Annotated in this window: 56 protein-coding genes and 2 pseudogenes (2 of these 58 cut by a window edge); 32 read left to right on the plus strand and 26 right to left on the minus strand. The window is 68.2% G+C overall.

The window, feature by feature from the left end:
• The 7 genes from wlbG to wlbA all read right to left on the minus strand — a co-directional run.
• Positions 1 to 542, minus strand: partial view of an O-antigen biosynthesis protein WlbG gene (wlbG, locus tag BN118_RS00805; protein ID WP_010929610.1) — the 5' portion only. 52 nt of this gene lie to the left of the window's left edge; the window shows 542 of its 594 coding nt (coding positions 1–542); the start codon lies at positions 540 to 542; the stop codon falls past the left edge of the window.
• A complete protein-coding gene (wlbF, locus tag BN118_RS00810; RefSeq protein ID WP_023853419.1) occupies positions 539 to 1726 on the minus strand; it encodes an O-antigen biosynthesis aminotransferase WlbF in 1188 nt (395 codons plus the stop codon). Before wlbF ends, wlbG begins: the two co-directional genes overlap by 4 nt.
• Positions 1727 to 1788: 62 nt before the next feature.
• A complete protein-coding gene (wlbE, locus tag BN118_RS00815; RefSeq protein ID WP_014905413.1) occupies positions 1789 to 3048 on the minus strand; it encodes an O-antigen biosynthesis protein WlbE in 1260 nt (419 codons plus the stop codon).
• A 23-nt stretch (positions 3049 to 3071) separates the two neighbouring features.
• The gene (gene wlbD, locus BN118_RS00820) at positions 3072 to 4160 is read right to left on the minus strand and encodes an O-antigen biosynthesis protein WlbD (RefSeq protein WP_010929613.1); all 1089 of its coding nucleotides are present in this window, start codon (positions 4158 to 4160) and stop codon (positions 3072 to 3074) included.
• Between the two features lie 7 nt (positions 4161 to 4167).
• Positions 4168 to 5268 (minus strand): O-antigen biosynthesis protein WlbC, encoded by a 1101-nt coding sequence (gene wlbC / locus BN118_RS00825; RefSeq protein ID WP_010929614.1) that lies wholly within the window; start codon positions 5266 to 5268, stop codon positions 4168 to 4170.
• Between the two features lie 3 nt (positions 5269 to 5271).
• Positions 5272 to 5847, minus strand: coding sequence for an O-antigen biosynthesis protein WlbB (wlbB, locus tag BN118_RS00830; RefSeq protein ID WP_003807114.1), 576 nt, complete (start codon positions 5845 to 5847; stop codon positions 5272 to 5274).
• 3 nt (positions 5848 to 5850) lie between these two features.
• The gene (gene wlbA / locus BN118_RS00835; protein ID WP_003807115.1) at positions 5851 to 6903 is read right to left on the minus strand and encodes an O-antigen biosynthesis protein WlbA; all 1053 of its coding nucleotides are present in this window, start codon (positions 6901 to 6903) and stop codon (positions 5851 to 5853) included.
• Between the two features lie 130 nt (positions 6904 to 7033).
• Between wlbA and waaC the strand changes: the two genes are divergently transcribed.
• Both waaC and BN118_RS00845 read left to right on the plus strand, forming a co-directional pair.
• Positions 7034 to 8041: a lipopolysaccharide heptosyltransferase I gene (gene waaC / locus BN118_RS00840; protein ID WP_014905414.1), complete on the plus strand. Its 1008-nt coding sequence runs from the start codon at positions 7034 to 7036 to the stop codon at positions 8039 to 8041.
• Between the two features lies 1 nt (position 8042).
• Positions 8043 to 9329: a 3-deoxy-D-manno-octulosonic acid transferase gene (locus tag BN118_RS00845; protein WP_010929616.1), complete on the plus strand. Its 1287-nt coding sequence runs from the start codon at positions 8043 to 8045 to the stop codon at positions 9327 to 9329.
• Positions 9330 to 9345: 16 nt separating this feature from the next.
• Here BN118_RS00845 and BN118_RS20445 read toward each other — a convergent pair whose 3' ends face one another.
• The 3 genes from BN118_RS20445 to BN118_RS00860 are packed head-to-tail and all read right to left on the minus strand — an operon-like array spanning position 9346 to position 11192.
• A complete protein-coding gene (locus BN118_RS20445) occupies positions 9346 to 9501 on the minus strand; it encodes a hypothetical protein (protein ID WP_003807124.1) in 156 nt (51 codons plus the stop codon).
• Positions 9502 to 9525: 24 nt separating this feature from the next.
• Positions 9526 to 10329: a type III pantothenate kinase gene (locus tag BN118_RS00855; RefSeq protein ID WP_010929617.1), complete on the minus strand. Its 804-nt coding sequence runs from the start codon at positions 10327 to 10329 to the stop codon at positions 9526 to 9528.
• Positions 10326 to 11192: a biotin--[acetyl-CoA-carboxylase] ligase gene (locus BN118_RS00860; protein WP_010929618.1), complete on the minus strand. Its 867-nt coding sequence runs from the start codon at positions 11190 to 11192 to the stop codon at positions 10326 to 10328. The genes BN118_RS00855 and BN118_RS00860 overlap by 4 nt, the downstream gene beginning before the upstream one ends.
• Positions 11193 to 11266: 74 nt before the next feature.
• On the opposite strand from BN118_RS00860, the gene BN118_RS00865 reads away from it, so the two are divergent.
• The 11 genes and pseudogenes from BN118_RS00865 to lipA all read left to right on the plus strand — a co-directional run bounded on the left by BN118_RS00865 (position 11267) and on the right by lipA (position 20923).
• Positions 11267 to 12397 carry an MlaE family ABC transporter permease gene (locus BN118_RS00865; protein WP_010929619.1) on the plus strand — a complete coding sequence of 377 codons (1131 nt, stop codon included), beginning with the start codon at positions 11267 to 11269 and terminating at the stop codon, positions 12395 to 12397.
• The gene (locus BN118_RS00870; protein WP_003807131.1) at positions 12397 to 13236 is read left to right on the plus strand and encodes an ABC transporter ATP-binding protein; all 840 of its coding nucleotides are present in this window, start codon (positions 12397 to 12399) and stop codon (positions 13234 to 13236) included. Before BN118_RS00865 ends, BN118_RS00870 begins: the two co-directional genes overlap by 1 nt.
• Positions 13223 to 14168, plus strand: a pseudogene (locus BN118_RS21155) (MlaD family protein). Before BN118_RS00870 ends, BN118_RS21155 begins: the two are co-directional and overlap by 14 nt.
• Positions 14169 to 14771, plus strand: a complete 603-nt coding sequence (locus BN118_RS00885) for an ABC-type transport auxiliary lipoprotein family protein (RefSeq protein ID WP_010929620.1) — start codon at positions 14169 to 14171, stop codon at positions 14769 to 14771.
• A 29-nt stretch (positions 14772 to 14800) separates the two neighbouring features.
• The gene (locus tag BN118_RS00890) at positions 14801 to 15454 is read left to right on the plus strand and encodes an alpha/beta hydrolase (RefSeq protein ID WP_010929621.1); all 654 of its coding nucleotides are present in this window, start codon (positions 14801 to 14803) and stop codon (positions 15452 to 15454) included.
• A gap of 227 nt (positions 15455 to 15681) precedes the next feature.
• The gene (locus BN118_RS00895; RefSeq protein WP_005012808.1) at positions 15682 to 16632 is read left to right on the plus strand and encodes an IS481-like element IS481 family transposase; all 951 of its coding nucleotides are present in this window, start codon (positions 15682 to 15684) and stop codon (positions 16630 to 16632) included.
• A gap of 3 nt (positions 16633 to 16635) precedes the next feature.
• Entirely contained in the window at positions 16636 to 17892 is a 1257-nt protein-coding gene (locus BN118_RS00900; RefSeq protein ID WP_014905415.1) for a D-alanyl-D-alanine carboxypeptidase family protein, read from the plus strand.
• A 47-nt stretch (positions 17893 to 17939) separates the two neighbouring features.
• Entirely contained in the window at positions 17940 to 18839 is a 900-nt protein-coding gene (locus tag BN118_RS00905) for a D-amino acid aminotransferase (RefSeq protein WP_010929622.1), read from the plus strand.
• 75 nt (positions 18840 to 18914) lie between these two features.
• On the plus strand, positions 18915 to 19190 hold the full coding sequence (locus BN118_RS00910) for a YbeD family protein (protein WP_003818417.1): 276 nt from the start codon (positions 18915 to 18917) through the stop codon (positions 19188 to 19190).
• Positions 19191 to 19197: 7 nt separating this feature from the next.
• The gene (lipB, locus tag BN118_RS00915) at positions 19198 to 19860 is read left to right on the plus strand and encodes a lipoyl(octanoyl) transferase LipB (RefSeq protein WP_003818418.1); all 663 of its coding nucleotides are present in this window, start codon (positions 19198 to 19200) and stop codon (positions 19858 to 19860) included.
• A 61-nt stretch (positions 19861 to 19921) separates the two neighbouring features.
• Positions 19922 to 20923 carry a lipoyl synthase gene (gene lipA, locus BN118_RS00920; RefSeq protein ID WP_003807146.1) on the plus strand — a complete coding sequence of 334 codons (1002 nt, stop codon included), beginning with the start codon at positions 19922 to 19924 and terminating at the stop codon, positions 20921 to 20923.
• A 14-nt stretch (positions 20924 to 20937) separates the two neighbouring features.
• On the opposite strand, the gene rfbC is transcribed toward lipA, so the two are convergent.
• From rfbC to BN118_RS00940, 4 genes are read right to left on the minus strand one after another with little or no spacing between them, the layout of a single operon-like run.
• On the minus strand, positions 20938 to 21486 hold the full coding sequence (rfbC, locus tag BN118_RS00925; protein ID WP_003807148.1) for a dTDP-4-dehydrorhamnose 3,5-epimerase: 549 nt from the start codon (positions 21484 to 21486) through the stop codon (positions 20938 to 20940).
• Between the two features lie 57 nt (positions 21487 to 21543).
• A complete protein-coding gene (rfbD, locus tag BN118_RS00930; protein ID WP_010929624.1) occupies positions 21544 to 22440 on the minus strand; it encodes a dTDP-4-dehydrorhamnose reductase in 897 nt (298 codons plus the stop codon).
• Positions 22437 to 23498: a dTDP-glucose 4,6-dehydratase gene (gene rfbB / locus BN118_RS00935; RefSeq protein ID WP_010929625.1), complete on the minus strand. Its 1062-nt coding sequence runs from the start codon at positions 23496 to 23498 to the stop codon at positions 22437 to 22439. The genes rfbD and rfbB overlap by 4 nt, the downstream gene beginning before the upstream one ends.
• 35 nt (positions 23499 to 23533) lie before the next feature.
• Entirely contained in the window at positions 23534 to 24484 is a 951-nt protein-coding gene (locus tag BN118_RS00940) for an IS481-like element IS481 family transposase (RefSeq protein WP_005012808.1), read from the minus strand.
• Between the two features lie 101 nt (positions 24485 to 24585).
• On the opposite strand from BN118_RS00940, the gene BN118_RS00945 reads away from it, so the two are divergent.
• Both BN118_RS00945 and BN118_RS00950 read left to right on the plus strand, forming a co-directional pair.
• Positions 24586 to 25014, plus strand: a complete 429-nt coding sequence (locus BN118_RS00945) for a helix-turn-helix domain-containing protein (protein WP_014905416.1) — start codon at positions 24586 to 24588, stop codon at positions 25012 to 25014.
• 72 nt (positions 25015 to 25086) lie between these two features.
• A complete protein-coding gene (locus BN118_RS00950) occupies positions 25087 to 27282 on the plus strand; it encodes a DUF1156 domain-containing protein (RefSeq protein WP_003807447.1) in 2196 nt (731 codons plus the stop codon).
• Positions 27283 to 27351: 69 nt separating this feature from the next.
• Here the strand turns inward: BN118_RS00950 and BN118_RS20995 are convergent, their stop codons facing one another.
• A complete protein-coding gene (locus tag BN118_RS20995) occupies positions 27352 to 27486 on the minus strand; it encodes a hypothetical protein (protein WP_257792200.1) in 135 nt (44 codons plus the stop codon).
• A 17-nt stretch (positions 27487 to 27503) separates the two neighbouring features.
• On the opposite strand from BN118_RS20995, the gene BN118_RS00955 reads away from it, so the two are divergent.
• Positions 27504 to 28454, plus strand: coding sequence for an IS481-like element IS481 family transposase (locus tag BN118_RS00955; RefSeq protein ID WP_005012067.1), 951 nt, complete (start codon positions 27504 to 27506; stop codon positions 28452 to 28454).
• Here the strand turns inward: BN118_RS00955 and BN118_RS00960 are convergent.
• Both BN118_RS00960 and rsmI read right to left on the minus strand, forming a co-directional pair.
• Positions 28451 to 29023: a methylated-DNA--[protein]-cysteine S-methyltransferase gene (locus tag BN118_RS00960; protein WP_010929781.1), complete on the minus strand. Its 573-nt coding sequence runs from the start codon at positions 29021 to 29023 to the stop codon at positions 28451 to 28453. The genes BN118_RS00955 and BN118_RS00960 overlap by 4 nt on opposite strands.
• Positions 29020 to 29958 (minus strand): 16S rRNA (cytidine(1402)-2'-O)-methyltransferase, encoded by a 939-nt coding sequence (gene rsmI / locus BN118_RS00965; protein WP_010929780.1) that lies wholly within the window; start codon positions 29956 to 29958, stop codon positions 29020 to 29022. Before rsmI ends, BN118_RS00960 begins: the two co-directional genes overlap by 4 nt.
• Before the next feature lie 66 nt (positions 29959 to 30024).
• Here rsmI and BN118_RS00970 point away from each other — a divergent pair, with 66 nt between their 5' ends.
• From BN118_RS00970 to BN118_RS00985, 4 genes are read left to right on the plus strand one after another with little or no spacing between them, the layout of a single operon-like run.
• A complete protein-coding gene (locus tag BN118_RS00970; RefSeq protein ID WP_014905417.1) occupies positions 30025 to 30558 on the plus strand; it encodes a YraN family protein in 534 nt (177 codons plus the stop codon).
• An 8-nt stretch (positions 30559 to 30566) separates the two neighbouring features.
• Positions 30567 to 31160, plus strand: coding sequence for a phosphoheptose isomerase (locus BN118_RS00975; RefSeq protein WP_033446211.1), 594 nt, complete (start codon positions 30567 to 30569; stop codon positions 31158 to 31160).
• On the plus strand, positions 31157 to 31900 hold the full coding sequence (locus tag BN118_RS00980) for a BON domain-containing protein (RefSeq protein ID WP_003815190.1): 744 nt from the start codon (positions 31157 to 31159) through the stop codon (positions 31898 to 31900). Before BN118_RS00975 ends, BN118_RS00980 begins: the two co-directional genes overlap by 4 nt.
• On the plus strand, positions 31897 to 32388 hold the full coding sequence (locus tag BN118_RS00985; RefSeq protein WP_003815191.1) for a peroxiredoxin family protein: 492 nt from the start codon (positions 31897 to 31899) through the stop codon (positions 32386 to 32388). Before BN118_RS00980 ends, BN118_RS00985 begins: the two co-directional genes overlap by 4 nt.
• A gap of 140 nt (positions 32389 to 32528) precedes the next feature.
• Here the strand turns inward: BN118_RS00985 and BN118_RS00990 are convergent, their stop codons facing one another.
• Positions 32529 to 33317, minus strand: a complete 789-nt coding sequence (locus BN118_RS00990) for a MetQ/NlpA family ABC transporter substrate-binding protein (RefSeq protein WP_010929779.1) — start codon at positions 33315 to 33317, stop codon at positions 32529 to 32531.
• 261 nt (positions 33318 to 33578) lie between these two features.
• On the opposite strand from BN118_RS00990, the gene argB reads away from it, so the two are divergent.
• From argB to BN118_RS01015, 5 genes and pseudogenes are all read left to right on the plus strand, one after another.
• Positions 33579 to 34481 carry an acetylglutamate kinase gene (gene argB, locus BN118_RS00995; protein WP_010929778.1) on the plus strand — a complete coding sequence of 301 codons (903 nt, stop codon included), beginning with the start codon at positions 33579 to 33581 and terminating at the stop codon, positions 34479 to 34481.
• Entirely contained in the window at positions 34481 to 35227 is a 747-nt protein-coding gene (locus tag BN118_RS01000) for a pyrimidine 5'-nucleotidase (RefSeq protein WP_010929777.1), read from the plus strand. The genes argB and BN118_RS01000 overlap by 1 nt, the downstream gene beginning before the upstream one ends.
• A 49-nt stretch (positions 35228 to 35276) precedes the next feature.
• Positions 35277 to 35852, plus strand: a complete 576-nt coding sequence (gene slmA / locus BN118_RS01005) for a nucleoid occlusion factor SlmA (protein ID WP_010927138.1) — start codon at positions 35277 to 35279, stop codon at positions 35850 to 35852.
• Positions 35853 to 36064: 212 nt separating this feature from the next.
• Positions 36065 to 37558: a DASS family sodium-coupled anion symporter gene (locus BN118_RS01010; RefSeq protein ID WP_014905418.1), complete on the plus strand. Its 1494-nt coding sequence runs from the start codon at positions 36065 to 36067 to the stop codon at positions 37556 to 37558.
• Positions 37559 to 37568: 10 nt separating this feature from the next.
• A pseudogene (locus tag BN118_RS01015) lies at positions 37569 to 38625 on the plus strand (Ldh family oxidoreductase).
• Positions 38626 to 38650: 25 nt separating this feature from the next.
• On the opposite strand, the gene rodA reads toward BN118_RS01015, so the two are convergent.
• From rodA to BN118_RS01040, 5 genes are all read right to left on the minus strand, one after another.
• Positions 38651 to 39787 carry a rod shape-determining protein RodA gene (gene rodA, locus BN118_RS01020; protein WP_003815198.1) on the minus strand — a complete coding sequence of 379 codons (1137 nt, stop codon included), beginning with the start codon at positions 39785 to 39787 and terminating at the stop codon, positions 38651 to 38653.
• Positions 39784 to 41736, minus strand: coding sequence for a penicillin-binding protein 2 (gene mrdA / locus BN118_RS01025; protein WP_003815201.1), 1953 nt, complete (start codon positions 41734 to 41736; stop codon positions 39784 to 39786). Before mrdA ends, rodA begins: the two co-directional genes overlap by 4 nt.
• Positions 41737 to 41749: 13 nt before the next feature.
• Complete coding sequence (gene mreD / locus BN118_RS01030) at positions 41750 to 42313, minus strand: rod shape-determining protein MreD (RefSeq protein ID WP_003815202.1); 564 nt, start codon at positions 42311 to 42313, stop codon at positions 41750 to 41752.
• The gene (gene mreC, locus BN118_RS01035; protein ID WP_010929773.1) at positions 42300 to 43184 is read right to left on the minus strand and encodes a rod shape-determining protein MreC; all 885 of its coding nucleotides are present in this window, start codon (positions 43182 to 43184) and stop codon (positions 42300 to 42302) included. Before mreC ends, mreD begins: the two co-directional genes overlap by 14 nt.
• Before the next feature lie 88 nt (positions 43185 to 43272).
• Positions 43273 to 44316: a rod shape-determining protein gene (locus BN118_RS01040; RefSeq protein ID WP_003815204.1), complete on the minus strand. Its 1044-nt coding sequence runs from the start codon at positions 44314 to 44316 to the stop codon at positions 43273 to 43275.
• Between the two features lie 230 nt (positions 44317 to 44546).
• Between BN118_RS01040 and gatC the strand changes: the two genes are divergently transcribed.
• Genes gatC through gatB form a run of 3 tightly spaced genes read left to right on the plus strand, consistent with a single transcriptional unit; the run spans position 44547 to position 47853 of the window.
• Positions 44547 to 44855 carry an Asp-tRNA(Asn)/Glu-tRNA(Gln) amidotransferase subunit GatC gene (gatC, locus tag BN118_RS01045; protein ID WP_010929772.1) on the plus strand — a complete coding sequence of 103 codons (309 nt, stop codon included), beginning with the start codon at positions 44547 to 44549 and terminating at the stop codon, positions 44853 to 44855.
• Between the two features lie 2 nt (positions 44856 to 44857).
• Positions 44858 to 46396 (plus strand): Asp-tRNA(Asn)/Glu-tRNA(Gln) amidotransferase subunit GatA, encoded by a 1539-nt coding sequence (gene gatA / locus BN118_RS01050; RefSeq protein ID WP_010929771.1) that lies wholly within the window; start codon positions 44858 to 44860, stop codon positions 46394 to 46396.
• 2 nt (positions 46397 to 46398) lie between these two features.
• Complete coding sequence (gatB, locus tag BN118_RS01055) at positions 46399 to 47853, plus strand: Asp-tRNA(Asn)/Glu-tRNA(Gln) amidotransferase subunit GatB (RefSeq protein WP_010929770.1); 1455 nt, start codon at positions 46399 to 46401, stop codon at positions 47851 to 47853.
• Between the two features lie 113 nt (positions 47854 to 47966).
• Here gatB and pyrE read toward each other — a convergent pair whose 3' ends face one another.
• Positions 47967 to 48641: an orotate phosphoribosyltransferase gene (gene pyrE / locus BN118_RS01060; protein WP_010929769.1), complete on the minus strand. Its 675-nt coding sequence runs from the start codon at positions 48639 to 48641 to the stop codon at positions 47967 to 47969.
• Positions 48642 to 48778: 137 nt separating this feature from the next.
• Between pyrE and BN118_RS01065 the strand changes: the two genes are divergently transcribed.
• Both BN118_RS01065 and gdhA read left to right on the plus strand, forming a co-directional pair.
• The gene (locus tag BN118_RS01065; RefSeq protein ID WP_010929768.1) at positions 48779 to 49567 is read left to right on the plus strand and encodes an exodeoxyribonuclease III; all 789 of its coding nucleotides are present in this window, start codon (positions 48779 to 48781) and stop codon (positions 49565 to 49567) included.
• A gap of 422 nt (positions 49568 to 49989) precedes the next feature.
• On the plus strand, positions 49990 to 51333 hold the full coding sequence (gene gdhA / locus BN118_RS01070; protein ID WP_014905419.1) for an NADP-specific glutamate dehydrogenase: 1344 nt from the start codon (positions 49990 to 49992) through the stop codon (positions 51331 to 51333).
• Between the two features lie 36 nt (positions 51334 to 51369).
• Here gdhA and BN118_RS01075 read toward each other — a convergent pair whose 3' ends face one another.
• Positions 51370 to 52008 carry a trimeric intracellular cation channel family protein gene (locus tag BN118_RS01075; protein ID WP_010929766.1) on the minus strand — a complete coding sequence of 213 codons (639 nt, stop codon included), beginning with the start codon at positions 52006 to 52008 and terminating at the stop codon, positions 51370 to 51372.
• Between the two features lie 187 nt (positions 52009 to 52195).
• Between BN118_RS01075 and BN118_RS01080 the strand changes: the two genes are divergently transcribed.
• Positions 52196 to 52975 (plus strand): universal stress protein, encoded by a 780-nt coding sequence (locus BN118_RS01080; RefSeq protein WP_023852670.1) that lies wholly within the window; start codon positions 52196 to 52198, stop codon positions 52973 to 52975.
• Between the two features lie 81 nt (positions 52976 to 53056).
• Positions 53057 to 54007 (plus strand): IS481-like element IS481 family transposase, encoded by a 951-nt coding sequence (locus BN118_RS01085; protein WP_005013747.1) that lies wholly within the window; start codon positions 53057 to 53059, stop codon positions 54005 to 54007.
• Here BN118_RS01085 and rnhA read toward each other — a convergent pair.
• Positions 54004 to 54246, minus strand: partial view of a ribonuclease HI gene (gene rnhA, locus BN118_RS01090; RefSeq protein ID WP_010931354.1) — the 3' portion only. Its footprint extends 225 nt past the window's final position; the window shows 243 of its 468 coding nt (coding positions 226–468); its start codon lies beyond the right edge, outside the window; its stop codon occupies positions 54004 to 54006. The genes BN118_RS01085 and rnhA overlap by 4 nt on opposite strands.

Consider the following 54246-nt stretch of genomic DNA (forward strand, 5'->3'; position numbering starts at 1 on the left):
AATGTCCGTGTTTGGACATATTCGGCCTGGATACGCAATTTTTCCGGAAGAATGATTTCGCGGTATGTACGTTCGGGGTCGCTTGATTGTCCCAGGATCTCGTTTTCGTTGCGAAAGCGTATCGACGCGGGATCGGTGATTCCGGGGCGCACCGAAAGGACCAGGTCGCGCAACGCGTCCGGATACAGGACCACATAGCGGGGCACTTCGGGACGCGGGCCGACCAGGCTCATGCTGCCGGTAAAGACGTCGATCAACTGGACCAGCTCGTCCAGTTTCCACTTGCGGATCCATTTCCCGACACGGGTTATGCGAGGGTCGGCGCCCACCGTGATCTGCCCCGCCTGCGGGTCCTGCCGCACGCTCATGCTGCGCAGCTTGTGGATGCGAAATGGCACGCCGTCCTTGCCGACGCGTTCCTGGCGGAAAAACACCGGTCCCGGGCTGTCCAGCTTGATGGCGATGGCGATCAGGGCGAGCAGCGGCAGTAGCGCCAGCAGCCCCAGCCCCGAGCAAACGACGTCAAACAGCCGTTTGATCATGGGCGCAGCAGTTGCCGTACCGATGCGATGACGCGCTGTACATCGGCATCGGTCATGCGCGAGTAGATCGGCAGGCTGGCCATGCCTTCGAATGCGGCCTGGGAATGGGGGTACATGTCAGGCGTCAGGCCATATCGGTCGCGCCAATAGGGCTGCAGGTGCAACGGCACGTAGTGCACGCTGCAGCCGATGCCGTTCTCGGTCATGCGCACGATGAAGTCGTCGCACTTGAGCGGCGCCTGCGGATGGATGCGGATGGCGTACAGGTGCCAGGAATGCTCGTCGTCATCGCGGTGGGCCACGCGTTCGACGCCCGGCGTGCGGCCAGGGCCGGGGGGCAGTGTCAGCGGCAGATCGGCGAAGGCCTGGTCATAGGCCGCGGCGATCTGTGCGCGCCGGTCGCGCATTTGCTGCACGCGCTGCAACTGGACGCGGCCCATCGCGGCGGCCGTGTCGGTCATGTTGTACTTGAAGCCGGGGGCGACGATTTCGTAGTACCACGCCGGCTTCTTCGAGGTGAAGCGATCGAAGGCGTCGCGGTCGATGCCATGCAGCCGCATGACACGGCAGCGCTTGGCGAGGGCGGGGTCGCGCGTGACCACCATGCCCCCTTCGCCGGTGGCCAGCGTCTTGGTGGCGTAAAAGCTGTAGACGGTCAGGTCGCTTTCCAGGCTGCCGATACGCCGGCCTTGCCAGGAGGCGGGCAGCGCGTGGGCGGCGTCCTCGATGACTTTCAGGCCGTGCTTGCGGGCGATCTCCAGGATGCTGTCCATGTCGCAGGACAGGCCGCCGTAGTGCACCGGCACGATTGCGCGGGTGCGCGGCGTGATGGCGCGTTCGATGGCGGCGGGCGAGATGCACAGCGTGGCCGGGTCGATATCGACCAGGACCGGTTCGGCGCCCAGGTAGCGGGCGACTTCGGCGCTGGCGGTGAATGTGTGGGTGGTGGTGATGACTTCGTCGCCCGGGCCGACCCCTATGGCTTCCAGGGCCAGGTGCAGGCCGGCGGTGGCCGAATTGACGGCCACGGCCTCCACGTCGGCGCCGATGTAGGCCGCGAATTCGCGTTCGAACTCGCGGGCGTTGGGGCCGGTGGTCAGCCAGCCCGAACGCATGGATTCGGTGACCGCTTGGATTTCGGCCTCGCCGATATCGGGCAGGGCAAAGGGCAGGAAGTCGCTCATGGTGCTGGATCGCTGTAGAAGTGAGAGGCGCGCCGCCGGCGGCACCGGCCAATTCTCGCAGATTAGCGCGAGGCTGCGCGCCGTGGCGTGACAGATTGCACGGCGTCGAGGAATTGCTGCGCCAGCACCGGGTAGTCGTGGCGGGCGAGCACGTAGTCACGGCCGCGCCGGCCCATGGCCTGGCGCTCGGCGGCGGGCAGGGTGCGCAGGCCGTGCAGGGCCGCGGCCAGGGCGGCCGGATCTTCCGCCGGCACGGACACGCCGCAACGGGCGTCGGCCACGATATCGTTGCCGCTTTCGATCGATTGCACTACCGGGCAGGCCGACAGCATGTAGTCGAACAGCTTGTTGGGGCTGACGCCGAACTGGAACAGCGGGCTGCGCCTCAGGCCGATATAGGCCGCGTCGATGTCGGCCATCACGGCCTGCACGGCGGGGCGAGGCACCGGATCGGCGAAGGCGATGTGGCGCAGGCCGAGCTGGCCGGCCAGGCGCTTGAGCTCCGGTTTGTCGGGGCCATCGCCCAGCAGCAAGAGGCCGATGGGTTGGTCGCGCAGCCGCGCCATCGCCTGCAACAGCATGTCCAGCGCATTGGCGTGGCCGTGCGTGCCGGCGTAGGCAAGCACGAAATCGCATTGTTCGCGCAATTGGCGGATCTGCGCGCGTACCCGCAGATAGTCGGGGTTATCGAAGTCGGGCGAACTGTATTCCGTCACCGGCACGCCGTTGGGCACGTGCGCATACCGCCGCGGGTCCAGCCCGCGCTCGCGCATGTAGGGCAGGGCGCATGGCAGCATGGAAACGGTCAGGTCGGCGTGCCGGTACGCGTAGTCTTCCGCGTATTGCATCGACGCGATCATCGGATGCCAGGCCTTGAAGCCGCCCAGCAGCCTGGGCGTCAGCGGCCACAGGTCGTGCACTTCGAACACCAGGCGGGCGCCGGTCTGGCGGGCCAGGCGTGCCGCGGGCAGGACGTCGTAGGGATGCGTGGACGAGGCAATGACGATATCCGGCCGCCAGCCGCCAAGGTCGCGGCGCAGCCCATACAGGCGCGCGCTGAACTGCAGCATATTGAGCAGGCGGCGCGCGCCGTTGCCTTGGTACGGCAACGTGGCATACCAGAGATACTCGATGCCATCGACGTTCTCGCGCGTCAGCCGGCCGCCTGCCTGGGGGGCGCGCGCCCGGATGTGCGAGATCGTGCTGGCCGCCACTTTTACCTGATGCCCATGCCCGATCCATTCGCGGCCGAAGTAATACGGCCGGAACTCCATGCCATAGCGGGGCGAGCCTGCGTAATGGTTGATCAGCAGGATGTTCATGGCGGTGCGTGTACTACGGTGGATCAGTGGGCGGCCAGGGCGTCCACGATGCGCCGTGCGGCCTGGCCGTCGCCGTAGGGCTGCACGTCGCGCGGCTGTTCGCGCAACGCGTCCTGGACGGCTTGCGCGACAACGGCGCTGGACACCGGCGGCGCCAGGCGATTCCAGCCGGCGTCGACCAGCTCGGTCCATTCGGTTTCGTCGCGCAGCGTGACGCAGGGGATGCGATGGAAAAACGCTTCCTTCTGCACGCCGCCGGAGTCGGTGGCGATGAGGGCGGCGTATTTCTCCAGCTGCACCATGTCCAGGTAGCCGACCGGTTCGAGCAAGGTGACGGTGGACGCCAGCTCGTCGAGCAGTCCCAGGCGGGCCAGGATGCCCCACGTGCGCGGGTGCAGCGGCCAGACGACCTGGCGCTCGGCGGCCAACGCCTGCAGCGCGCGCACGATGGTCGTCAGGCGTTGCGCGTCGTCGGTATTTTCCGCGCGATGGATCGTGGCCAGCACATAGCCGCCCGGCTTCAGGCCATGGGCCGCCAGGGCCCGGCCTTCGGCGGTGACCCGCGCGCCGTGGTGCAGCGCGACGTCGTACATGACATCGCCGACCTGCACGACCTTCTCGCCCGACTGGCCTTCGGCGGCCAGGTGGCGCGTGGCGCTGTCGGTAGGCGTGAACAGCCAGCGCGAAATGCGGTCGGTCAGGATGCGGTTCACTTCCTCGGGCATGCGCAGGTTGAACGAACGCAGGCCGGCCTCCACGTGGGCGACCGGAATATGCAGCTTGACCGCCGCCAGCGCGCCGGCCAGGGTCGAATTGGTGTCGCCGTAGACCAGCACCACGTCCGGCTTTTCCGCCTGCATCACCTGTTCGAGCGCGACCAGCATGCGGCCGGTCATGTCGCCGTGGCCGCCGCCGTGGATGTCGAGCTGGTGGGCGGGCGTCTGCATGCCCAGTTCGTCGAAGAAGACGTCGGACATGTTGGCGTCGAAATGCTGGCCCGTGTGGACCACGACTTCCGTCAGTTCCGGGTGCTGGGCAATGGCGGCGGAGACGACGCTCGCCTTGATGAATTGCGGGCGAGCGCCCAGTACGGTCAGTATCTTCTTCGGCATGACGAAATCAGTTCAGGGCCTGGCGCAACGCGGCGACGATCTTGTCCTGGGTGGCTTCGTCCAGATCCGGGTGCATCGGCAGGCTCATGACGCGCGCGGCCAGGTCGTCGGAAACCGGCGTGGCGCCGGCGCCCTCGGCGTATTGCTCATAGGCCGGCTGCGCGTGGATGGGGCGCGGATAGTGCACGGCGGTGGGAATGCCGGCCTCCTTCAGCTGGGCGATGACGGCTTCGCGGTTGGGCACCATGACGGTGAACTGGGCCCAGACGCTGTCGCGGTCGGGGCGCACGGTTACGGTACATGCGCCGCCGGGCAAATCGGCCAGCAGTTGCTGGTAGCGCGCGCCGATCTTGATGCGTTGGGCGATTTCCCAATCGAAACGCTCCAGCTTGCCCAGCACCACGGCGCATTGCAGCGTGTCCATGCGGCCGCCCACGCCGATGCGGGCGTGGTAGTAGCGGCCCGATTGGCCGTGCACGCGGATTTCGCGCATGGCTTGCGCCAGCTCGTCGTCGTTGGTGAACAGCGCGCCGCCGTCGCCGTAGCAGCCCAGCGGCTTGCTCGGGAAGAAGCTGGTGCAGCCGATGGTCGACAGGTTGCAGCTCTTGCGGCCCTTGTAGGTGGCGCCGAAGCTCTGCGCGGCGTCTTCGATGACCGGCAGGCCGTGCCTGGCCGCGACGGCGTTGACTTCGTCCATGTCGCCGCATTGGCCGTACAGCGACACCGGGATGATGGCCTTGGTGCGCGGGGTGATCTTCGCTTCGATCTCGGACACCTTGATGTTGCAGGTATCCGGTTCGACGTCGACGAACACGGGCTTGGCGCCCAGCAGCGCGATGACTTCAGCGGTGGCCACGAAGGTGAACGAGGTGGTGATGACTTCGTCGCCGGCCTTCACGCCCAGCGCCATCAGCGAGATCAGCAGCGCCTCGGTGCCCGAGGCCACGGTGATGCAGTGCTTGGCGCCGGTGTAGGCGCACAAGGCGGCCTCCAGTTCCTTGACTTCCGGGCCCATGATGAACTGGCCGTGGTCCAGCACGGCCTGGATGCGCGGGTTGATGGTGTCGCGCAGCGCTTGGTATTGGGTTTTCAGGTCAATGAATTGCATGTCTCACTCGCCCAGTCGGCAGACGCCGTTTTCCAGGATATAAAGGTCGCCCGTATGGGGGCAGCGCGCCTGGCCGTTGCCGGCCAGGGGCAGGTCGAGCTGTTCGCCGTGGCGGCTCATCCAGCCGATCTGGCGCGCCGGCACACCGACCACCAGTGCGAAATCGGGGACGTCCTTGTTGACGACCGCGCCGGCGCCGACAAAGGCGTAGCGGCCCACTGTCGCGCCGCAGACGATGGTGCAGTTGGCGCCCAGCGTGGCGCCCTGGCGCACCAGCGTGTCGCGGTATTCGTTCTTGCGTTCGATGGCCGCGCGCGGGTTGTAGACGTTGGTGAACACCATGCTCGGACCGCAGAACACGTCGTCCTCCAGGAAAACGTTGTCGTACACCGACACGTTGTTCTGGATTTTCACGCGGTCGCCGATCCGCACACGGTTGCCGACGAAGACGTTCTGCCCCAGCGAGCAGCCTGCGCCGATCTCGGCGCCGCCGCAGATGTGGACCCAGTGCCAGATGCGGCTGTTGGCGCCGATGCGGGCGCCTTCATCGACAATGGCGGTCGGATGGATGGTGGTCATGCGTCAGTCCAGCGGCAGGGGGATGCGCACGCCGTCGCGCGCGGAGCGGTAGATGGCGGTCAGCAGGGCCAGCGATTGCAGGCCTTCGCGGCCGTCGGTTTCGGGTTCGCAGTCGCCGCGCAGGCAATTGATGACATTGTCGTAGTACAGCGGGTGCCCGAAACCGTAGACCGACGTGGTTTCGTAATTGGCTTCGCGGATCTTGTCGTCATCCGGATGCGGTTCGGCAAACTTCCATTCGTCGATGCGGTTGACCGCAACGCCGCCCACGCGAACCGTCCCCTTTTCACCGAGAATGGTGATGGAGCCTTCCAGGTTCTGCGGATAGGTCAGCATGGTGACGTTGATCGAGCCCATCGCGCCGTGGCGCCAGCGCAGCGCCGCCACGCCGGTGTCCTCGGCTTCGATGCGGCGCGCCAGCGTGGCCGTGTAGGCGTAGACGCTTTCGACCGGGCCGACCAGCCAGTCCAGCAGGTCCACGTAGTGGCTGGCCTGGTTCATGAATGCGCCGCCGTCCCATTCCCACTTGCCGCGCCAGCGGGCGGCGTCGTAATACTCCTGCGGCCGGGTCCAGAAGACGTTGACCGTCACCATGTAGATACGGCCGAAGCGGCCCTGCTCGATGGCCTTCTTGACCAGTTGCAGGGTGGCGTTGCGGCGGTTCTGCTTGACCACGAACAGGCGCACCCCGGCTTCGTCACAGGCCTTGACCATGCGCTTGCCGTCTTCCCAGCGGGTAGCCATGGGCTTCTCGCTGACCACGTGGCGACCGGCCTGGGCCACTTCGATGGCTTGCCAGGGGTGCAGGCCGGACGGGGTGGCCAGCACCAGCGCGTCGGCATTGCCTTGCGCCAGCATGTCGCTGAGCGAGGAGAACGGCCGCGCCCCGGTGGCCGCCTCGGCAGCCTGCAGCGCCTCGGGGTTGGTATCGCAGATTTCGACCAGCTCGGCGCGGTCGCCGTGCTGCGCGATCGCGCCGATATGGTTCTTGGAAATGCGGCCGCAACCAACTAAGCCGAAACGGATTTTTCGATCGGTGATGGGAAGTGAGCTCATGAACGCCGAGGGATTGAGGTAAATTGCCGAAATTCTTCTTATGCCGCCCCGGACAGCAGCGGGCGAAAATAAGCGGCAATAATACCGCGAATCCCGTAGGGATTTTCCTGACAAATCTCGTTGGTTATTGATGCCAAATCGTATTCTCATCGTTCGCACCTCGTCGCTTGGCGATTTGGTGCATATGCTGCCTGCTATTTCCGATATCGCCCGATACGTTCCCGATACCCAGATTGACTGGGTTGCGGAAGAGGCTTTTGCCGATATCCCGAAATGGCATCCGGCGGTCAATGAGGTGATCAAGGTGGCACACCGGCGCTGGCGCAAGGCCTGGTGGTCCGAGCCGGTGCGCCAGGAACGCCGCGCGCTGGCCGAGCGCCTGCGCTCGGTGTCCTACGATGTCGTGCTGGATATGCAGGGGCTGCTGAAATCGGCCTGGCTGGTGCGGCAGACCCGCGGGGTGCGCCACGGCCTGGACTGGCGCTCCGCGCGCGAGCCGTTGGCGTCGCTGTTTTACAACGTCCGGCACCGGGTGGAGTTCTGGCAGCCGGCCGTGGTACGCCAGCGCAAGCTGGCCGCGTTGACCTTTGGCTACAACTACGCGGGATCGCCCGATTTCGGATTGCAGGCATTCGGCCGGGCCGCGCAGGCCGACGATGCGCCGGCCGATCCGGGCCGCCGCATGCTGCACCTGGCGGCCGACCGGGGTTATGCGGTGATCATGCCGTCGGCCAGCCGCGACGACAAACTGTGGCCCGAGGACGATTGGCGCGCCGTATTCCGGCGGCTGCAGGATGCCGGCTGCGCCCTGCGCCTGCTGGCCGGCAACGAGCAGGAGGCCGAGCGCGCCCGCGTGCTGGTTGCCGGCATGGAGGGCGTGGAAGTGCTGCCGCGCATGGATTTGACGTCGGTGGCGCAGGTGCTGGCCGGCGCCCGCCTGATGGTGGGGCTGGACAGCGGCCTGACGCATCTGTCGGCGGCGCTGGGCCGTCCGACCATCGGCATCTATCGTGCCTCGACGCCGGTGCGTACGCCGCTGGTGGGGCCCAGCTATACGGCCAGCCTGGGCGACCGTGGCGCCTCGCCATCGCGCGAGGCCGTGCTGGCCTCGGTCGAGCAGGCCCTGGCGGCGGCCTGACATGGGCCGCGGCGTCTATACCCTGGCGTTGCGGGGCCTGGCGCCGTTGATCTGGCTATGGATGTGGCGCCGCGCGCGGCGCGCGGGCGGCCAGTGGGAGTTGTTCGCGCCGGCCCGCTTCGGTCGCGCCGGCGCGCGCGCGCCCGCGCCGCTGGCCGCGCCGGTCTGGGTGCATGCGGTCAGCCTGGGCGAGACGCGCGCGGCGCAGCCGCTGGTCCAGGCCCTGCTGGAGCGTGGCCTGCCCGTCCTGTTGACCCATACCACCGCCACCGGCCGGGCCGAGGGCGAGCGCCTGTTCGGTGCGGCGATCGGACGCGGGCAATTGCAGCAAGCCTGGCTGCCCTACGATTTTCCTGGCGCGACGCGGCGCTTCCTGGCGCGCCATGCGCCTCGCTGCGGTTTGCTGATGGAGCGGGAAGTCTGGCCCAATCTGCTGGCGGCGGCGCGCGCGCAGGGGGTGCCGATGGCGCTGGTCAGCGCGCGCTTTTCCGCTTCGTCGCTGCGCCAGGCCGGCTGGCTGGGCCAGGCGCTGCGTGAGGCCCTGGCGGGCCTGGACCGGGTGCTGGCGCAGACCGACGAGGATGGCGCGCGCCTGTGCCAGGCCGGTGCGAATGCCTACACGGTGACCGGCAGCCTGAAGTTCGACGTGGCGCTGCCCGAGGCGCAATTGCGGGTCGGACACGCCTGGGCCGGGGCGACGGGCCGGCCCGTGATTGCGCTGGCGAGCACGCGCGAGGGCGAGGACGCCATGTTCATCGAGGCGATCGGCGCCTTGCAGGCGCATCGCGCCGCCACGCCGCGGCCGCTGATCCTGCTGATTCCTCGCCATCCCCAGCGTTTCGACGAGGCGGCCGCCCAGTTGCAGGCGGCCGGCCTGGCCTATGCGCGGCGCTCGGCCGGCTCGGGCGAGCCCGGACCGCATATCGACGTACTGCTGGGCGATACCCTGGGCGAGATGCCGTTCTACTACGCGGCCGCCGATGTTGCCATCGTGGGGGGCAGCTTCGCCAGGCTGGGCGGGCAGAACCTGATCGAAGCCTGCGCGGCCGGCACGCCGGTCATCGTCGGCCCGCATACGTTCAATTTCAAGGATGCCGCCCGGGACGCCATTGCGGCGGGGGCGGCGCTGCGTGCGCCCGACGCGCGCACCGCGCTCGATTGGGCGCTGCAGCTGCTGGCCGAGCCGGCACGCCGGCAGGCCATGAGCGAGGCCGCGCGCGCCTGGACCGCCGCGCATGCCGGCGCCACGCGGCGCACGCTGGACGCGCTGGAGGATTGGCTGGGATAGCCCGCCGTGCGGTTCGTCAGGGCCGCAGCACCTTGACCTGGTCGGCCTTCATTTCCTGGTTCAGGCGAGCGGCGTCGCGTCCTTCGTCGGCGGGACGCAGGCCCAGCCAGCCCTGGCCCAGCGCATAGACCCACAGGTTGGCCGCGACGATCAGGAGGAACAGGATGCGCATGGGAAATCCGCCGGGTGTGGGGGGTCAGGCCGTTGGCGCGCCTTGCGCGGCGAGCGCCGCCAGGCCGTCGAGCACGGGGCTGTCGAGGTAAGTGGGCTGCGGCGTGGCGCCGAAGGCGGCGCCGGTGACCGCCAGCAGGCGCTCGGCTTCCTGCCGCACTTCGGGCCACCCGCCGCCGGCGACATAGATCTCCGGCGCCTGGCCGTAGCGTTGGCGGCCGGCCAGCCATTGCCGCACGATCGCGCCGGCCTGGGCGGCGGCGATGCCGCTGGCGATGGCCTGATGGGTGTCGATGGGGTAGTCGGCCACCAGGCCGTCGGCCAGGGGCAGGTGGGCGGTGCCGTAGGCCAGCGCGCCGCGCATCATGGCGGGGCCGGGCAGGATCAGCCCGCCGGGAAAGACATTGTCGGGCCCGATGGTGTCCAGCGTGGTGGCCGTGCCGAAACTGGCCACCAGCAGCGGCGGGTGCACGGACGGCTGGCGCGCCAGCACGCCCACCATGCACGCCCAGCGGTCGGCGCCCAGTTGGTCGGGATTGCGATAGCCGTTGCGCAGCCCCATGGCCAGGGGCTGGGCCCGCAGCCACCGGATGTCGCAACCGCCCGCGCGCAGCGTGGCGGCAATGGCTTCGCCGCGGGCAAGCCCGGCGACGTTCACGCCCAGCGCCCGTTGCGGGCGCCTGGGCAGGGTGGCCAGCCAGCGGCCCAGCGCGTCCAGGTCGAGATTGTCGAAGGCGACGGGGGCGGGCTCGCGCGCCGCCTGCGGCGCGTCCGGGTCAAACCAGCCGACTTTGAGGCGGCTGTTGCCGGAGTCGATGAGGATAATCATGCTTGGGGCCGGATCGAAATTTCGCCGACGGAGACGGGCCGCATTCCATCGGCAGCCTGCACCAGCAAGCGGCCATGGTCGTCCACGCCGCTGGCCGCGCCGGTGTAGAGGATTTCGCCGCGATCGATCACGTTGACCGGGCGCCCGGCCAGGGCATCGACCCGGGCGAAGCGCGCGCCGAAGGCGCCAAAGCCCTCCTGCTGCAGCGTATGCGCGGCGTCTTGCCAGGCCCGCGCCACGGCGGCGACCAGGTCGGCCGCCGCGTCCGGACCTTTTTCGCCGGGGCCGGCGACGTCATTCCAGTCGGCCACGGAACGCTGCAGCGCCTGCGACAGCGCATCGCCGCCATGCAGGTTCAGGCCCATGCCGATGACGACGGCGTGGCCCGTGCCGGCCGGGTTGCGGACCGATTCGACCAGCACGCCGGCCAGCTTCGCGTCGTGCCACTGCACGTCGTTGGGCCACTTCACCAGCAGGCCGGCGGGTTGGCCGACCAGTTGGCGCAGCGCTTCGCAGGCAGCCATGCCGGCCAGCGGCGACAGCGCGGGCAGTTGCGACGGCGGCAGGTCCACGTCGAAGGCGCACGAGAACATCAGGGCCGCGCCCACCCGGTTTTGCCAGGGGCGGCCGGCGCGGCCGCGTCCGGTTTCCTGCAGGTGCGCGCCGAGCAGGCACGGCCGCGCCCCGCCGCCGGCGCGTGCGCGCGCCAGCAGGTCGGCGTTGGTCGAGCCGGTGCTTCCGACCCAGGAGATATCCCGGAATGCAGGCAGGCGAGCGGCGATGGCCCGGGCCAGCGCAGCGGGCTCGGGCAGCGAGAGGGAACGGACTTCGGCTGACATGGGCGCGATTGTAATGGCACCCATTGCGGGGGCGGGACGTATATCATTCGTTACGATCGTTCGAATTTCTGTGTATCCGTGCATTTCCGCGATTGCCTATGCCTAGTTTGCCGAGTACCGCCGGCGCCGCCACATTGTCGTTGACGCTAGACCATGGCGTCTGCCATGTGTCGGGCGACTGGTCCATGCAGGCGCTGGCTGCTCCGGGCGAAGTGGAGCGCCGCCGCGCCGCGCTGGCCCGCGTCGACCCCGACCAGCGCTGGGACTTGCGCGGGGTCGAGCGGCTGGACACCATCGGGGCCCACCTGCTGTGGGGCGCCTGGGGGCAACAGTTGCCCGAGCGGGTGCGCTGGTCCGACGGACAGCGCGAGGTGTTTCAGACGCTGCAGCGCAACCGCGGCGAGGCGCTTCCCGCGCCGGCGCCGGCGGACCGCTGGGGCTGGCTGCGCGCGATCGGCGACGCCGTATTCGACGCCGGCCGCAATGGCCGCGCATTGGTCATCATGTTCGGCCAACTGGTGCTGGATCTGGGCGCCTTCCTGCGCCGCCCGTCGCGCGGGCCGTGGCGCGAGATTTCGGCGCAGGTCTACCGCACCGGCGCGCAGGCGCTGGGCATTACCGCCCTGGTCGGCTTCCTGATCGGCGTCGTGCTGTCCTATCTGTCGGCGCAGCAGCTGCAGATGTTCGGCGCCGACCGCTTCATCGTCCGTTTGCTGGGCGTTTCCATCGTGCGCGAGCTGGGGCCGGTGCTGGCGGCCATCCTGGTGGCGGGGCGATCCGGCTCGGCCATCACGGCCCAGATCGGCGTGATGCGGGTGACGCAGGAACTGGACGCCATGCTGGTGATGGGCATTTCGCATGGCCAGCGCCTGATCCTGCCGCGCGTGATCGCCCTGGCGATCACCATGCCGCTGCTGGTGGTCTGGACCGATGCCATGGCCCTGCTGGGCGGGATGCTGGCGGCGCAGATGCAGCTGGGCGTTTCGGCGCAATGGTTCCTGACCTCGCTGCCGGACGCCATTTCGCTGACCAATTACTGGATCGGCATGTTCAAGGGCGTGTCGTTCGGCATCCTGATCGCGCTGGTGGCCTGCCATTTCGGCCTGTGCATCCAGCCCAATACCGAAAGCCTGGGGCGCGGCACCACCACGTCGGTGGTGACCTCGATCACGGGCGTCATCCTGGTCGACGCCCTGTACGCCGTCATTTTCAGCTCGATAGGCATCTGATGGGCAGCGTGGCACAGCAAAACCTGTTCAGCGCGACCGACCTGGCCGTGGCGCCGGTCATCGCGGTACGCGGCTTGCGCACGGCGTTCGGCGACCATGTCGTGCACGACAATCTGGACCTGTCGGTCTACCCGGGCGAGATCCTGGCGCTGGTGGGCGGCTCGGGCACGGGCAAGACGGTGTTGCTGCGCCAGATCATCGGCCTGGAGCGGCCGGCCGCCGGCACCATCGAGGTGCTGGGCCGCCGGGTCCAGGAGCTTGAGCCGGCCGAGCGGCGGCGCCTGTCGCACCGCTGGGGCATGTTGTTCCAGGCCGGCGCGCTGTTTTCGTCGCTGTCGGTGTTCGACAATGTGGCCCTGCCGCTGCGCGAGCTGCGCACCGTGCCGGAAGACCTGGTGTGCGACGTGGTGATGTGCCGGCTGGCGATGGTGGGTCTGACGTCCAAGGACGCCGACAAGCGACCGGCCGACCTGTCCGGCGGCATGGTCAAGCGGGTGGCGCTGGCGCGCGCCCTGTCGCTCGACCCCGAACTGCTGTTTCTCGACGAGCCGACGGCGGGCCTGGACCCCCTGCGCTCGGACGAATTCGTCGACCTGGTGCGCAGCCTGCATCGCCAGCTGGGATTCACGGTGGTCATGGTGACCCACGACCTCGATACCTTGCTGGCGCTGGCCACGCGCGTGGCGGTGTTGGCCGACAAGCGTGTGATCGTCTGCGATACCGTGCGGGAAGTGCTCAAGGTCGATCATCCTTTCATCCGCAGTTTCTTTCTGGGCGAGCGCGGCCGCCGCGCGCTGGGAGATCTTGCACCTAAGGAAACGGGCAATGGAAAACCGTAGTCATGCCCTGCTGGCGGGGCTGTTCACGCTGGCGTTGCTGGTTGCCGCCGCGCTGGTGGCCATATGGGTCGGGCGCGATCGCGCCGCCCTCAAGCCTTATGTCATCGTCTCGGCTACCTCGGTCAGCGGGCTGTCGGCCCAGTCCACCGTGCGCTACCAGGGCGTGCCGGTGGGCAAGGTGCAGTCGCTGGGCTTCAACCCCGACAAGCCGGCCCAGGTGCGCATCAGCATCGGCGTGGCGCCCGATACTCCGATTACCGAGTCCACCTGGGCCGAGCTGGGCGTGCAGGGCGTGACGGGGCTGGGCAATATCGAGCTGCGCGACGACGGCACCTCGACCCGCCGGCTGGCGTCCAGCGCCGCCATGCCGGCCACCATCCCGCTGCGGCCGGGTTTTTTCCAGCGCTTCGAGCAGCGCGGCGGCGAGATCCTGCACAACGTCGAGCAGGTGTCCGCGCGGCTCGAGCGCCTGCTCAGCAATGAGAATGTGCTGGCCACGACGGCCACGCTGCAGAACATCGCCGCCATCACCACCGACCTGCGCCAGGCGGCGACCGACCTGCGGCCGGCGCTGGCGCAGGTGCCGCCGCTGGTCGATTCGCTGCAGGCGATGTCGCGCAACACCGGCCAGGCGGCCCAGGAGATCGCCGGCCTGGCACAGTCGGCCCGGCACGCTGGCGCGGCTGGATGCGCCCGATGGGCCGCTGGCCATGGCCACGCGCAGCATGCGCGATATTGCCTGGGCGGCCGCCCGCCTCGATGCGCAGACCCTGCCGGCGGTCTCCGGCATGGCCAGCAGCATCGATTCGGCGGCCCGCAGCGCCACGACCACATTGCGGCGCGTGGGCGATACGCCCCAATCGTTGCTGTTCGGCCCGCCGCCCACCGTGCCCGGGCCGGGCGAGCCGGGTTTTGCCGGATTCGGGAGGTAAATGGATATGAAGAAGGCCATCATCGTGTTGTCGGCCCTGCTGCTGGCCGGCTGCGGCGCCGGCCGCATGGCCGCGCCGCCGGCGCTGTTCGACCTGGGCGCCGACGTGGCGGCCACGCCCGCCTTGCCGGCGCGTCAGCCGATCGTGCTGGCGTTCGAGGCGGTGCCGTATCTGTCCGATACCGGCGTGATCTGGCGGGTGGGCGACAGCGCCAGCCCGCATGCCTACGCACGCTCGCGCTGGGCGAGCGCGCCGGCCGAGCTGGTGCGCCAGCGCCTGGTCGAGCGCCTGTCGCACCAGGGGCCGGTGCTGGGCGCCGGCATGGGCGCGGGCCTGGCGCAGGTGCAGGTCACGCTGACGTTCGAGCAAGTCTTCGCCGCCGACGGGCAGGCCAGCGTCGGCCATGTGGCGATGCAGGCCGTGTTGCTGCAGGATCGCCAGGTGGTCGGCCAGGTGCGGATCGCGCGCGAAGCGCCGGCCGCCACCCAGGATGCCGCCGGCGGCGTGCAGGCCTTGCGCCAGGCCACCGATGCCGCGGCCGACGAGCTGGCCGGCTGGCTGGCCGGCCGCGTCGCGGCCGCCGGCGCGCGCGCCGGCAGTTAACATGGCCTTTTGTTCCACTTAGTTCCGTCATGTCCGCACGTACCGAAACCCAAGTATTCACTGGCGCCGCCGGCAGCATCGACTGCGCCATCGATTGGCCCGCCCATGCGCCGCGCGGCTGGGCGCTGGTGTTGCACCCGCACTCGCTGCAAGGCGGCGCGCGCGACAACAAGGTGGTCACCACCGTGGCGCGCGCCTGCGTGCAGCATGGGCTGGCCGCGGTGCGGCCGAATTTCCGCGGCGTGGGCGAGTCGGCCGGCGAGTTCGACAAGTCGATCGGCGAGACCGAAGACATGCTGGCGCTGGTGGCGCAGGTGCGCGAACGCTACCCGGAATTCGCCGCGTCGCCGTGGGTGCTGGGCGGCTTCTCGTTCGGCACCGCGGTCGCGGCGCAGACCTATGCGGCCCTGGCCGCGTCCGGCGATCCGTCGCTGCCGCGCGCGCTGATGCTGATGGGGCCGGCGGTCAACCGTTTCGAGCGTTCGGCCACCGAGGTGCCGGCCGATACCTTGCTGGTGCATGGCGAAGTGGACGACGTGGTGCCGCTGGCCGAAGCCCTGGAATGGGCGCGGCCGCGCTCCCTGCCGGTGGTGGTCGTGCCGGGGGCCTCGCACTTTTTCCACGGCAAGCTGCTGGTGCTGCGGCAACTGGTGCAGGACCGCCTTCGCATTGCGCTGGATTGACCCGGCCCGCGTTGCATCACGTTGCATGTTTGTAAGCGCAACGGAACGTTCTCGTCAGGGACGTGTCGGATACGCTGCCTATAATTGTGGGCCTCTACCTGCCCTGGCGGGCCCTACCTGAACTCCTAGCTGTGAAGATTCAATAGGTTGTATGCATGGTTCATCCGAACCGGATTTGAGAAACTGGAAATCGCCACCCCCCCAGTTCACTCAAGGAGCCCGGCCGGATGAACACCCATAAGCATGCCCGATTGACCTTCCTACGTCGACTCGAAATGGTCCAGCAATTGATCGCCCATCAAGTTTGTGTGCCTGAAGCGGCCCGCGCCTATGGGGTCACCGCGCCGACTGTGCGCAAATGGCTGGGCCGCTTCCTGGCTCAGGGCCAGGCGGGCTTGGCCGATGCGTCCTCGCGCCCGACGGTCTCGCCCCGAGCGATTGCGCCGGCCAAGGCGCTGGCTATCGTGGAGCTGCGCCGCAAGCGGCTGACCCAAGCGCGCATCGCCCAGGCGCTGGGCGTGTCAGCCAGCACCGTCAGCCGCGTCCTGGCCCGCGCCGGTCTGTCGCACCTGGCCGACCTGGAGCCGGCCGAGCCGGTGGTGCGCTACGAGCATCAGGCCCCCGGCGATCTGCTGCACATCGACATCAAGAAGCTGGGACGTATCCAGCGCCCTGGCCACCGGGTCACGGGCAACCGACGCGATACCGTTGAGGGGGCCGGCTGGGACTTCGTCTTCGTGGCCATCGATGACCACGCCCGCGTGGCCTTCACCGACATCCACCCCGACGAGCGCTTCCCCAGCGCCGTCCAGTTCCTCAAGGACGCAGTGGCCTACTACCAGCGCCTGGGCGTGACCATCCAGCGCTTGCTCACCGACAATGGCTCGGCCTTTCGCAGCCGCGCCTTCGCCGCGCTGTGCCATGAGCTGGGCATCAAGCACCGCTTTACCCGACCTTACCGCCCACAGACCAATGGCAAGGCCGAACGCTTCATCCAGTCGGCCTTGCGTGAGTGGGCTTACGCTCACACCTACCAGAACTCCCAACACCGAGCCGATGCCATGAAATCCTGGCTACACCACTACAACTGGCATCGACCCCACCAAGGCATCGGGCGCGCTGTACCCATCTCCAGACTCAACCTGGACGAATACAACCTATTGACAGTTCACAACTAGCCGATGAAGACCTTGCCTGATACTGCTATTGCCCCCGTCGTTCTTTCCCGTCGCGTATTGGCCAGCGCCGTGCTGGCTGCCATGCTGGCCGCTGCGGCGCCGGCCGGGGCCCAGCAGCAGGCGGCGCCCGCCACGCCTGTCGCCGCCGCCGCGCCCGCGGCGGGCGGCGCGGTAGGCGCCGTGGGAGACCTGGCGGCCGTGCCGGTGCCGACCATCGCCGCCAAGGCGTGGATCACCGTGGACGTCAACAGCGGCCAGGTGCTGGCAGCCTCCAACGCCGACATGAAGGTCGAGCCGGCCTCGCTGACCAAGATCATGACCGCCTATGTGGTGTTCAACGCGCTGCAGGAAAAGCGCCTGACCCTGGAGCAGCAGGTTCCGGTCTCCGAGCACGCATGGCGCACCGGCGGTTCGCGCATGTTCATCGAGCCGCGCAAGCCGGTGACGGTCGACGAACTGAACCAGGGCATGATCGTCCAGTCGGGCAATGACGCATCGGTCGCGCTGGCCGAGGCCGTCGGCGGCAGCGAAAGCGCCTTTGCGGCCCTGATGAACCAGGAGGCGCAGCGCCTGGGCATGCGCAATACGCATTTCATGAACTCCACCGGCCTGCCCGATCCGCAGCACGTCACCACGGCGCGCGACCTGGCCACGCTGGCGGCGCACCTGATCTCGGATTACCCGGACTACTACCACTACTACAAGCAGAAAAGCTACACGTACAACAAGATCACCCAGGCCAACCGCAACCGCCTGTTGTGGGCCGATCCGTCGGTCGACGGCATGAAGACGGGGCACACCGATTCGGCCGGCTACTGCCTGGTTTCGACCGCCATGCGCGGCGACCGCCGTATCCTGACCGTGCTGGTGGGCGCCGACAGCGAAGCCACGCGCGCCGAGGAAAGCCTCAAGCTGCTCAACTGGAGCTTCCAGAACTTCGATACGGTCAAGCTGTACGACCAGAGCCAGCCCGGGCTGGACGCGCGGGTCTGGGAAGGCAAGGTCGAGAACGTCAAGCTGGGTCCGCCCAACCCGGTGTGGCTGGCGGTGCCGCGCGGCAAGGCGGCCGAGATCAAGCCGGTCGCGCAGCGCACCGACCCGCTGGTGGCGCCGCTGACCAAGGGACAGCAGGTCGGCACGCTGCAGCTCACGCTCGACGGCAAGACCTTGCGCGTCGAACCGCTGGTGGTCCAGGAAGACGTCGAGCGCGCCGGCTTCTTCGGCCGCATGGCCGACACCGTGAAGCGCTGGTTCCAGTAACGATGAAAGCCGCGCCGGAGGCGGCGCGGCGGCACCGGTGGGCTGCCATGCCCGCCCCTATCCTCTCCAAGGAGCTCCCCATGATTCCGGGCATGCCGGGCGACAGCCAGGTATATCTCAACGGCGAATTCACGCGCCTCGACGAAGCCAAGATTTCCGTGCTCGACCGCGGTTTCATCTTCGGCGATGGTATCTATGAAGTCGTGCCGGTCTATGACGGCAAGGTGTTCCGCATGACCGAACACCTGAATCGCCTGGATCGCAGCCTGGCGGCGCTGCGCATCGCCGCGCCGATGGACCGCGCGGGATGGGAGTCGGTGATCGCCGGGTTGATCGCCCGCTCGGCCCAGCCCACCTGCATCATCTACCTGCAGGTCACGCGCGGCGTCTGCAAGCGCGATCACGCCTTTCCCACCGAGCCGATCACGCCCACAGTGTTCGGCATGGCCGCGGCCTTCAGTCCGCCGGGGGCCGCGCAGCGCACCCAGGGCCTGAGCGCGATTGCCATCGACGACGAGCGTTGGCTGCATTGCGAGATCAAGTCGGTTTCGCTGCTGGGCAACGTGCTGGCCAAGCAGCAGGCCGTGGACGCCGGCGTGGACGAGGTGGTGCAGTTTCGCGATGGCTGGCTGACCGAGGGCTCGTCGACCAATATCTGGGTGGTTTCCGGCGGCAAGCTGCTGGCCCCGCCCAAGAACAACCTGATCCTGGAAGGCATCCGCTACGGCCTGATGGGCGAGCTGGCCGAGGCGGCCGGCCTGCCGTTCGAGGCGCGGCGGATCTCGCGCGAGGAAGTGCTCGCCGCCGACGAATTGATGCTGACCTCGGCCACCAAGGAAGTGCTGCCCATCGTGCGCCTGGACGGCAAGGCGGTGGGCGCGGGCAAGCCCGGCCCCGTTTATGAGCAGTTGCGCGCGGGTTATGATGCGCGTATCGCCGCCCTGTAGCGGCCGGCAGGCGGGCGGCCCTGGCGCCGCCCGCGTTTCGCGTCCCTCGCGACGCCGCCACCCAGGCAGACGCAGATGCACAATATTCCCCCGGAAGAGTCCCTGATCGAGTATCCGAGCGACTTCCCCATCAAGGTAATGGGCAAGCAGCATCCGGAATTCGCCCAGACCCTCACTGAAGTCGTGCTGCAGTTCGACCCGGGTTTCGATCCGGCATCGGTCGAGATGCGGCCCAGCAAGGGCGGCAACTACCTGGGGCTGACCTTCACGGTGCGTGCGACCTCGCGCGAACAGCTCGATTCGCTGTACCGCGCCCTGCACGGCCACCCCATGGTGTCGATCGTCCTGTAGCCCCGTCATGATCAAGTGGCTTGCGCGCCCGGCCGACTACGCTTCGGTCTGGGACGCCATGAAGACGTTCACCGCCGCGCGCGGTCCCGGCACCGCCGATGAAATCTGGCTGTGCGAGCATGCCCCGGTCTATACCCTGGGCCAGGCCGGGCGGCCCGAACACCTGCTCAATCCCGGGCTCATCCCGGTCGTGCATTGCGACCGCGGCGGCCAGGTCACCTATCACGGCCCGGGCCAGGTACTCGCCTACACCTTGTTCGACCTGCGCCGCGCCGGGCTGTACGTGCGCGAGTACGTCGACATGCTCGAACAGGCGACCCTGGCCACGCTGCGCGAGCTGGGCCTGGAGCAGGCCTGTCGCAAGCCGGGCGCGCCCGGCATCTATGTGCCCCAGCCCGGCGGCGAACTGGCCAAGATCGCCGCCCTGGGCGTGAAGGTGCGCAATGGCTATGCCTATCATGGACTGGCGCTGAACATCGATATGGATCTGTCGCCGTTTCTCGGTATCAATCCCTGTGGCTACGAAGGCCTGCGCACGGTCGATCTGGCTGCCTGCGGCGTGCGCACCAGCGTGGAGCGGGCCGGCGAATTGCTGGCCGCGCAGCTGGCGCGCGCCCATGGCCAGGCGGTGCAGCAGCGCGCCGCGGCGCTGGCGGGCGTGCCGGGATAGTAGAATGGCTTTTTTGTCTCGAACCGGACCGCGCCTGGCGTTCCGGTTGTGAAGGTGCTCAATGTCCACGCTCGTCGAGTCCCCCGTTCCCTCGAACGACTCGCAGGCCGCCGCGCCGGCCGCCTACGATCCCACCCAGAAGCAGAAATCGCAGGCCAAGACCGCGCGCATTCCGATCAAGGTGGTCGCGGCCGAGAAGCTGAAGAAGCCGGAATGGATCCGCGTGCGCGCCGCCGCCCCGGGGTCGCGCTTCTACGACATCAAGCGCATCCTGCGCGAGCACAACCTGCATACGGTGTGCGAAGAGGCATCCTGCCCGAACATCGGCGAATGCTTCGGCAAGGGCACGGCCACCTTCATGATCATGGGCGACAAGTGCACGCGCCGTTGCCCGTTCTGTGATGTGGGCCACGGCCGTCCCGATCCGCTGGACACGCAAGAGCCCGAAAACCTGGCGCGCACCATCGCCGCGCTCAAGCTGTCCTACGTGGTCATCACCTCGGTCGACCGCGACGACCTGCGCGACGGTGGCGCCGCCCACTTCGTCGAATGCATCGCCAAGGTGCGCGAGTATTCGCCCGATACCCGCATCGAAGTGCTGGTGCCCGACTTCCGCGGCCGCCTGGACCGTGCGCTGCACATCCTCAACAGCGGCCCGCCGGACGTCATGAACCACAACCTGGAAACCGTGCCGCGCCTGTACAAGCAGGCACGCCCGGGCTCGGACTACGCGCATTCGCTCAAGCTGCTGGCCGAGTTCAAGAAGCTGCACCCCGAGGTGCCCACCAAGTCGGGCCTGATGCTGGGCCTGGGCGAGACGGACGAGGAAATCCTGCAGGTCATGCGGGACATGCGCGAGCATAACGTCGACATGCTGACCATCGGCCAGTATCTCCAGCCGTCGGAGCACCATCTGCCGGTGCTGCGCTACGTGCATCCGGACACCTTCGCGATGTTCGAGCGCGAGGCCTACGCCATGGGCTTCACGCATGCGGCCGTGGGCGCCATGGTGCGCTCGTCGTACCACGCCGACCAGCAGGCGCACGCCGCCGGCGTCAACTGAAGACGCGCGGGCCGCTACGCATAGGTATCGGCCCGCGCCAGCGCCACGCCCTGGCGGTCTTTCACCGACAGGATGGGCGCTTGGCCCTGCAGCGGCCAGTCCACCTTGAGTTGCGGGTCGTCCCAGCGCACGCAGCGCTCATGTTCGGGCGCGTAGTAGTCGGTGGCCTTGTACAGGCACTCGGTATCGTCGGACAACGCCAGGAAGCCGTGCGCAAATCCTTCCGGAATCCACAGCTGGTGCCGGTTGCGCGCCGACAGGTAGGCGCCGGTCCAGCGCCCGAAGGTGGGCGAACCGCGGCGCAGGTCCACCGCCACGTCATAGGCTTCGCCCGCCACCACGCGCACCAGCTTGGCCTGCGGATGCAGGATCTGGTAGTGCAGGCCGCGCAGCACGCCCGCGCGCGAGCATGAGTGATTGTCCTGCACGAAGCGGATGCGCCGCCCCAGTTGCGCGTCCAGGCGGTCCTGGTTGAAGCTCTCGAAGAAGCAGCCGCGCTCGTCGCCGAACACCTGGGGTTCGATCAGCACGACGTCCGCGATGGCCAAGGGGGTGAGTTTCATGACGCCTCCGAATTCTTGCCTGGCGGGTTTACTGTAATCCTGGCGCCGGGCGCGGCGCTACAGGGTATGCGCCCGCGCGGCCAGGGCATCCACGACCGCATCCAGGTCGACTTGCCAGTCGGGCAGCTCGGGCTCCAGGGCATCGCGTAGCGCGCCGCAGTCCAGCCGCGAATTGGCCGGCCGTGGCGCCGGCAGCGGGTATTGCGCCGCCGTGACGGGCCGGATGTGCGCCGGGTCCAGGCTCAGCGCCAGTCCGGCGCGCCGGGCCCGCGCCACGATGTGGCAGGCCAGCCCGTGCCAGCTGACATGGCCGCCCGCGCTCAGGTGCCACAGGCCGTCGGGCAGGCGGCGGCGCCGGTGCGCATCGATCGCCTGCCAGGTGACGGCGGCGATACGGCCCGCCCAGATCGGGGCGCCGTGCTGGTCGGCGACCACGGACAGCTCGGCGCGGGTGCGCGCCAGGCGCAGGATGGTCTTGACGAAATTGGCGCCATGGCTGGCGTAGACCCAGCTGGTGCGCAGTATCAGGTGCGGGCAGCCGCTGGCCGCGATGGCCTGTTCGCCGGCCAGCTTGGAGCGGCCGTAGGCGTTCAGCGGATGTGCGGCGTCGGTTTCCCGGTAGGCGCGGGCGCGCTTGCCGTCGAACACGTAGTCGGTGGAATAGTGCACCAGCAATGCATTGTTGCGGCGCGCATAGTCCGCCATGACCGCCACCGCCTGGGCATTGATGCGCAGCGCCAGCTCCGGCTCGGCCTCGGCGCGGTCGACTTCGGTATAGGCGGCGGCGTTGATCAGTATGCGCGGCGCGTAGGCATCGAGCACGGCGGCCAGCCGGCCCAGGTCGCGCAGGTCGGCCTGGCGGCGGTCCAGCGCGGCCAGCCGCGCCCATGCCGGCGGGTGCGCCAGCAGCGCATCGCCGATCTGTCCGGTGCGGCCCAGCAGCAGGATGTTCATGTGCCGTAATGCGTATCGAGCCAGTGGCGATACGCGCCGCTGGCGATGTCCGCCACCCACTGCGGATGGTCCAGGTACCAGCGTACCGTCTCGCGCAGGCCCGCCTCGAACGAGGTCGCGGCCCGCCAGCCGAGTTCGCGCTGTATCTTGCCGGCGTCGATCGCGTAGCGCCTGTCGTGGCCGGGCCGTTCGGGAATGAAGGCGATGCCGCCGGCATGCGGCTGCCCATCCGGGCGGGCGCGCCATTGGTCCAGCAGGGCGCAGACCGCGTGCACGACTTCCAGGTTGGTGCGCTCGCAGTGCGCGCCGATGTTGTAGGTCTGCCCCGGCTGGCCGTCGCGCAGCACGCATTCCAGCGCCGCGCAATGGTCGACCACGTAGAGCCAGTCGCGCACGTGCATGCCGTCGCCATACAGGGGCAGCGCGCGGCCGGCCAGCGCATGGTGGATCACCAGCGGGATCAGCTTCTCGGGGAACTGGCGCGGGCCATAGTTGTTGCAGCAGTGCGTGGTGATGGCGGGCAGCCCGTAGGTGTGGCGGTACGAGCGCACCATGTGGTCGCTGGCCGCCTTGCTGGCCGAATACGGGTTGTTCGGCTGGTAGGGATGGGTTTCGGTGAAGGGGGCGGCCTGGGGCGCCAGCGATCCGTACACCTCGTCGGTGGACACATGCAGGAAGCGGAAGGCCGCCGCCGCAGCGGCGTCCTGTTCGGTGCAATAGGCGCGCGCGGCCTCCAGCAGGGTGAAAGTGCCCACGACGTTGGTCTGCACGAAGGCGTCGGGGGCCCGGATGGCGCGGTCCACATGCGATTCGGCGGCGAAATTGACGATGGCGCGGGGCCGGTGTTCGCGCAGCAACCGGCGCACCAGCGGCGCGTCGGCGATGTCGCCATGCACCAGCAGATGGCGCGGGTCATCGCGCAGTGCGGCCAGGTTGGCCGCGTTGCCGGCGTAGGTCAGCAGGTCCAGGTTGATCACCGGCTCATCGCCGCTGGCCAGCCAGCCCAGCACGAAATTCGAACCGATGAAGCCGGCGCCGCCGGTGACGAGAATGCTCATGCGCCGATTTTACGGCCGGCATGCCGGCCGTGGGGCTAGTTGTGAACTGTCAATAGGTTGTATTCGTCCAGGTTGAGTCTGGAGATGGGTACAGCGCGCCCGATGCCTTGGTGGGGTCGATGCCAGTTGTAGTGGTGTAGCCAGGATTTCATGGCATCGGCTCGGTGTTGGGAGTTCTGGTAGGTGTGAGCGTAAGCCCACTCACGCAAGGCCGACTGGATGAAGCGTTCGGCCTTGCCATTGGTCTGTGGGCGGTAAGGTCGGGTAAAGCGGTGCTTGATGCCCAGCTCATGGCACAGCGCGGCGAAGGCGCGGCTGCGAAAGGCCGAGCCATTGTCGGTGAGCAAGCGCTGGATGGTCACGCCCAGGCGCTGGTAGTAGGCCACTGCGTCCTTGAGGAACTGGACGGCGCTGGGGAAGCGCTCGTCGGGGTGGATGTCGGTGAAGGCCACGCGGGCGTGGTCATCGATGGCCACGAAGACGAAGTCCCAGCCGGCCCCCTCAACGGTATCGCGTCGGTTGCCCGTGACCCGGTGGCCAGGGCGCTGGATACGTCCCAGCTTCTTGATGTCGATGTGCAGCAGATCGCCGGGGGCCTGATGCTCGTAGCGCACCACCGGCTCGGCCGGCTCCAGGTCGGCCAGGTGCGACAGACCGGCGCGGGCCAGGACGCGGCTGACGGTGCTGGCTGACACGCCCAGCGCCTGGGCGATGCGCGCTTGGGTCAGCCGCTTGCGGCGCAGCTCCACGATAGCCAGCGCCTTGGCCGGCGCAATCGCTCGGGGCGAGACCGTCGGGCGCGAGGACGCATCGGCCAAGCCCGCCTGGCCCTGAGCCAGGAAGCGGCCCAGCCATTTGCGCACAGTCGGCGCGGTGACCCCATAGGCGCGGGCCGCTTCAGGCACACAAACTTGATGGGCGATCAATTGCTGGACCATTTCGAGTCGACGTAGGAAGGTCAATCGGGCATGCTTATGGGTGTTCATCCGGCCGGGCTCCTTGAGTGAACTGGGGGGGTGGCGATTTCCAGTTTCTCAAATCCGGTTCGGATGAACCATGCATACAACCTATTGAATCTTCACAGCTAGTGAAGAAATTTTCGGACCGATTGAAGCATGCTCGGCGACTGCGCCAGCTCTCGCAAGAAAACCTGGCGCACATCAGCGGTCTGTCGCAAAGCGCCGTGGCCAGCTACGAAAACGGCCTGCGCCAATCCAGCCGCTCGATCCGCAAGCTGGCGATCGCCCTGCAGGTAAACCTGGACTGGCTCGAAACCGGCGTGGGCCCGATGGAGCTCGAAGCCTACCCCAGCGGCCCGGCTGCCTGGCGCCCCGGCCTGATGGAGCCGGGCGGCGAACGTGCTGCCGCGCCGTGGCCGTTTCGCGCCGTCGCCCACGCCCGCTACCAGGCGCTCAGCGCCCGCGACAAGCTGCTGCTCGAACAGCTCGTGCGCACCTTCATCGACGCCTGCCATGCCGACTACGGCCGCGCGCCGCCGTGGCCGCGCGAGCGCTGAACGCGGCCCGCGATATGGAATAATGCCCCTGCCGCGCCCCACCGGGCGCGCGCCTTTATTTCAGCGAGATACATGCCGCCCCCCTCCCGCAAGCCCGCGGCGCCGCGCCGCGTCCGTCGACCCGCCGCGGCCCCCGTCCCGCGGCTGGCGCCGGTGGCCGGACCGGGCCGGCTGATCGACGAAGGACTGTCGTTCTACGAAGCGTCCCTGGCCGGCAAGGCCGAACGCTACGGGCGCGGCGAAACGCCGCACACCATCCACGTATGGTGGGCGCGCCGCCCCCATTCGGCCATGCGCGCGCTGGTCTACGCCGCCTTGCGCGCGCCCGCCGACAAGCGCGCCGCGGCGCGCCTGTCCGAACTGGGCGCCACCCCCGTGCCGCAGCCCGGGCTGCTGGCCGAGGCCGCCGCGGAGCTGGCCGGCCAGTACGGCGGCGCGCCGCGCGTGCTGGATATGTTCGGCGGCGGCGGCACGATCGCCTTCGAGGCGGCGCTGCTGGGCTGCGACGCCCACTCCATCGACGTCAATGAACTCGCGGTATTCCTGCAGCAGGCCAACCTGACCTACGGCGCCACGCTGGACCATGGCCTGCTCAAGCAGCTGGCGCACCGGCACGGCCAGGCGGTGCTGCAACGGCTGGCCCGGCGCACCGAGACCCTGTATCCGTTGCGCGGCCGCCTGGCCAGCCAGGCGGAAAAACCCATCGTCTATCTCTGGACCTACCGCCACGCCTGTCCGCAATGCGGCTACGCCTATACGCTGTCGCGGCGGCCCTGGCTGTCGAAGAAGGCCGGCAAGGCGCTGGCCATGGTGGCCACGCCCGGCCCCGATGGCGACGGCGTCGACATGGTGTCGCTGCCGGATGGCGAGCCGCCCCCATCGCGCTGGGCCGGACGCGGCGCGACGGCCTGCCCGCGCTGCAGCGCCACCGCCACGCCCGGCATCGCCGACAGCGCCGACCATTGCGTGGCGGTGGTCACGTCGGCCGGCGTGGGCAAGCAATTCGCCCTGCGCGACGATGCCTTGCCCGCGGCCGGCCTGCTGCGCGAACAGGAAGAAACGCTGCTGCAGCGCACCGGCCTGGCCCTGCCCGCGACCACCCTGCCGGCCTGGTCGGGCATCGTCAACCCGGCGCTCTACGGCATGCGCGGCCACGCCGACCTGTTCAATCCGCGCCAACGCCTGGTCACGCTGATGCTGCTGGAGGAACTGCTGGCCGAGCATCGTACGCTGCAGGCCGCGCACGGTGCCGACGTCGCGCGCTTCGTCAGCGCCTCGCTCAGCGGCCTGATCGACCAGATGGTGGACTGGAACTGCCGGCTGTCGATGTGGATTCCGCAGAACGAGCAGGTCGGACGCGCCTTCTGCGGCCCGGGCGTGGCCATGCTGTGGGACTATGCCGAAGTCGATCCGGTCGGCACCGGGCCGGGCAACCTCCACGCCAAGCTGGAACGCATCTGCGCCGGCATCGACGCGCTGGCGCTGCTGCGCCGGCCGGTGCAGGTGCAGCGCGCCTCGGCCGCCGCGCTGCCCTATCCGGACGACAGCTTCGACGCCATCGTTACCGACCCGCCCTATTACGACAATATTTTCTACAGCGTTCTGGCAGATTTCTTCTATGCATGGAAGAAACCGCTTATCGACGCTATCGAAAACCGCCCGACAACGCCGCCCCATGCGCCGACCGCCAATAGCGGCCATGACGAACTGGTGGCCTCGCGGCAGCGCGCCGGCGGCAGCGCGCGCGCGGCTCACGACGAATACTGCGCACGGCTGGGCCAGGCGCTGCGCGAAGCGGCCCGGGTGCTCAAGCCCGACGGCCTGCTGGCCTTCGTCTACAGCCATGCCTCGGTACTGGGCTGGGCCGCCCTGGTGACGGCGTTCCGCGCCGCGCCCTTCACGATCAACAGCGTGCAACCGTTGAGCATCGAGCGCAAGGCGCGGCCGCGCGCCCTGGCATCCGAGGCCGTCAACACCTGCACCACCTTCGTGGCGCGCCGCGCCCAGGCGCCCAGGCCGGTGCTGGCGCGCGCGGCGCTGCAGGCGCAATTCGACGCCATCCTGCGCGGCGGCCTGCACCGCAGCCTGTTGCGGGCCGGCTGGCACGAGCACGATGCCGGCGTGGCGCTGATCGCCCAGGGCGTCGCCCTGCTGGCGAACTGCGCCGCCGTGGAAGATGCCGACACCGCGGCGCTGATCGTCGACTTGGCCGGCCAGGTCAGCGCCCTGCTGCCCGGCTTCTCGATCAAGCAGCGCGCCTCGCTCTAGCTGTGATGTCTCAATAGGTTGTTCATCCAGGCCGGACCTGGGATGCCGTGGTTACCACGCCATCGCAACTCAGGGCAGGACACTGGATGAACAACCATAAGCATGCGCGATTGACCCGCCTAGGTGTGAAGATTCAATAGGTTGTATGCATGGTTCATCCGAACCGGATTTGAGAAACTGGAAATCGCCAACTCCCCAGTTCACTCAAGGAGCCCGGCCGGATGAACACCCATAAGCATGCCCGATTGACCTTCCTACGTCGACTCGAAATGGTCCAGCAATTGATCGCCCATCAAGTTTGTGTGCCTGAAGCGGCCCGCGCCTATGGGGTCACCGCGCCGACTGTGCGCAAATGGCTGGGCCGCTTCCTGGCTCAGGGCCAGGCGGGCTTGGCCGATGCGTCCTCGCGCCCGACGGTCTCGCCCCGAGCGATTGCGCCGGCCAAGGCGCTGGCTATCGTGGAGCTGCGCCGCAAGCGGCTGACCCAAGCGCGCATCGCCCAGGCGCTGGGCGTGTCAGCCAGCACCGTCAGCCGCGTCCTGGCCCGCGCCGGTCTGTCGCACCTGGCCGACCTGGAGCCGGCCGAGCCGGTGGTGCGCTACGAGCATCAGGCCCCCGGCGATCTGCTGCACATCGACATCAAGAAGCTGGGACGTATCCAGCGCCCTGGCCACCGGGTCACGGGCAACCGACGCGATACCGTTGAGGGGGCCGGCTGGGACTTCGTCTTCGTGGCCATCGATGACCACGCCCGCGTGGCCTTCACCGACATCCACCCCGACGAGCGCTTCCCCAGCGCCGTCCAGTTCCTCAAGGACGCAGTGGCCTACTACCAGCGCCTGGGCGTGACCATCCAGCGCTTGCTCACCGACAATGGCTCGGCCTTTCGCAGCCGCGCCTTCGCCGCGCTGTGCCATGAGCTGGGCATCAAGCACCGCTTTACCCGACCTTACCGCCCACAGACCAATGGCAAGGCCGAACGCTTCATCCAGTCGGCCTTGCGTGAGTGGGCTTACGCTCACACCTACCAGAACTCCCAACACCGAGCCGATGCCATGAAATCCTGGCTACACCACTACAACTGGCATCGACCCCACCAAGGCATCGGGCGCGCTGTACCCATCTCCAGACTCAACCTGGACGAATACAACCTATTGACAGTTCACAGCTAGGCCGCGCCGAGAGGCAGTTCCATCTGCGTGGTGGAAACCCGGCGCGCACGGGCGGCGCGGCTCAGATAACGGTGTCCCTCGTGGGCCAGCAGCGCCTGCTTGCGCGGCAGCCCGCCGCCAAACCCCGTCAGCGATGTGTCATGGCCGATGATGCGGTGGCAGGGGATCAGGATGGAAATCGGATTCCTGCCCACCGCGCCGGCCACGGCGCGGGCCGCCTTGGGCCGGCCGACGCGCCGCGCCAGCTCGCCATAGCTGATGGTCGCGCCGAAAGGCAGTTCCAGCAGCGCCTGCCAGACCTGGCGCTGGAATGGCGTGCCCTCGGGCTGCATGGCCACCTCGAAAGCGCGCCGCCGGCCCGCGAACCATTGCTCCAGCTCGGCGGCCGCCTGCCGCAACGCCGGGTGCGCGGCGTCCAGCGTCCAGCCCGCGGCGGCCGGGCAATCGCGCTGGTCGACGAACCAGGCGCCGCACAGCGCCTGCCCGCGCGCGGCCAGCCGCATCGGCCCCAGCGGCGTATCGGTGTCGCAATAGAGGATATCCGTGGCCTGTGCGCTGGGCGGATTCATGGCTGCTCCTTGCGCGCCAGCGCCCGCGCATACAGCACATCGCGCGCCAGGCCGGTCACCTTGGCGGCCACCCGCGCGGCATCGCGCACCGACAGCGACTCCAGCAGCGCGTCGAGCAGCGCATCGGTACGCGGGTCGGCCGGATCGGCCTCGTCGTCCTGGGCGCCCGGCGCCTGGTGCACGATCAGCACGAATTCGCCCTGGCCGCGGTGCGCGTCGGCGGCCAGCCAGTCCGCCGCCTCGCCCAGCGGCATCGTGGCGATTTCCTCGAAGCGCTTGGTCAACTCGCGGGCCACGGTCAACAGCCGCGCCGGGCCGCCGGCCTCGCGCAGGTCGGCCAGCGTGGCGGCCAGCCGATGCGGCGACTCGAACATCACCACCGGCGCCGGCAGCGCGCACCACTGGCGCAGCCAGCGCTGGCGCGCCACCGCCTTGGCGGGCAGGAAGCCGGCGAACGCGAACGCCGGATTCTCGTCCGAGGTCGCTCCGCTGCCCATCAGCGCCGCGATCACGGCGCTGGGGCCGGGCACCGGCACCACGGCGTAGCCCGCCTCGCGCACCGCGCGCACGATGCGCGCGCCCGGATCGCTGACCGCCGGCGCGCCGGCGTCGGACACCAGCGCGACGCGCTGGCCCTGGGCAAGCCGTTCGCAGATCGCCTGGGCGGCGCTGGCCTCGTTGTGGCGGTGCGCCGCCATCAGCGGCGTGCTCACGCCCCAGGCGTCCAGCAGCGTGCGGCTGGCGCGCGTGTCTTCGGCCGCGATCACATCGGCGCGCACCAGCGCCTGCCACGCGCGCAGGCCCAGGTCGCCGAGGTTGCCGATGGGCGTGGCGATCACGTACAAGGTGGCCGCCGGCCAGTGCTGCGCGGCCACCCGGTCAGCCACCCGGCTCCAGGCGTCGCCCTGGGCCGGCGATAGGACATCTTGATTCATTGCATGGTGCTGCGACGGTGAAAACTGTGCCAGTGTAGCCCTGCACCGCCCCTTGCGACGACCGCCATGACCGACACCGCCACCCGCCTGGCCTTCGCCCGCGCCGCCCAGGCCCAGCGCTGCCTGCATCGCCGCCCGCCGGCCTCGCCGCGCGCAAGCCCCGGCGCCCGCGGCGGCGGCTCGCCCACGCAGCGCCGCGGACAGGCTTACGAAAGCGCCGCCCTGCGCTGGCTGGCAAGGCAGGGCCTGCGGCCGCTGACGCGCAACCTGCGCTGCCGCGCCGGCGAAATCGACCTCGCCATGCGCGACGGCGAAGTACTGGTACTGGTCGAAGTGCGGGCGCGCGCCCACGCCGGCTACGGCGGCGCGGCAGCCAGCATCGGCGCGTCCAAGCAAGGCCGCCTGGCGCGCGCGGCGGCCTTGCTGCTGCCCGTGCTGCTGCGCCGCCACTGGCCCGGCGCGCCGCCGCCGGTGCGCTTCGACGTCGTGGCCTTCGAGGCCGGCCGGCCGCACTGGCTGCGCGGCGCCTTCTGGCTGGCCGAGCATGCCCCCGCGCAGGGGCGCCGCGGGCAGGATGCGCAGGGCTGGCGCGTGAGATAATGCGCGCCATGGATATGACCTCTCGCATGACGTCGCACTTTCGCGATGCGATGGCGCTCTGCGAACAAAGCGCGGACGCGCTGGCCGCCCCCCTGGCAGCCGCGGTAGACCTGCTTTTCGCAGCCCTGGCCAACAACGGCAGGATTCTGGCATGCGGCAACGGCGGCTCGGCCGCCGATGCCCAGCATTTCATCGCCGAACTGGTGGGCCGCTTCGAGCGCGAACGCCTGCCCCTGGCCGGCATCGCCCTCAATACCGACACCTCCATCATGACGGCGGTGGGCAACGACTACGGATTCGACGAGATCTTCGAGCGGCAGGTCCATGCGCTGGGCCAGCCCGGCGACGTGCTGGTGGCGATCTCGACCAGCGGCAATTCGCCCAATGTGGTGCGCGCCATGGAAACCGCGCGCGAACGCGAAATGCATGTCATCGCGCTGACCGGCAAGGGCGGCGGGGTCATGGGGGAACTCATCACCCCGCACGACGTCCATCTCTGTGTGCCGCACGACCGCACCATGCGTATCCAGGAAGTCCATATCATCTTGCTGCACGCCCTGTGCGACGGCATAGACGCCCTTCTACTAGGAGACACCGAATGATGCCCGACGCCAAAACCGCCGCCCGTCCCCTGCTGCTGGCCGCCGCCCTCTCGGCCGCGGCGCTCACGCTGTCGGCCTGCGCCCCGCTGGTCATCGGCGGCGCGGCAGCCACCACCGCGGTCGTCGTCACCGACCGGCGCACCTCCGGCGTCCAGCTCGAAGACCAGAACATCGCCTTCAAGGCCGAAAGCCAGATCGCGCAGAAGCTGGGCAACACCGCCCGCGTCAATGCCATGGTGTACGGCGGCCACGTGCTGCTGACAGGCGACGCCCCGACCGAAGAGGCCAAGGCGCAGGCCACCGCCATCGCCCAGTCGATCGAGAACGTCAAGGCGGTCACCAACCAGCTGACGGTCGGCCCGGCGGCCGATTTCAGCACCCGCTCCAACGACACCTGGCTGACCTCGAAGGTCAAGACGGCCCTGATCAACACCAAGTACGTGCCTTCCGGCACCATTTCGGTGACGACCTCGCGCGGCGTGGTCTACCTGATGGGCAAGGTCACCCAGGCCGAGGGCGACTACGCCGCCAACGCGGCCGCGGGCGTGGGCGGCGTGGCCCGGGTCGTCAAGCTGTTCGAGACCATCAGCCGCGAAGAGGCCATCCGCCTGTCGGGTTCGGGAACCAAATCCGGCGAGGGCTCGTCTGATGGTACGGCCGCGCAGAAGGCGCCGATCGAATCCGGCGCCGCGCCGGCGGGCAGCGGTAGCAACGGCGTCGAAGCCATACCCATCAAATGAAGAAAATCGCGCTTGTCCTGATCATTGCGGTGGCCGCCGGCATTGGCGGCTGGTTCATGTGGCGTCCGGCCCAGACCGCGCCGGATGTCGCCTTCACCACGCTCGAAGGCCAGAAAATCACCATGCAGGACCTGCGCGGCAAGGTCGTGCTGGTGAAGTTCTGGGCCACCAGTTGCGTCACCTGCGTCAAGCAGATGCCCGACAACATCGCCAACTACAACCAGTACCACCCGCAAGGCTACGAAACCATCGCGGTCGCGATGAACTACGACCCGCCCAATTACGTGCTGAACTTCGCGCAAACGCGCAAGCTGCCGTTCCCCGTGGCGCTGGACACCAGCGGCGAGCTGGCCCAGGCGTTCGGCAACGTCCGCCTCACGCCCACGGCCTTCCTCATCGACAAGCAAGGCCAGATCATCAAGCGCTACCTGGGCGAGTACGACAAGGCCGAATTCCAGGCCACGGTGCAAAAGGCGCTGGCAGGGTAAGCGGCGGGGCCGGATATTGGTGCCTGTCCCCGCGGGGACAGGCACTCAGGGCAACTCCGTGGGTGCCGGTCCCCATGCAGGGACAGACACCCGGAATTCCGTGGGTGCCAGTCCCCAGGCGGGGACAGGCACCCAAAGGATCAGAAGGCCGGGACGACCGCGCCCTTGTACTTCTCGATGATGAACTTGCGCACCGCTTCCGAATGCAGGGCGTTGACCAGCTTCTTCACCGCCGGGGCGTCCTTGTTGTCGGGACGGGCGGCCACCAGGTTGGCGTAGGGCGAGTCGGCACCTTCGATGAACAGGGCGTCGCGCGTGGGCACCAGGCCCGCTTCCAGCGCGTAGTTGGTGTTGATCAGCGCGAGGTCCAGGTCATCGAACGAACGCGGCAGCATGGCGGCTTCCAGTTCGCGGAACTTCAGCTTCTTGGGGTTCTCGGCGATGTCGATCGGGGTGGCGACGATGTTGGACGGGTCCTTCAGCTTGAGCAGCCCCTGCTTCTGCAGCAGCAGCAAGGCGCGCCCGCTGTTGGAGGGATCGTTCGGGATGGCGATGGTGGCGCCGTCCTTGAGCTCAGCCAAACTCTTGATTTTCTTCGAATAACCGCCAAAGGGCTCGACATGGACCAGGCCCACCGACACGAGGTTGGTCTTGCGGTCCTTGTTGAAGGTGTCCAGGTACGGCTGGTGCTGGAAGAAATTGGCGTCGAGCTGCTTGTCGGCCAGCTGCAGGTTGGGCTGGACGTAGTCGGTGAACACCTTGATGTCCAGCTCCACGCCTTCCTTGGCCAGGGCCGGCTTGACGACCTCGAGGATCTCGGCGTGCGGCACCTGGGTGGCGCCAACGACCAGTTTTTCCGCCTGGGCGGCGCCGCCGGCCAGCAGGAAGGCCGACGCCAGCAGGGCCGACCGGACAAAGTTCATACGCATATGTAGCCTCTTGATGGGTGGTTCGCGGGCCTCGGCCCCGGCCGGATGCCGGCCTGGCGCGCGGAAAATGGCGCCGCCGTTGCAAAAACGCCCCCAAATGTACCTGAATGAAGCCTATTTGTCGGGCATATGGACATGGGTTGGCCGCATAAGGCCGCAGCGAATACTACAATCGGCCGTAGGCTTGGCGCTGCCCTTCGTGGCCCGGCGCCTGGCTGTCCTTTCATCCTACTTTTATATTCAGTCCGTATATTTGTTGCCATGACCGACACCCCCGACCCTGCCGCCGTCCTGTCTCCCGCTGTCAAAGCGGCCGTGCTGTCCGAAGCCCTGCCGTATATCCGACGATTCCACGGCAAGACCATCGTGGTGAAGTACGGCGGCAACGCGATGACGGAAGAACGGTTGCAGCGCAGCTTCGCCCACGACGTGGTGCTGCTCAAGCTGGTCGGCCTGAACCCGGTGGTGGTGCACGGCGGCGGTCCGCAGATCGACGACGCGCTGCGCCGCATCGGCAAGCAGGGCACCTTCGTGCAAGGCATGCGGGTGACCGACGCCGAAACCATGGAAGTGGTCGAATGGGTGCTGGGCGGACAGGTCCAGCAGGACATCGTCATGATGATCAACGAGGTCGGCGGCAAGGCCGTCGGCCTGACCGGCAAGGATGGCATGCTCATCCAGGCCACCAAGAAGCTGATGGTCAACAAGGACGACCCCAGCCAGCCGCTGGACATCGGGCTCGTCGGCGACATCACGCGCGTCGAGCCGGCGGTGGTCAAGGCGCTGCAGGATGACCAGTTCATCCCGGTGATCTCCCCGATCGGCTACGGCGAGGACGGCACCGCGTACAACATCAACGCCGACGTGGTCGCCGGCAAGATGGCCGAGGTGCTGGGCGCCGAGAAGCTGCTGATGATGACCAACACGCCGGGCGTGCTGGACAAGGGCGGCAAGCTGCTGCGCAGCCTGTCGGCCCAGACCATCGATGAACTGTTCGCCGACGGCACGATCTCGGGCGGCATGCTGCCCAAGATCTCGTCGTCGCTGGACGCGGCCAAGAATGGCGTGAATTCGGTGCACATCGTCGACGGCCGCGTGCCGCACTGCCTGCTGCTGGAAATCCTCACCGACCAGGGCGTGGGCACGATGATCAGCTCGCATTGATGCAGGCGCGCCGGTATCTGCTGCGGCCGGCGGCGCGCCTGCGCCGCTCGCGCCGCATCGCCACGGCCGCGCCCGAGCGCCTCTGGCTGTTCGACCTCGACAACACGCTGCACGACACCTCGCACGCCATCTTCCCGCTCATCGACCGCGGCATGACCGAGGCGGTGGCCGAGACGCTGGCCGTGGACGAAGCCACCGCCAACCGGCTGCGCGCCGAGTACTGGCGGCGCTATGGCGCCACCGTCATCGGCCTGGTGCGCCATCACGGCGTGGACGCCGACGCGTTCCTGCATCGCAGCCACAACTTCGAGGTCGCGCCGCTGGTGCGCGCCGAGACCGCCCTGGCCGACAAGCTGCGCCGGCTGCCGGGCCGCAAGGTGCTGCTGACCAACGCGCCGCTGCACTATGCCCGTGCGGTGCTGCGCCACCTGGGGCTGCTGCGGCAATTCGACAGCATATGGGCCATCGAACAGATGTGCATGCATGGCCAGTTCCGGCCCAAGCCATCGGATGCCTTGCTGCGCTACGTGCTGGCGCGCGAGGGCGTGCCGGCGGCGCGCGCCGTGCTGATCGAAGACACGCTGGACAACCTGCGCAGCGCGCGGCGCGTCGGCCTGCGCACCGTGCACGTATTCCATCCGGGCACCCCGTTCGCCCGCGGCCATCGCCAACGCCCTGGCTATGTGGACTTGCGGGTAAACTCGGTCAGTGATTTGCTGTTGCGTCGTCGCCCGCTGCGCGGCTGACGACGGGTTCCCTACTCCACCTCCTGTCAGCCTGCCCCTAGGCCCTTCCATGGCGAGCAAACCCGGCGAGAGAAAGACCCAGATCCTGCATACGCTTGCGGAGATGCTCGAACAACCGCACGCCGCACGCATCACCACCTCGGCCCTGGCCGCGCGCATGCAGGTTTCCGAGGCCGCCCTGTACCGCCATTTCGCCAGCAAGGCGCAGATGTTCGAAGGGCTGATCGAGTTCATCGAAACCAGCATCTTCACGGTGGTCAACCAGATCGCCGTCTCCGAGCCCTATGGCATGGGCCAGGCGCGCAAGACCGTCGCCATGCTGCTGGCGTTCGCCGAACGCAATCGCGGCATCACCCGCGTACTGACCGGCGACGCGCTGGTGACCGAGGACAACCGGCTGCAGGAGCGCATCAACCACATCAACGACCGCATCGAGGCCTCGCTCAAGCAGTGCCTGCGGGTGGCGGTGTCCGACGGCGCGCTGCCGGCCGACGCCAATATCGCGGCCCATGCCAGCCTGCTGACGCACCTGGTGCTGGGCCGCTGGCTGCGCTATGCGCAAAGCGGCTGGCGCGTCGCCCCCACAACCCACCTGGAGGAGCATCTGCGGCTGGCGCTGGGCTGAGTCGCGGCTTACACGGCGTTCGGCGCAATCGCGCGATGACGCCGGCCATGGCCCGAGGCGTACTGGCTTGCCGCGGGCAGAGGGCGGCCAGCATAATGCCAACGCCCCTTCGCCACAAGCGCAATAAAACGTTGCCTTGATGCACATCAATACGGGTTTTCCGCAGTTCTGTCACGATTGTTGCGTAAATCTGACCTCAACCGGAGAAGCAAATGACTGCGCCAGCCGCTGTCCCTGCCCCGCAATCCCCCCCGAAAGTCAAGATACCGATAGGTCTGATCGCCGGCATCATCGCCATGGTGGTGGTGCTGCTGCTGCCGCTGCCGGCCGAGCTGCCGCCGGCCGGCCACCGCATGCTTGCCATCCTGGCCTTCGCGGTGGTGGTGTGGATCACGGAGGCCGTCTCGTACGAAGCCAGCGCCATCATGATCACCACCCTGATGGCCTTCCTGCTGGGCACCGCGCCCAACGTCAAGAACCCCGACGTGCTCTATGGCACCTCGGCCGCCATCAGCATGGCGCTGACCGGGTTCTCCAACTCGGCGCTGGCGCTGGTCACCGGCGCCCTGTTCATCGCCGCCGCCATGACCTTCACCGGGCTGGACAAGCGCATCGCCCTGGTGACGCTGGCCCGGGTGGGCACCAGCACGCGGCGCATCCTGCTCGGCGCCATCGCGGTCACCATCGTGCTCAGCCTGGTCGTGCCCAGCGCCACCGCGCGCAGCGCCGCCGTCGTGCCCATCATGCTGGGCGTGATCGCCGCCTTCGGCGTGGACAAGCGCTCCAACATCGCCGCCGGCATCATGATCATCGTGGCCCAGGCCACCAGCATCTGGAACGTCGGCATCCAGACCGCCGCCGCGCAGAACCTGCTGACCGTCGGCTTCATGGACAAGATGCTGGGCGAACGCGTGGCGTGGTCCGACTGGCTGATCGCCGGCGTGCCCTGGTCGCTGCTGATGTCCGCGGTGCTGGTCTTCGTGGTGCTCAGGCTGCTGCCGCCCGAAAGCGATGCCATCGCCGGCGGCAAGGAGGCCGTCGAAGCCTCGCTGCGCGAACTCGGCCCCATGACCTCGGCGCAAAAACGCCTGATGCTGGTCTCGATCATGCTGCTGCTGTTCTGGTCCACCGAGGGCAAGCTGCACAAGTTCGACACGACCTCCACCACCTACTTCGGCCTGGTGCTGCTGATGCTGCCGCGCTTTGGCGTCATGACCTGGAAAGACGTGCAGACGCGCATTCCGTGGGGCGCGGTGATCGTGTTCGGCGTGGGCATCAGCCTGGGCACGGCCCTGCTGACCACCCAGGCCGGCCAATGGCTGGGCGCCCAGGTCGTGGCGCATACCGGCCTGGACCATCTCGGCCCGCTTGGCATCTTCGCCATCCTGTCGGCCTTCCTGATCCTCATCCACCTCGGCTTTGCCAGCGCCACCGCGCTGACCTCGGCGATGCTGCCCATCCTCATCGCGGTGCTGCAGACGCTGCCGGGCGATTTCAACCGCCTGGGCATGACCATGCTGCTCGGTTTCGTGGTGAGCTACGGTTTCATCCTGCCGATCAACGCGCCGCAGAACATGGTGGCCCTGGGCACCGAAACCTTCACCGCCAAGCAGTTCGCCAAGGTCGGCATCGTGCTGACCATCGTGGGCTACCTGCTCATGCTGCTGATGAGCGTCACGTACTGGCGCTGGCTGGGCTGGATGTAAGGAGCGCGCCATGAAACTCTCGATTGCCCAAGCCATCGCGTTCGGCCAGCGCCTGCTGGCCGCCCAGGGGGTGCCGGACGACATCGCCCGCGACGTCGCCGAGCACCTGGTCGAGTCGGACCGGGTCGGCTACACCAGCCACGGCCTGTCCATCCTGCCCAATTACCGCCGCGTGCTGGCCGAAGGCTTCGTCAAGGCCGACGGCCGCGCCAAGCTGCTCAACGACCGCGGCGCCATGCTGGCCTTCGACGGCGACAACGGCTTCGGCCAGCACGTCGGCAAAGCGGTCATGCAGCAGGCCATCGAGCGGGCCCGCCAGTACGGCCAGTGCATCGTCACGTTGCGCCGCACGCACCACCTGGGGCGCATGGGCTACTACGGCGAAATGGCCGCCGAGGCCGGACTGATCCTGCTGGCGTTCACCAACGTCGTGAACCGCCCGCCCACGGTGGCGCCCTACGGCGGCGCGCAGGCCTGCCTGACCACCAACCCCCTGTGCTTCGCCGGTCCGCTGCCGGGCGGCTGCCCGCCCTTCCTGGTCGACATGGCCACCAGCTCGATCGCGGTCAACAAGGCGCGCGTGCTGGCGGCCAGGGGCGAGCCGGCCCCCGACGGCGCGCTGATCGATGCGCAGGGCAACCCGACCAACGACCCGAACGCGCTGTTCGCCGACCCGCCCGGCGCGCTGCTGCCGTTCGGCGGCCACAAGGGCTACGCCATGGGCCTGGTCGCCGAGCTGCTGGCGGGCGTGCTGTCGGGCGGCGGCACCATCCAGCCGGAACATCCCCGCAATGGCGTGGCGACCAACAACATGTTCGCCATCCTGCTGGACCCGCAAGTGGATTTCAACGCCGATTGGCGCACCCAGGAAGTCGGCGCCTTCATCGACTACCTGCATGCGTGTCCGCCGCAACCCGGCGTGGACCGCGTGCAGTATCCGGGCGAATACGAGGCGATGAACCGCGCGCGCCATTGCCGAGGCCATCGAGTTCGAAGGCGCCATCTGGGACAGCCTGGCCAAGCTGGCGCAGGACCTGGGCGCGGCCGACGCCCTGCCGCGCGCCTGAAGCCGCCCCTTCCCTGGCCGCCGGCTCAGGCCGGCGCGGGGCGGCGGCGGCTGATGCTCATGAGGATGCCGCAGGCAATGCCCATGGTCAGCAAGGCGGTGCCGCCATAGCTCATGAAAGGCAGCGGCACCCCCACCACCGGCAGGATGCCGGTCACCATGCCGACGTTCACGAACACATAGATGAACATCATCATCGTGATGGCGCCGGCCAGCAGGCGGCCGAACTGCGACGAGGCCCGCGAGGCGATCGCCAGGCCGCGCGCCATGAACAGGCCGTACAGCACCAGCAGCGCCACCCCGCCATACAGGCCGAACTCCTCGGCGTACACGGCGAAGATGAAATCGGTGGTGCGCTCGGGGATGAAGTCCAGGTGTGTCTGCGTGCCCTGCATGTAGCCCTTGCCGTACAGGCCGCCCGACCCCACCGCGATCATGGACTGGATCGTATGGAAGCCCTTGCCCAGCGGATCCGAACTGGGATTGAGCAGGGTGCAGACGCGGTGCTTCTGGTAGTCGTGCAGCACCACCCAGTCGACCTCCGGCTCGCACAGCTGGTCTTCGTAGTAGATCAGCGTGCCGATGGCGATGATGCCGGCCAGCAGGCAGGGCACCAGCAGCTTGAACGACAGGCCCGCGAAGTAGATGACGAAGAATCCCGCGCCGAACACCAGCAGCGCGGTGCCCAGGTCGGGCTGCAGCACGATCAGGACGAAAGGCGCGGCCAGCATCGCGGCGGCCACGAAGAAGTCGCGGATCCGCACTGCCCCGTCGTGGCGCTGGAAGTACCAGGCCAGCATCATGGGCACGGCGATCTTCATCATCTCGGACGGCTGGATGCGCGTGACGCCCAGGTTGAGCCAGCGCGTCGCGCCCTTGCTGGTCTCGCCGAAGAACTCCACTCCCAGCAGCAGGATCACGCCCAGCACATAGAAGGGCAACGCCAGCTTCATCAGCGTATTGGGCGGCACCAGCGCCATCGCCCACATGGCCGCGAAGGCGATCAGGAAATTGCGCGACTGTTCGGCGAAGCGCCAATCGGTGCTGCCTACCGCCGAATGCATGACGGTCAGCCCCAACAGGGTGAACAGGATCAGGATCAGCAGCAGCGGCCAGTCGAAAGCGGTGAACACGCGCAGCAGGATCAGGCCCAGGCGTTTCATTGGCGGCGCTCCTGCATGGGGCCATCGGTGGCGCCCAGTTCCAGGGCGGCGGCCTCGGGCTCGGCGGCGACCGGCTTGGCGCCGGCCCGCACCACCGACGGCGCGTCGGCCCGGCCGAGCCAATTATCGAACAGGGTGCGCGCGATGGGCGCCGCGGCGCTGGCCCCCCAGCCGGCGTTCTCCACGATCAGGGCCACGGCGATGCGCGGCTGCTCGACCGGCGCGAACCCCATGAACAAGGCGTGGTCCCGCAGGCGCTCGTCGATGGCGCTGGCGCGATACTGGCCGCCGCGCAGGCTGAACACCTGCGCGGTGCCGGTCTTGCCGGCGGCCTGGTAGGGCGCGCCGGCGAAGGCGCGCCGCGCCGTGCCGGCGCGCACCACGTCCGCCATGGCGCGCTTGATCACGTCGACGTTCTCCTGCTTGAGCGGGATGCGGTAGTCGGGCGCGATCTCGGTCGGGTTGACCGAGCCCGAGCGCGAGTCGCGAATCGCGTGCACCAGGTGCGGACGCCGATACAGGCCGCTGTTGGCCAGGGTCGAGGTGGCCTGCGCCAATTGCAGCAGCGTGAACGAGTTGTAGCCCTGCCCGACCGCCACGGAAATCGTTTCGCCGGCATACCAGCGCTGGCGATCGCGATCCTTGTAGGCCTTGCGCTTCCATTCGGTGGACGGCAGCACCCCGGCCTTCTCGCCTTCCAGGTCGATGCCGGTGATCTGTCCGAAACCGAACTGCTTGGAAAAATCGTGCAGCGCGTTCACGCCGATCTCGGGGCCGAGCGAATAGAAATAGGTATCGGACGACACCACGATGGCGCGGTGCATGTCCGTCATGCCATAGGCGGCGCCGCCGGCGTTACGGAATTTCTGGCCGCCGAACTCGAAATAGCCCGGATCGGGCATGCGGTCGGTGGCGCGCCGCTTGCCCAGCTCCAGCGCGGCCAGGGCCACGAACGGCTTGTAGGTCGAGCCGATGGGATAGGTGCCGTACAGCGGCCGGTTGATCAGCGGATGGTCGGGCGACTCGTTCAGGCGGCGCCAATTCTCGACGTCGATCCCGTCGACGAACAGGTTGGGATCGAACGAGGGCTGCGAAACGAACGCCAGGACTTCGCCGGTATCGGGATCGAGCGCAACCAGCGCGCCGCGCCGCCCCTCGAAGGCCTGTTCCGCCAGCTTCTGCAGCTCCAGGTCGATCGACAGCATGATGTCCGAGCCCGGCACCGGGTCGATGCGGCGCAAGGTGCGCATGGGGCGTCCGCCGGCCGTGACCTCGACCTCTTCCAGGCCGGTGCGGCCATGCAGGGCGGCCTCCCAGGTTTTCTCGATGCCCTTCTTGCCGATGACGTCGGTGCCGCGGTAGTTGCCCAGCTGGCCGGCCTTGTCCAGTTCTTCGATGTCGTTCTCGGCGATCCGGCCGATGAAGCCGACCACGTGCGCCGCGGCCTCGCCCTGCGGATATTCGCGCACCCAGCGCGCACGCAGCTCGACGCCCGGGAATTCGAACGAATGCGCCGAGAACCAGGCGGCCTCGGTGTCGTTGAGGTTGTTGCGCAGCTGCAGGCTGGCATAGCGGCTGGATTCGCCCACCCGGCGCTTGAAGCGGCGTTGGTCGGACGGGCTGATGTACACGACCCGCGCCAGGCGATCGAACAGCTGGTCCAGGTTGCCGGCCTGGGCCGGCACGACCTCCAGGGTATAGGTGCGATAGTTGCGCGCCAGGACTTCGCCGTTGCGGTCCAGGATCTCGCCTCGCCGCGGCGGGATGGGCACGACGGCGATACGGTTCCTGTCCGCCCGCTCGGAGAAGCCCTCGTAGCGGTCGACCTGCAGGTACCAGAACCGGCCCGCCAGCACGCCGAAGCAGGCCAGCGCGAACAGGCCGCCCACCCAGGCGCGCAGGCGAAAGCGCTGCTTCTGCTGCTGGCCGGTTTTCTTGAATTCGAACATGCGCCCGCCCGGATCAGACGGCGGAAGATTCGACGTCGTCGTAGCGTCGCTGCGGCATGTGCAGCACCCAGCCGGCCAGCGGCCAGATGGCGACGGTCAGGCCGACGCTCACGGCCCATTGCCAGCCCGGCCACTTGCCCGCCAGCCAGGCCAGGATGATCTGCGTGACCAGTTGGGCCAGGAAGAACACGGGCAGCATGTGCATGGCCTGGCTCCAGAGGTCGAAGCGCTGCAGGCGGCGATGCAGCGCGATCGCCCCGTAGGCCGTCAAGGTGTAGGACAGCGCATGGCCGCCCAGCAGGCCGGCGTCGTGGACGTCGAGCAGCAGCCCGAACACGAAGGCCGTCAGCAGGCCGACGCGGCGCGGTTCGTGCACGCACCAGAATGCGATGACCAGCACCAGCACGTCGGGCGAGCCCGGCCATTGCCGCCAGGGCAGCAGCGACAGCAGCCAGACCAGCAGCACCGTGCCCCACACGAAGACGCCATGCGCGGGGCGCGCCAGGCGTTCGGGCTCGACGTTGCTGGGCGTGCCCAGCTTGCGTCGAGCCGGGACGGAAACCTTAGTCCGCTCCATCGACATCGGCCTCCTGGCGGTTGGATTCGGCCTGGTCCACATCGACCTGCAGGACCAGGAAATGGCGGTAGCGCTCGGGATGCGCCAACGGCTCGCCCAGGGCGCGCGCGAAACCCGAAGCGGTGTCGCGTTCGACCGAGGCGACCTTGGCCACCGGCAGCCCGGCCGGGAACAGGCCGCCCACGCCGCTGGTGACTATGGTATCGCCAACCTTGATGTCGGCGTTGGCCGCCAGGTAGCGCACCTCGATCACGCCGGGGATATTGGCGCCGAAGGCGATCAGCCGCAGGCCGTTGCGCAGCACCTGCACCGGGATGGACACGCGCTCGTCGGTAACCAGGGCGGCTTCGGCGGTCATGGGGGTGACGCGCACGATCTGGCCGACCACGCCGCCCTCGTCGATGACCGGCATGCCGGGCGCCAGGCCCGATTTGGCGCCCTTGTTGAAAACCAGGCGCTGGTGAAAGGCGTTGGGCGGCTCGTACAGCACTTCGACCACCACCGCAGACTGCGCCACCGTGTCGGTCACGCCCAGCAGGCGCCGCAGCTGGGCATTCTCGGCGGCCAGCTGCGCCGCGTGCGTGGCCACCTGGGCCAGCTCGATGCGCTGGCGCTGCAAGGCTTCGTTCTCGCTGCGGATGAGGCTGGCGGCGTTGATCCATTCGTCGACCTGCTGCACCAGGTCGCGCGGCGCCATGACGGCGCGCTGGAAGGGATACAGCGCCACCGAAACGGCGCGCCGCACCGGTTCGAGCACGCGCAGCTGGGAATCCACGATCAACAGGGCCAGCGCCAGGATGACCAGCACGGCCAGCCGCACCTCGGCCGGCGGGCCGCGCCGAAACAGCGGAGGGGTCGCTTGTCGTTGCATGGATAATCAGCCCGGGCCTGCCTGCCCGCAGCTGCTTCGCGGGCCGCGCCGGCCTGCTGCGTGCAGGCCGCCGGGCCGCGAGACAGGCTCAGTCGTTGATGAAGATGGCACCGAGTTTCTCAAGATGCTCAAGCGCTTCGCCGCAGCCGCGCACCACGCAGGTCAAGGGATCGTCTGCCACCACCACCGGCAGGCCGGTTTCTTCCTGCAGCAAGCGATCCAGGTCGCGCAGCAGCGCGCCGCCGCCGGTCAGGGCAATGCCCTTGTCGGTGATGTCGGCGCCCAGCTCGGGCGGCGTCTGTTCGAGCGCGATCTTGACGGCCGAGACGATCTGGTTGAGCGGATCGGTAAGCGATTCGAGGATCTCGTTGGACGAGACCGTGAAGCTGCGCGGCACGCCTTCGGCCAGGTTGCGGCCCTTGACCTCGATTTCGCGCACTTCGGAGCCGGGGAACGCCGAGCCGATTTCCTTCTTGATGAGTTCGGCGGTGGGCTCGCCGATCAGCATGCCGTAGTTGCGGCGGATGTAGTTGACGATGGCCTCGTCGAACTTGTCGCCGCCGACGCGGACCGAGCCCTTGTACACCATGCCGCCCAGCGAGATGACGGCCACTTCGGTGGTGCCCCCGCCGATGTCGACCACCATGGAGCCGCTGGCGTCCGAAACGGCCAGGCCGGCGCCGATGGCCGCGGCCATCGGCTCTTCGATCAGGTAGACGTGGGAGGCGCCGGCGCCCAGCGCCGACTCGCGGATGGCGCGCCGCTCGACCTGGGTCGAGCCGCACGGCACGCAGACGATGATGCGCGGGCTGGGGGCCAGCATATTGCGCGGGTGCACCATGCGGATGAATTGCTTGAGCATCTGCTCGGTGACGGTGAAGTCGGCGATCACGCCATCCTTCATGGGGCGGATGGCTTCGATATTGCCGGGAACGCGGCCCAACATCTGCTTGGCCTCGTGGCCGACGGCCTGGATGATTTTCTTGCCATTGGGCCCGCCTTCGTGGCGGATGGCGACGACCGAGGGTTCATCCAGCACGATGCCCTTGCCGCGGACGTAGATCAGCGTATTGGCGGTACCGAGGTCGATCGCCATATCGCTGGAAAAGTAACTGCGCAGGAATCCGAACATGGGAGCTCAGCTAGATTCAGGAGTGGGGAGGCATGCTGCGGGAACGCCGACGCCGCCTCGACTGACAGGAGGCTGGCCCGACCGCAACGATTAAACCGTGAATCATAACTTATAATTTCCCCGGAAATAGCGCATAAATGCGGCCTATTCAAGCTTTGTAACGCCTTCGGCCTGTGCATACTGCCAGGTTCCCTTCCTCCGCTACGCCCTCGATTTTTTTCCGGTATTCCATGGCGCTCAACGAACAAGACGTGGCCCGCATCGCCCGGCTGGCCCGCATCGAACTGACCCCCGACCAGCGTGGCCGGGCCCAGGCCGAACTCAACGGCATCCTGCACCTCATCGAGCGCTTGCAGGCCGTCGATACGCAGGGCGTCGAACCGCTCGCGCATCCCCTGTCGGCCCACGAGGACATCACCCTGCGCCTGCGCGAGGACGCCGTCAGCGAGCAGGCCACCGAGGCGCGCCGCGCCGAACTGCTGGCCAACGCCCCCGAATCGGCCGACGGCCTGTTCCTGGTCCCGAAAGTAATCGAATAGTCATGACCCAATCCGCCCTGCATACCGAATTCGGCGGCATTGCCGCCTTGCGCGACGCCCTGGCCCGACGCCAGGTCAGCGCGGTCGAGCTGGCGCAAAGCGGCCTGGACGCCGCCCAGGCCGCCAGCGGCCTGAACGCCTTCCTGCACATCGACCCCGATCTCACGCTGGCGCAGGCCCGCGCCGCCGACGCCGCCCTGGCCGCCGGCACGGCCGGCCCGCTGGCGGGCATCCCCATCGCCCACAAGGACGCCTTCGTCACCCGTGGCTGGCGCACCACCGCAGGCAGCAAGATGCTGGCCGGCTATGCCAGCCCGTTCGACGCCACCGTGGTCGAGCGCCTGGCCGAGGCCGGCGCGGTATCGCTGGGCAAGCTGAACTGCGATGAGTTCGCCATGGGCTCGGGCAACGAGAACTCGGCCTACGGCCCGGTGCGCAACCCCTGGGACACCCAGGCGGTGCCCGGCGGCTCGTCGGGCGGCTCGGCCGCCGCGGTGGCCGCCCGCCTGGTGGCCGCGGCCACCGGCACCGACACCGGCGGCTCGGTGCGCCAGCCCGCCGCCCTGTGCGGCGTCAGCGGCATCAAGCCCACCTACGGCACGGTGTCGCGCTACGGCATAATCGCCTTCGGCTCCAGCCTGGACCAGGCCGGCCCGCTGGCGCCCAGCAGCCGCGACCTGCTCGAACTGCTGGACGTCATGACCGGCTTCGACCCGCGCGACGCCACCAGCCTGCAGGCCTGCGACGGCCAGGCCAACGAAAGCGGCCGGGTGCGCCGTGGCCACGACGCCGCCCAGGCCGGCTACGATGCGGCCGGCAGCCAGCCGCTCAAGGGCCTGCGCATCGGCGTGCCGCAGGAATACTTCGGCGCGGGCCTGGCCCCCGACGTGGCCGCCGCGGTCGAAGCCGCCCTGGCGCAGTTCGAACAGCTGGGCGCGGTGCGCGTGCCGGTGTCGCTGCCGCGCACCGAACTGGCCATCCCCGCCTATTACGTCATCGCGCCCGCCGAGGCCTCGAGCAACCTGGCGCGCTACGACGGCGTGCGCTACGGCCACCGCGCCGCCCAGTACGGCGATCTCAACGAGATGATCAGCCGCTCGCGCGCCGAAGGCTTCGGCGACGAGGTCAAGCGCCGCATCCTGATCGGCACCTACGTCCTGTCGCACGGCTACTACGACGCCTACTACCTGCAGGCGCAGCGCCTGCGCCGCCTGATCGCCCAGGACTTCCAGCGCGCCTTCGCCGGCCAGTGCGATGTCATCATGGGGCCGGTGTCGCCCACCGTCGCCAAGAACATCGGCGACAACCGCGACGACCCGACCGCCGACTGGCTGGCCGACGTCTACACGCTGGGCGTCAGCCTGGCCGGCCTGCCGGCCATGTCCGTGCCCTGCGGCTTCGGCGGCCAGGACGGCCGCCGCCCCGTGGGGCTGCAGATCATCGGCAATTACTTCGACGAAGGCCGCTTGCTGGCCTTGGCCGACCGCTATCAACAAGTCACCGACTGGCACCAGCGCGCGCCGGTTTCGCAGGACGCCTGACCATGAACTGGGAAATCGTCATCGGCCTGGAAACGCACACCCAGCTTTCCACCGACTCCAAGATCTTTTCGGGTAGCAGCACGCGCTTTGGCGCCGCCCCCAACACGCAGGCCAACGCGGTCGACCTGGCGCTGCCCGGCAGCCTGCCGGTCATGAACCGCGGCGCCGCCGAACGCGCCATCCTGTTCGGCCTGGCCGTGGGCGGCAAGGTCGCGCCGCGCTCGGTGTTCGCCCGCAAGAACTACTTCTACCCCGACCTGCCCAAGGGCTACCAGATCAGCCAGTACGAGCTGCCGGTGGTCGAAGGCGGCACGCTCTCGTTCTTCGTCGGCGAGGAAGAAAAAACCGTCAACCTGACGCGCGCCCACCTGGAAGAAGACGCCGGCAAGTCGCTGCACGACGAATTCAGCCTGGCCAGCGGCGCGCCGGCCAGCGGGATCGACCTCAACCGTGCCGGCACCCCCTTGCTGGAAATCGTCACCGAGCCCGAAATGCGCTCGGCCGCCGAGGCCGTGGCCTATGCGCGCGCCCTGCACAGCCTGGTGGTCTGGCTGGGCATCTGCGACGGCAACATGCAGGAAGGCTCGTTCCGCTGCGACGCCAACGTCTCGGTACGCCCGGTGGGCCAGAAGGAATTCGGCACCCGCACCGAAATCAAGAACGTCAACTCGTTCCGCTTCCTGGAACGCGCCATCCTGTTCGAGGCGCGCCGCCAGATCGAACTGATCGAGGATGGCGGCACCGTGGTGCAGGAAACCCGCCTGTACGACGCCGACCGCGACGAAACCCGCAGCATGCGCAGCAAGGAAGACGCGCACGACTACCGCTACTTCCCGGACCCCGACCTGCCGCCGCTGGTCATCGGCCAGGACTGGATCGACGCGGTGCGCGCCGGCATGCCCGAACTGCCGGCCGCCCAGCGCGCCCGCTTCGAGGCCGACTATGGCCTGCCCGCCTACGATGCCGCGCAACTGACCGTCAGCCGCGCCATGGCCGACTACTTCGAGGCGGTGGCGCGCGCCCTGCCGGCCGGCCAGGCCAAACTGGCCGCCAACTGGATCATGGGCGAAGTCGCGGCCACCCTGAACCGCGAAGAGAAGGACATCGACGCCGCGCCCGTATCGGCAGCCGCCCTGGCGGCCCTGATCAACCGCATCATCGACGGCACGATTTCCAACAAGATCGCCCGCGACGTGTTCGCCGCCATGTGGGCGGGCGAAAACGGCGGCGACGCGGACGCCATCATCGAGGCGCGCGGCCTCAAGCAGATCAGCGACAGCGGCGCCATCGGCGCCATGATCGACGAAGTCCTGGCGGCCAACCCCGCCATCGTCGAGGAATACCGGGCCGGCAAGCAGAAAGCCTTCAACTCGCTGGTCGGCCAGATCATGAAGGCCGCCAAGGGCAAGGCCAACCCCCAGCAGGTCAACGAGCTGCTGAAGGAAAAACTGGGCTGACCCCTCGGGAGCCAGTCCCCGTGGGGACGAGCTCCTGGAGTCTGCGTGTGCCGCCAGCGGGAGCCTGTCCCCGCGGGGACTGGCTCCCACCGGTGCGGATCATGGGCCTGCCCCTATACCCCGTACTTGCTCCGGTACGCCTGCACCGCCGCGCGGTGCTCGGCGAACTGGGCGTCGTCCTGCAGCAGGGTCATGATGTCGGCCAGGGAGGCGATGCTGACCACCGGGATGCCGTAGGTGCGCGCCACATCCTGCACGGCGGAATGCGGCGACAGGGCGTCGTCGGGACCGGCGCGTTCCATGCGATCCAGGGCGATCAGCACCGCGGCGGGCTCGGCGCCGGCGGCGCGGATGATCTCGACCGATTCGCGCACCGAGGTGCCGGCGGTGATGACGTCGTCGATGATGACGACCTTGCCCGTCAGCGGCGCGCCCACCAGGGTGCCGCCTTCGCCGTGGTCCTTGGCTTCCTTGCGGTTGAAGGCGAACGGCACGTCGCGCCCGGCCATGGCGCCATGCCCGGCCAGCGCCACCGACGTGGCGGTGGCCAGCGGGATGCCCTTGTAGGCCGGGCCGAACAGCATATCGAACGCCACGCCGGAATCGATCAGCGCCTGCGCGTAGAAGCCGGCCAGCGTGCCGACCGAACGGCCCGAATTGAACAGGCCGGCGTTGAAGAAATAGGGACTGATACGGCCGGACTTGACCTTGAAGCTGCCGAAACGCAGCACGCCCTCGTCGAGGGCAAAACGGACAAAATCAGCGGCGGTAGAGGCGGAGGCGGACATACGTGCGATGGGCGAAATGGCAAACCCCGCCATTATCCGCGAATCGGCCTGGCGGCGCAGCGGCGGCGCGCCTCGGTTAAAGTTTCATTCTTGCGCCGGCCCGCAAGGGGCCGCGATGACCGATTCAGGAGCCAGCCTTGCTGCGTATCACCTCGCTCAACCTCAACGGTATCCGTTCCGCCTTCCGCAAGGGCCTGCAGCCCTGGATGACCGCCCACAACGCCGATGTGCTGTGCCTGCAGGAGATCAAGGTCTCGCATGACGACCTGACCGACGAGCTGCGCCACCCGCCCGGCTATACGGGTCACTTCCACCACGCCGAGAAAAAGGGCTACAGCGGCGTGGGCATGTACCTGCGCGCCGGCGCCGAACGCGTGGTGGCCGGCTTCGATTGCGAGGAGTTCGACGCGGAAGGCCGCATCCTGCGCGCCGACTGGAAGGATCTGTCAGTCATCAGCGCCTACCTGCCCTCGGGTTCGAGCGGCGACGAGCGCCAGCAGACCAAGTACCGCTTCCTGGACCAGTTCGGCCCGTGGCTGGACGGCCTGATGGCCGAGCACAGGAAGACCGGGCGCGAATTCGTCATCTGCGGCGACTGGAACATCGCCCACAAGGAGATCGACCTGAAGAACTGGAAGGGCAACCAGAAGAACTCGGGCTTCCTGCCCGAGGAGCGCGCCTGGCTGACCGAGGTGTTCGACCGGCGCGGCTTCGTCGACGTCTTCCGCAAGCTGGACGAGCGCGCCGACCAGTACACCTGGTGGAGCAATCGCGGCCAGGCCTGGGCCAAGAACGTAGGGTGGCGCATCGACTACCAGATCGCCACCCCGGGCATCGCCGAACGCGCACGCGCCACTTCCATCTACAAGGACGAGCGGTTTTCCGACCATGCGCCGCTGACGGTGGACTACGACATCGCCCTGTAACACGCTTGTGATGCGTAAAGGCCTCAAAAATAACGGGGACACATAAAGGCGAAAATTTCTTCGCCGACCCGGGCGAGGCCCGCCACGAACATGGTGCAACGCCGTAAATTGTGATTGCGCCCCACGGGAAGACGCGCCAAATAAATGGGGACATAGCTGTAGAGCCCCATTTCATGCGCTTCTCGGAAAATATTCGCCTGCCATGGCCGGCAGGCGAATCACCGCTCGCATCAATACGTCCCCAATAATAATCCCTTCCGGCAAGCCGCGCCAGCACTGGTTTTGCGGCCGATTCCGGCTTTTCGTCCGACGAATTTTGGCCCACAATTGCGCACCAAAAGTGTGCAACCGCGCACCACTTCTCTACGCTTTTGCACCGCAACACAACGCGCTGCACCATCGCATTGCCAGGAGGCAGTATCTTGAAATTGCAGAGTCTGGACGACTTCCTGCGCCGGGTTGCCGCGCGCGATCCGCAACAAGCCGAATTCATGCAGGCAGTCCAAGAGGTCATGCTGAGCCTCTGGCCCTTCATCGAGAAGCACCCGCATTACGCCGAGCACGCCCTGCTGGAACGCCTGGTCGAGCCCGAACGCGTGATCCAGTTCCGTGTCTGCTGGACCGATGACCAGGGCCAGGCCCAGGTCAACCGCGCCTTCCGCATCCAGCACAGCTCGGCCATCGGCCCCTTCAAGGGCGGCATGCGCTTCCACCCGACGGTCAATCTGTCGGTGCTGAAGTTCCTGGCTTTCGAACAAACCCTGAAGAACGCGCTGACCACCCTGCCCATGGGCGGCGGCAAGGGCGGCTCCGACTTCGACCCCAAGGGCAAGTCGGACGCCGAGGTGATGCGTTTCTGCCAGGCGCTGATGCTGGAACTGCACCGCCACCTGGGCCCGGACACCGACGTGCCCGCCGGCGATATCGGCGTGGGCGCGCGCGAGGTCGGCTTCATGGCCGGCATGATGAAAAAGCTGTCGAACTCGGCGGCCAGCGTATTCACCGGCAAGGGCCTGTGCTTCGGCGGCAGCCTGATCCGCCCCGAAGCCACCGGCTACGGCACGGTCTATTTCGCGCAGGAAATGCTGCAACGCGCCGGCCTGTCTTTCGACGGCATGCGCGTGTCGGTGTCGGGCTCGGGCAACGTGGCCCAGTACGCGATCGAGAAAGCCATGGCGCTGGGCGCCAAGGTCGTCACGATCTCGGACTCGTGCGGCACGGTCATCGACGAAGCCGGCTTCACGCACGAGAAGCTGCTGGCCCTGATGCACATCAAGAACGACCTGCGCGGCCGCCTGGACACGTACGCCAGCCAGTTCGGCCTGCGCTACGAGGCCGGCGTGCGCCCCTGGCACGTGCCGGTGGATGTCGCCCTGCCGTGCGCCACCCAGAACGAGCTGGACGAAAACGACGCCCGCACGCTGATCCGCAACGGCGTGAAATGCGTGGCCGAAGGCGCCAACATGCCCGCCACCCTGGACGCCGCCAAGGCTTTCATCGCGGCCGAAGTGCTGTACGCGCCGGGCAAGGCCAGCAACGCCGGCGGCGTGGCGGTGTCGGGCCTGGAAATGAGCCAGAACTCGGCCCGCCTGCCCTGGACGCGTGAACAGGTGGACGCGCGGCTGCATGCCATCATGCGCGATATCCACGAAAACTGCGTGCGCCACGGCCACGGCGCCGGCAACTACGTCAACTATGTGGATGGCGCCAACATCGCCGGCTTCGTCAAGGTCGCCGACGCCATGCGCCAGCAAGGCCTGTACTGATGCAGGACCGCGCCGCCGCGCCCTGGCGCGGCGGCGTCAATGCCAGTCGCCGCGGTAGACGAACTTCGGCATCTGCCAGTTGAACCGCAACGCCAGCAGGCGAAACGCCAGCCCGACGGCCAGCGCGACGGGCACCGACACGCTGGCGGACACGCCCTGGCCGTACATGGCCAGGTACAGGCCGCCGGTCACTGCCGAAACGCTGGCGTAGAGTTCGCTGCGAAACAGCAGCGGAATGTCGTTGCACAGCACGTCGCGCAATACGCCGCCGGCGCACCCGGTGATCATGCCGCTGACCAGCACGATGGTCAGCGGCATTTCCATTTGTTGGGCCACCTGGCAGCCGATGATGGTGAACGCCACCAGGCCGATGGCGTCCAGCAGCAGGAACAGGCTGCGCAGGCGCCGCAGTGCGCGCGCCCCCAGCGCCGTCAGCAGCGCGGCGCCGGCCGTCATCCACAGGTATTCGGGATGGGCCACCCAGCTCAGCGGATAATGGCCCAGCAGCACGTCGCGCAGCGACCCGCCGCCCAATGCCGTGACACAGGCGATCACGCACACGCCGACCCAATCCATGTCGCGCCGCCCGGCGGCCAGCGCCGCCGTCATGGCCTCGGCCACGATGGCCACCAGGTAGAGCGTGTACAACAGCAGGACGGACGGATCTGGCGGCATGGCGGCGCGGACGAAAAGATGGACAACGCTGGCATTGTATTGACAACGCCGCCGGCCCGGCTGGGCCGTACCGCCCGCTTGACCGCGATCAAGACGCCTGGCCCGCCTTCGCGGGACAATGGATGCTCCATCCTGCCGGCACGCCCCGTGCGGGAACCAGGCCGCGACCACTACCAGGAGACGCCGCATGCAAGCCCAGACCGCCCCCATTCTGCTTGCCACCGACCTGAGCGCGCGCAGCGACCGCGCGCTGGACCGGGCCCTGATGCTCGCCGCGCAGGCGCAGACCAGCCTGGTGGCGCTGCACATCATGGAACCCACCAATGCGCCGCTGACCACGCCGGTGTGGCGCCGGCTGAGCGCCGACCACAAGCAGCTGGCCGAACGCCGGCTGGCCGAGGACCTGGCCGACGCCCCCGTTCCCACCTCGGCGGTGGTGCGCAGCGGCGAAACCGTGCCGCTGATCCGCGAGACGGCCGACCACTTCGGCTGCTCGCTGATCGTGACCGGCATCGCACGCGAATCCACCCTCAGCCGCCTGCTGCTGGGCACCACGGTCGAGCGCCTGGCGCGCCAGGCCAGCCAGCCCGTGCTGGTGGTCAAGGCGCGGCCGCGCAAACCGTACCGCGACGTGGTCGTGGCCACCGACTTCTCCGAGGGCTCGCGCCAGGCCCTGGTGGCCGCCCTGCGGGTGGCCGGCGACGCCCCGCTGACCCTGTTCCACGCCTATGACGTCCCGTTCGGCAAGGACGCGCCCGAAGACGCGGTGGTGCGCAGTTTCTACAACGACGCGGCCCAGAAGGCGCGCGCCTTCCTGGACGGCACGCCGGAGCTGGCCGGACGCCCCGCGCCCGAGCTGGTGCTGGAAAGCGGCCAGCCCGAGACGCTGCTGTCGGAGTACGTATTCAACCGCCGCTGCGACCTGGTGGTGACCGGCACCCACGGCCTAACTGTGAAGATTCAATAGGTTGTATGCATGGTTCATCCGAACCGGATTTGAGAAACTGGAAATCGCCGATCCCCCAGTTCACTCAAGGAGCCCGGCCGGATGAACACCCATAAGCATGCCCGATTGACCTTCCTACGTCGACTCGAAATGGTCCAGCAATTGATCGCCCATCAAGTTTGTGTGCCTGAAGCGGCCCGCGCCTATGGGGTCACCGCGCCGACTGTGCGCAAATGGCTGGGCCGCTTCCTGGCTCAGGGCCAGGCGGGCTTGGCCGATGCGTCCTCGCGCCCGACGGTCTCGCCCCGAGCGATTGCGCCGGCCAAGGCGCTGGCTATCGTGGAGCTGCGCCGCAAGCGGCTGACCCAAGCGCGCATCGCCCAGGCGCTGGGCGTGTCAGCCAGCACCGTCAGCCGCGTCCTGGCCCGCGCCGGTCTGTCGCACCTGGCCGACCTGGAGCCGGCCGAGCCGGTGGTGCGCTACGAGCATCAGGCCCCCGGCGATCTGCTGCACATCGACATCAAGAAGCTGGGACGTATCCAGCGCCCTGGCCACCGGGTCACGGGCAACCGACGCGATACCGTTGAGGGGGCCGGCTGGGACTTCGTCTTCGTGGCCATCGATGACCACGCCCGCGTGGCCTTCACCGACATCCACCCCGACGAGCGCTTCCCCAGCGCCGTCCAGTTCCTCAAGGACGCAGTGGCCTACTACCAGCGCCTGGGCGTGACCATCCAGCGCTTGCTCACCGACAATGGCTCGGCCTTTCGCAGCCGCGCCTTCGCCGCGCTGTGCCATGAGCTGGGCATCAAGCACCGCTTTACCCGACCTTACCGCCCACAGACCAATGGCAAGGCCGAACGCTTCATCCAGTCGGCCTTGCGTGAGTGGGCTTACGCTCACACCTACCAGAACTCCCAACACCGAGCCGATGCCATGAAATCCTGGCTACACCACTACAACTGGCATCGACCCCACCAAGGCATCGGGCGCGCTGTACCCATCTCCAGACTCAACCTGGACGAATACAACCTATTGACAGTTCACACCTAGCGGCCCCGCGCGGCCTCCATCCCCTGGTTGGCCAGGGCGTCGGCGCGCTCGTTGCCCGGATCGCCGGCGTGCCCGCGCACCCAGCGCCACTGCACCTGGTGCCGGCCGACCTGCTCGTCCAGGGCCTGCCACAGCTCGACGTTCTTGACCGGTTTCTTGTCGGCCGTGCGCCAGCCGCGCCGCTTCCAGTTCGCCAGCCATTCCGTCATGCCTTTCATGACATATTGGGAATCGGTGTG

Source organism: Bordetella pertussis 18323 (genome assembly GCF_000306945.1).
Lineage (GTDB): Bacteria > Pseudomonadota > Gammaproteobacteria > Burkholderiales > Burkholderiaceae_B > Bordetella > Bordetella pertussis.

What these genes read in the sequence shown, in the direction of transcription:
- wlbF (WP_023853419.1), bottom strand. Translation starts at nt 1,726, where the DNA reads ATGAGCGACTTCCTGCCCTTTGCCCTGCCCGATATCGGCGAGGCCGAA.
- wlbE (WP_014905413.1), bottom strand. Translation starts at nt 3,048, where the DNA reads ATGAACATCCTGCTGATCAACCATTACGCAGGCTCGCCCCGCTATGGC.
- wlbD (WP_010929613.1), bottom strand. Translation starts at nt 4,160, where the DNA reads ATGCCGAAGAAGATACTGACCGTACTGGGCGCTCGCCCGCAATTCATC.
- wlbC (WP_010929614.1), bottom strand. Translation starts at nt 5,268, where the DNA reads ATGCAATTCATTGACCTGAAAACCCAATACCAAGCGCTGCGCGACACC.
- wlbB (WP_003807114.1), bottom strand. Translation starts at nt 5,847, where the DNA reads ATGACCACCATCCATCCGACCGCCATTGTCGATGAAGGCGCCCGCATC.
- wlbA (WP_003807115.1), bottom strand. Translation starts at nt 6,903, where the DNA reads ATGAGCTCACTTCCCATCACCGATCGAAAAATCCGTTTCGGCTTAGTT.
- waaC (WP_014905414.1), top strand. Translation starts at nt 7,034, where the DNA reads ATGCCAAATCGTATTCTCATCGTTCGCACCTCGTCGCTTGGCGATTTG.
- BN118_RS00845 (WP_010929616.1), top strand. Translation starts at nt 8,043, where the DNA reads ATGGGCCGCGGCGTCTATACCCTGGCGTTGCGGGGCCTGGCGCCGTTG.
- BN118_RS20445 (WP_003807124.1), bottom strand. Translation starts at nt 9,501, where the DNA reads ATGCGCATCCTGTTCCTCCTGATCGTCGCGGCCAACCTGTGGGTCTAT.
- BN118_RS00855 (WP_010929617.1), bottom strand. Translation starts at nt 10,329, where the DNA reads ATGATTATCCTCATCGACTCCGGCAACAGCCGCCTCAAAGTCGGCTGG.
- BN118_RS00860 (WP_010929618.1), bottom strand. Translation starts at nt 11,192, where the DNA reads ATGGGTGCCATTACAATCGCGCCCATGTCAGCCGAAGTCCGTTCCCTC.
- BN118_RS00865 (WP_010929619.1), top strand. Translation starts at nt 11,267, where the DNA reads ATGCCTAGTTTGCCGAGTACCGCCGGCGCCGCCACATTGTCGTTGACG.
- BN118_RS00870 (WP_003807131.1), top strand. Translation starts at nt 12,397, where the DNA reads ATGGGCAGCGTGGCACAGCAAAACCTGTTCAGCGCGACCGACCTGGCC.
- BN118_RS00885 (WP_010929620.1), top strand. Translation starts at nt 14,169, where the DNA reads ATGGATATGAAGAAGGCCATCATCGTGTTGTCGGCCCTGCTGCTGGCC.
- BN118_RS00890 (WP_010929621.1), top strand. Translation starts at nt 14,801, where the DNA reads ATGTCCGCACGTACCGAAACCCAAGTATTCACTGGCGCCGCCGGCAGC.
- BN118_RS00895 (WP_005012808.1), top strand. Translation starts at nt 15,682, where the DNA reads ATGAACACCCATAAGCATGCCCGATTGACCTTCCTACGTCGACTCGAA.
- BN118_RS00900 (WP_014905415.1), top strand. Translation starts at nt 16,636, where the DNA reads ATGAAGACCTTGCCTGATACTGCTATTGCCCCCGTCGTTCTTTCCCGT.
- BN118_RS00905 (WP_010929622.1), top strand. Translation starts at nt 17,940, where the DNA reads ATGCCCGCCCCTATCCTCTCCAAGGAGCTCCCCATGATTCCGGGCATG.
- BN118_RS00910 (WP_003818417.1), top strand. Translation starts at nt 18,915, where the DNA reads ATGCACAATATTCCCCCGGAAGAGTCCCTGATCGAGTATCCGAGCGAC.
- lipB (WP_003818418.1), top strand. Translation starts at nt 19,198, where the DNA reads ATGATCAAGTGGCTTGCGCGCCCGGCCGACTACGCTTCGGTCTGGGAC.
- lipA (WP_003807146.1), top strand. Translation starts at nt 19,922, where the DNA reads ATGTCCACGCTCGTCGAGTCCCCCGTTCCCTCGAACGACTCGCAGGCC.
- rfbC (WP_003807148.1), bottom strand. Translation starts at nt 21,486, where the DNA reads ATGAAACTCACCCCCTTGGCCATCGCGGACGTCGTGCTGATCGAACCC.
- rfbD (WP_010929624.1), bottom strand. Translation starts at nt 22,440, where the DNA reads ATGAACATCCTGCTGCTGGGCCGCACCGGACAGATCGGCGATGCGCTG.
- rfbB (WP_010929625.1), bottom strand. Translation starts at nt 23,498, where the DNA reads ATGAGCATTCTCGTCACCGGCGGCGCCGGCTTCATCGGTTCGAATTTC.
- BN118_RS00940 (WP_005012808.1), bottom strand. Translation starts at nt 24,484, where the DNA reads ATGAACACCCATAAGCATGCCCGATTGACCTTCCTACGTCGACTCGAA.
- BN118_RS00950 (WP_003807447.1), top strand. Translation starts at nt 25,087, where the DNA reads ATGCCGCCCCCCTCCCGCAAGCCCGCGGCGCCGCGCCGCGTCCGTCGA.
- BN118_RS00955 (WP_005012067.1), top strand. Translation starts at nt 27,504, where the DNA reads ATGAACACCCATAAGCATGCCCGATTGACCTTCCTACGTCGACTCGAA.
- BN118_RS00960 (WP_010929781.1), bottom strand. Translation starts at nt 29,023, where the DNA reads ATGAATCCGCCCAGCGCACAGGCCACGGATATCCTCTATTGCGACACC.
- rsmI (WP_010929780.1), bottom strand. Translation starts at nt 29,958, where the DNA reads ATGAATCAAGATGTCCTATCGCCGGCCCAGGGCGACGCCTGGAGCCGG.
- BN118_RS00970 (WP_014905417.1), top strand. Translation starts at nt 30,025, where the DNA reads ATGACCGACACCGCCACCCGCCTGGCCTTCGCCCGCGCCGCCCAGGCC.
- BN118_RS00975 (WP_033446211.1), top strand. Translation starts at nt 30,567, where the DNA reads ATGGATATGACCTCTCGCATGACGTCGCACTTTCGCGATGCGATGGCG.
- BN118_RS00980 (WP_003815190.1), top strand. Translation starts at nt 31,157, where the DNA reads ATGATGCCCGACGCCAAAACCGCCGCCCGTCCCCTGCTGCTGGCCGCC.
- BN118_RS00985 (WP_003815191.1), top strand. Translation starts at nt 31,897, where the DNA reads ATGAAGAAAATCGCGCTTGTCCTGATCATTGCGGTGGCCGCCGGCATT.
- BN118_RS00990 (WP_010929779.1), bottom strand. Translation starts at nt 33,317, where the DNA reads ATGCGTATGAACTTTGTCCGGTCGGCCCTGCTGGCGTCGGCCTTCCTG.
- argB (WP_010929778.1), top strand. Translation starts at nt 33,579, where the DNA reads ATGACCGACACCCCCGACCCTGCCGCCGTCCTGTCTCCCGCTGTCAAA.
- BN118_RS01000 (WP_010929777.1), top strand. Translation starts at nt 34,481, where the DNA reads ATGCAGGCGCGCCGGTATCTGCTGCGGCCGGCGGCGCGCCTGCGCCGC.
- slmA (WP_010927138.1), top strand. Translation starts at nt 35,277, where the DNA reads ATGGCGAGCAAACCCGGCGAGAGAAAGACCCAGATCCTGCATACGCTT.
- BN118_RS01010 (WP_014905418.1), top strand. Translation starts at nt 36,065, where the DNA reads ATGACTGCGCCAGCCGCTGTCCCTGCCCCGCAATCCCCCCCGAAAGTC.
- rodA (WP_003815198.1), bottom strand. Translation starts at nt 39,787, where the DNA reads ATGAAACGCCTGGGCCTGATCCTGCTGCGCGTGTTCACCGCTTTCGAC.
- mrdA (WP_003815201.1), bottom strand. Translation starts at nt 41,736, where the DNA reads ATGTTCGAATTCAAGAAAACCGGCCAGCAGCAGAAGCAGCGCTTTCGC.
- mreD (WP_003815202.1), bottom strand. Translation starts at nt 42,313, where the DNA reads ATGGAGCGGACTAAGGTTTCCGTCCCGGCTCGACGCAAGCTGGGCACG.
- mreC (WP_010929773.1), bottom strand. Translation starts at nt 43,184, where the DNA reads ATGCAACGACAAGCGACCCCTCCGCTGTTTCGGCGCGGCCCGCCGGCC.
- BN118_RS01040 (WP_003815204.1), bottom strand. Translation starts at nt 44,316, where the DNA reads ATGTTCGGATTCCTGCGCAGTTACTTTTCCAGCGATATGGCGATCGAC.
- gatC (WP_010929772.1), top strand. Translation starts at nt 44,547, where the DNA reads ATGGCGCTCAACGAACAAGACGTGGCCCGCATCGCCCGGCTGGCCCGC.
- gatA (WP_010929771.1), top strand. Translation starts at nt 44,858, where the DNA reads ATGACCCAATCCGCCCTGCATACCGAATTCGGCGGCATTGCCGCCTTG.
- gatB (WP_010929770.1), top strand. Translation starts at nt 46,399, where the DNA reads ATGAACTGGGAAATCGTCATCGGCCTGGAAACGCACACCCAGCTTTCC.
- pyrE (WP_010929769.1), bottom strand. Translation starts at nt 48,641, where the DNA reads ATGTCCGCCTCCGCCTCTACCGCCGCTGATTTTGTCCGTTTTGCCCTC.
- BN118_RS01075 (WP_010929766.1), bottom strand. Translation starts at nt 52,008, where the DNA reads ATGCCGCCAGATCCGTCCGTCCTGCTGTTGTACACGCTCTACCTGGTG.
- BN118_RS01080 (WP_023852670.1), top strand. Translation starts at nt 52,196, where the DNA reads ATGCAAGCCCAGACCGCCCCCATTCTGCTTGCCACCGACCTGAGCGCG.
- BN118_RS01085 (WP_005013747.1), top strand. Translation starts at nt 53,057, where the DNA reads ATGAACACCCATAAGCATGCCCGATTGACCTTCCTACGTCGACTCGAA.